Origin of the sequence: Segatella maculosa OT 289 (assembly GCF_000243015.1) — a bacterium.
In the GTDB taxonomy this organism is placed as follows: domain Bacteria; phylum Bacteroidota; class Bacteroidia; order Bacteroidales; family Bacteroidaceae; genus Prevotella; species Prevotella maculosa.
On the sequence record NZ_JH594504.1, the window covers coordinates 57,672 to 115,342 of the forward strand.

The 57,671-nt window shown below is 45.0% G+C and carries 54 protein-coding genes and 3 pseudogenes (1 of these 57 only partly in view); 21 read left to right on the top strand and 36 right to left on the bottom strand.

The window, feature by feature from the left end; translation table 11 throughout:
- Positions 1 to 173: 173 nt before the first annotated feature.
- From HMPREF9944_RS07540 to HMPREF9944_RS07550, 3 genes are read left to right on the top strand one after another with little or no spacing between them, the layout of a single operon-like run.
- Complete coding sequence (locus tag HMPREF9944_RS07540; RefSeq protein ID WP_004363629.1) at positions 174 to 653, top strand: hypothetical protein; 480 nt, start codon at positions 174 to 176, stop codon at positions 651 to 653.
- Positions 654 to 657: 4 nt separating this feature from the next.
- Positions 658 to 879 (top strand): hypothetical protein, encoded by a 222-nt coding sequence (locus HMPREF9944_RS07545; protein ID WP_004363628.1) that lies wholly within the window; start codon positions 658 to 660, stop codon positions 877 to 879.
- 51 nt (positions 880 to 930) lie between these two features.
- Complete coding sequence (locus HMPREF9944_RS07550; RefSeq protein WP_004363627.1) at positions 931 to 1,146, top strand: hypothetical protein; 216 nt, start codon at positions 931 to 933, stop codon at positions 1,144 to 1,146.
- 510 nt (positions 1,147 to 1,656) lie between these two features.
- Here the strand turns inward: HMPREF9944_RS07550 and HMPREF9944_RS13320 are convergent.
- Positions 1,657 to 2,160, bottom strand: coding sequence for a hypothetical protein (locus HMPREF9944_RS13320; protein ID WP_244861135.1), 504 nt, complete (start codon positions 2,158 to 2,160; stop codon positions 1,657 to 1,659).
- 131 nt (positions 2,161 to 2,291) lie between these two features.
- On the opposite strand from HMPREF9944_RS13320, the gene HMPREF9944_RS07560 reads away from it, so the two are divergent.
- Entirely contained in the window at positions 2,292 to 2,663 is a 372-nt protein-coding gene (locus HMPREF9944_RS07560; RefSeq protein WP_004363626.1) for a hypothetical protein, read from the top strand.
- Positions 2,664 to 3,173: 510 nt separating this feature from the next.
- On the opposite strand, the gene dnaG is transcribed toward HMPREF9944_RS07560, so the two are convergent.
- The 3 genes from dnaG to HMPREF9944_RS07570 form a co-directional block, all read right to left on the bottom strand.
- Positions 3,174 to 6,305 carry a DNA primase gene (gene dnaG, locus HMPREF9944_RS07565; RefSeq protein WP_008565541.1) on the bottom strand — a complete coding sequence of 1,044 codons (3,132 nt, stop codon included), beginning with the start codon at positions 6,303 to 6,305 and terminating at the stop codon, positions 3,174 to 3,176.
- Between the two features lie 105 nt (positions 6,306 to 6,410).
- The gene (locus tag HMPREF9944_RS12755) at positions 6,411 to 6,602 is read right to left on the bottom strand and encodes a helix-turn-helix domain-containing protein (protein WP_004363624.1); all 192 of its coding nucleotides are present in this window, start codon (positions 6,600 to 6,602) and stop codon (positions 6,411 to 6,413) included.
- 4 nt (positions 6,603 to 6,606) lie between these two features.
- Entirely contained in the window at positions 6,607 to 6,942 is a 336-nt protein-coding gene (locus HMPREF9944_RS07570; RefSeq protein ID WP_004363623.1) for a hypothetical protein, read from the bottom strand.
- A gap of 435 nt (positions 6,943 to 7,377) precedes the next feature.
- Here HMPREF9944_RS07570 and HMPREF9944_RS13430 point away from each other — a divergent pair, with 435 nt between their 5' ends.
- A complete protein-coding gene (locus HMPREF9944_RS13430) occupies positions 7,378 to 7,506 on the top strand; it encodes a hypothetical protein (RefSeq protein ID WP_004363622.1) in 129 nt (42 codons plus the stop codon).
- A gap of 231 nt (positions 7,507 to 7,737) precedes the next feature.
- On the opposite strand, the gene HMPREF9944_RS07575 is transcribed toward HMPREF9944_RS13430, so the two are convergent.
- From HMPREF9944_RS07575 to HMPREF9944_RS12530, 3 genes are all read right to left on the bottom strand, one after another.
- Complete coding sequence (locus HMPREF9944_RS07575; RefSeq protein ID WP_004363620.1) at positions 7,738 to 8,268, bottom strand: hypothetical protein; 531 nt, start codon at positions 8,266 to 8,268, stop codon at positions 7,738 to 7,740.
- 5 nt (positions 8,269 to 8,273) lie between these two features.
- Positions 8,274 to 9,431, bottom strand: a complete 1,158-nt coding sequence (locus tag HMPREF9944_RS07580; RefSeq protein WP_008565544.1) for a PstS family phosphate ABC transporter substrate-binding protein — start codon at positions 9,429 to 9,431, stop codon at positions 8,274 to 8,276.
- An 80-nt stretch (positions 9,432 to 9,511) separates the two neighbouring features.
- On the bottom strand, positions 9,512 to 9,793 hold the full coding sequence (locus HMPREF9944_RS12530) for a hypothetical protein (RefSeq protein ID WP_004363618.1): 282 nt from the start codon (positions 9,791 to 9,793) through the stop codon (positions 9,512 to 9,514).
- Positions 9,794 to 9,926: 133 nt separating this feature from the next.
- On the opposite strand from HMPREF9944_RS12530, the gene HMPREF9944_RS07590 reads away from it, so the two are divergent.
- Both HMPREF9944_RS07590 and HMPREF9944_RS07595 read left to right on the top strand, forming a co-directional pair.
- A complete protein-coding gene (locus tag HMPREF9944_RS07590; protein ID WP_008565546.1) occupies positions 9,927 to 10,826 on the top strand; it encodes an IS982 family transposase in 900 nt (299 codons plus the stop codon).
- A gap of 113 nt (positions 10,827 to 10,939) precedes the next feature.
- A pseudogene (locus HMPREF9944_RS07595) lies at positions 10,940 to 11,698 on the top strand (Gfo/Idh/MocA family protein); the annotation flags it as partial.
- A gap of 97 nt (positions 11,699 to 11,795) precedes the next feature.
- On the opposite strand, the pseudogene HMPREF9944_RS13435 reads toward HMPREF9944_RS07595, so the two are convergent.
- Positions 11,796 to 12,041: pseudogene (locus HMPREF9944_RS13435) on the bottom strand (transposase); the annotation flags it as partial.
- A 937-nt stretch (positions 12,042 to 12,978) separates the two neighbouring features.
- Entirely contained in the window at positions 12,979 to 14,178 is a 1,200-nt protein-coding gene (locus HMPREF9944_RS07605; protein ID WP_008565548.1) for an MFS transporter, read from the bottom strand.
- A 158-nt stretch (positions 14,179 to 14,336) separates the two neighbouring features.
- Here HMPREF9944_RS07605 and HMPREF9944_RS07610 point away from each other — a divergent pair, with 158 nt between their 5' ends.
- Positions 14,337 to 15,272 carry an AraC family transcriptional regulator gene (locus HMPREF9944_RS07610; protein ID WP_024985804.1) on the top strand — a complete coding sequence of 312 codons (936 nt, stop codon included), beginning with the start codon at positions 14,337 to 14,339 and terminating at the stop codon, positions 15,270 to 15,272.
- Here HMPREF9944_RS07610 and HMPREF9944_RS13335 read toward each other — a convergent pair.
- The 7 genes and pseudogenes from HMPREF9944_RS13335 to HMPREF9944_RS07645 all read right to left on the bottom strand — a co-directional run.
- Positions 15,255 to 15,716 (bottom strand): annotated as a pseudogene (locus HMPREF9944_RS13335) (transposase); the annotation flags it as partial. The gene HMPREF9944_RS07610 and the pseudogene HMPREF9944_RS13335 sit on opposite strands and share 18 nt — an antisense overlap.
- A 162-nt stretch (positions 15,717 to 15,878) precedes the next feature.
- Entirely contained in the window at positions 15,879 to 16,871 is a 993-nt protein-coding gene (locus tag HMPREF9944_RS07620; RefSeq protein ID WP_004363609.1) for a radical SAM protein, read from the bottom strand.
- Positions 16,872 to 16,958: 87 nt separating this feature from the next.
- Positions 16,959 to 18,641, bottom strand: a complete 1,683-nt coding sequence (locus HMPREF9944_RS07625) for a sigma-70 family RNA polymerase sigma factor (RefSeq protein WP_004363608.1) — start codon at positions 18,639 to 18,641, stop codon at positions 16,959 to 16,961.
- 424 nt (positions 18,642 to 19,065) lie between these two features.
- Entirely contained in the window at positions 19,066 to 20,121 is a 1,056-nt protein-coding gene (locus HMPREF9944_RS07630) for a nucleotidyl transferase AbiEii/AbiGii toxin family protein (protein ID WP_004363607.1), read from the bottom strand.
- The gene (locus HMPREF9944_RS07635; RefSeq protein ID WP_004363606.1) at positions 20,102 to 20,713 is read right to left on the bottom strand and encodes a DUF6088 family protein; all 612 of its coding nucleotides are present in this window, start codon (positions 20,711 to 20,713) and stop codon (positions 20,102 to 20,104) included. Before HMPREF9944_RS07635 ends, HMPREF9944_RS07630 begins: the two co-directional genes overlap by 20 nt.
- A 707-nt stretch (positions 20,714 to 21,420) precedes the next feature.
- Entirely contained in the window at positions 21,421 to 22,509 is a 1,089-nt protein-coding gene (locus tag HMPREF9944_RS07640) for a metallophosphoesterase (RefSeq protein ID WP_008565549.1), read from the bottom strand.
- Between the two features lie 63 nt (positions 22,510 to 22,572).
- Positions 22,573 to 23,310: a nitroreductase family protein gene (locus HMPREF9944_RS07645; RefSeq protein WP_008565551.1), complete on the bottom strand. Its 738-nt coding sequence runs from the start codon at positions 23,308 to 23,310 to the stop codon at positions 22,573 to 22,575.
- A gap of 741 nt (positions 23,311 to 24,051) precedes the next feature.
- Here HMPREF9944_RS07645 and HMPREF9944_RS07650 point away from each other — a divergent pair.
- The 4 genes from HMPREF9944_RS07650 to HMPREF9944_RS07665 all read left to right on the top strand — a co-directional run bounded on the left by HMPREF9944_RS07650 (position 24,052) and on the right by HMPREF9944_RS07665 (position 28,447).
- Positions 24,052 to 25,500 carry a PTS galactitol transporter subunit IIC gene (locus tag HMPREF9944_RS07650; RefSeq protein WP_008565552.1) on the top strand — a complete coding sequence of 483 codons (1,449 nt, stop codon included), beginning with the start codon at positions 24,052 to 24,054 and terminating at the stop codon, positions 25,498 to 25,500.
- Between the two features lie 2 nt (positions 25,501 to 25,502).
- On the top strand, positions 25,503 to 26,435 hold the full coding sequence (gene kduI, locus HMPREF9944_RS07655) for a 5-dehydro-4-deoxy-D-glucuronate isomerase (protein ID WP_008565553.1): 933 nt from the start codon (positions 25,503 to 25,505) through the stop codon (positions 26,433 to 26,435).
- Between the two features lie 18 nt (positions 26,436 to 26,453).
- Entirely contained in the window at positions 26,454 to 27,911 is a 1,458-nt protein-coding gene (locus HMPREF9944_RS07660; RefSeq protein ID WP_008565554.1) for an MFS transporter, read from the top strand.
- 134 nt (positions 27,912 to 28,045) lie between these two features.
- Positions 28,046 to 28,447 (top strand): FMN-binding protein, encoded by a 402-nt coding sequence (locus tag HMPREF9944_RS07665; protein WP_008565555.1) that lies wholly within the window; start codon positions 28,046 to 28,048, stop codon positions 28,445 to 28,447.
- 164 nt (positions 28,448 to 28,611) lie between these two features.
- On the opposite strand, the gene HMPREF9944_RS07670 is transcribed toward HMPREF9944_RS07665, so the two are convergent.
- Positions 28,612 to 29,136 (bottom strand): outer membrane beta-barrel protein, encoded by a 525-nt coding sequence (locus HMPREF9944_RS07670; protein ID WP_044113514.1) that lies wholly within the window; start codon positions 29,134 to 29,136, stop codon positions 28,612 to 28,614.
- A gap of 789 nt (positions 29,137 to 29,925) precedes the next feature.
- Between HMPREF9944_RS07670 and HMPREF9944_RS07675 the strand changes: the two genes are divergently transcribed.
- Both HMPREF9944_RS07675 and HMPREF9944_RS07680 read left to right on the top strand, forming a co-directional pair.
- Positions 29,926 to 30,675: an SDR family NAD(P)-dependent oxidoreductase gene (locus tag HMPREF9944_RS07675; RefSeq protein ID WP_044113515.1), complete on the top strand. Its 750-nt coding sequence runs from the start codon at positions 29,926 to 29,928 to the stop codon at positions 30,673 to 30,675.
- Positions 30,676 to 31,166: 491 nt separating this feature from the next.
- The gene (locus HMPREF9944_RS07680) at positions 31,167 to 31,814 is read left to right on the top strand and encodes a septal ring lytic transglycosylase RlpA family protein (RefSeq protein WP_044113516.1); all 648 of its coding nucleotides are present in this window, start codon (positions 31,167 to 31,169) and stop codon (positions 31,812 to 31,814) included.
- A 140-nt stretch (positions 31,815 to 31,954) separates the two neighbouring features.
- Here the strand turns inward: HMPREF9944_RS07680 and HMPREF9944_RS07685 are convergent, their stop codons facing one another.
- Positions 31,955 to 32,782, bottom strand: coding sequence for a hypothetical protein (locus tag HMPREF9944_RS07685; RefSeq protein WP_008565562.1), 828 nt, complete (start codon positions 32,780 to 32,782; stop codon positions 31,955 to 31,957).
- A gap of 303 nt (positions 32,783 to 33,085) precedes the next feature.
- On the opposite strand from HMPREF9944_RS07685, the gene HMPREF9944_RS07690 reads away from it, so the two are divergent.
- The 7 genes from HMPREF9944_RS07690 to HMPREF9944_RS07720 all read left to right on the top strand — a co-directional run bounded on the left by HMPREF9944_RS07690 (position 33,086) and on the right by HMPREF9944_RS07720 (position 46,622).
- Positions 33,086 to 35,431 carry a TonB-dependent receptor gene (locus HMPREF9944_RS07690; protein ID WP_008565564.1) on the top strand — a complete coding sequence of 782 codons (2,346 nt, stop codon included), beginning with the start codon at positions 33,086 to 33,088 and terminating at the stop codon, positions 35,429 to 35,431.
- Between the two features lie 47 nt (positions 35,432 to 35,478).
- Positions 35,479 to 35,862: a hypothetical protein gene (locus HMPREF9944_RS07695; protein ID WP_008565565.1), complete on the top strand. Its 384-nt coding sequence runs from the start codon at positions 35,479 to 35,481 to the stop codon at positions 35,860 to 35,862.
- A 132-nt stretch (positions 35,863 to 35,994) separates the two neighbouring features.
- Entirely contained in the window at positions 35,995 to 36,903 is a 909-nt protein-coding gene (locus HMPREF9944_RS07700; RefSeq protein ID WP_008565566.1) for a sugar phosphate isomerase/epimerase family protein, read from the top strand.
- Between the two features lie 93 nt (positions 36,904 to 36,996).
- On the top strand, positions 36,997 to 39,264 hold the full coding sequence (bglX, locus tag HMPREF9944_RS07705; protein WP_081475821.1) for a beta-glucosidase BglX: 2,268 nt from the start codon (positions 36,997 to 36,999) through the stop codon (positions 39,262 to 39,264).
- A complete protein-coding gene (locus tag HMPREF9944_RS07710) occupies positions 39,252 to 42,443 on the top strand; it encodes a family 78 glycoside hydrolase catalytic domain (protein ID WP_008565570.1) in 3,192 nt (1,063 codons plus the stop codon). The genes bglX and HMPREF9944_RS07710 overlap by 13 nt, the downstream gene beginning before the upstream one ends.
- Positions 42,444 to 44,819, top strand: coding sequence for a glycoside hydrolase family 3 N-terminal domain-containing protein (locus HMPREF9944_RS07715; protein ID WP_052300156.1), 2,376 nt, complete (start codon positions 42,444 to 42,446; stop codon positions 44,817 to 44,819).
- A 63-nt stretch (positions 44,820 to 44,882) separates the two neighbouring features.
- On the top strand, positions 44,883 to 46,622 hold the full coding sequence (locus HMPREF9944_RS07720) for a GH35 family beta-galactosidase (protein WP_008565572.1): 1,740 nt from the start codon (positions 44,883 to 44,885) through the stop codon (positions 46,620 to 46,622).
- Positions 46,623 to 46,843: 221 nt separating this feature from the next.
- Here HMPREF9944_RS07720 and HMPREF9944_RS07725 read toward each other — a convergent pair whose 3' ends face one another.
- The 18 genes from HMPREF9944_RS07725 to rplE all read right to left on the bottom strand — a co-directional run.
- Complete coding sequence (locus tag HMPREF9944_RS07725) at positions 46,844 to 47,980, bottom strand: helix-turn-helix domain-containing protein (protein WP_008565573.1); 1,137 nt, start codon at positions 47,978 to 47,980, stop codon at positions 46,844 to 46,846.
- Between the two features lie 638 nt (positions 47,981 to 48,618).
- Positions 48,619 to 49,152 carry a 50S ribosomal protein L17 gene (gene rplQ, locus HMPREF9944_RS07740; protein WP_008565574.1) on the bottom strand — a complete coding sequence of 178 codons (534 nt, stop codon included), beginning with the start codon at positions 49,150 to 49,152 and terminating at the stop codon, positions 48,619 to 48,621.
- 33 nt (positions 49,153 to 49,185) lie between these two features.
- Positions 49,186 to 50,178: a DNA-directed RNA polymerase subunit alpha gene (locus tag HMPREF9944_RS07745; protein WP_008565575.1), complete on the bottom strand. Its 993-nt coding sequence runs from the start codon at positions 50,176 to 50,178 to the stop codon at positions 49,186 to 49,188.
- A 12-nt stretch (positions 50,179 to 50,190) separates the two neighbouring features.
- Entirely contained in the window at positions 50,191 to 50,796 is a 606-nt protein-coding gene (gene rpsD / locus HMPREF9944_RS07750; RefSeq protein ID WP_008565576.1) for a 30S ribosomal protein S4, read from the bottom strand.
- Between the two features lie 35 nt (positions 50,797 to 50,831).
- Entirely contained in the window at positions 50,832 to 51,221 is a 390-nt protein-coding gene (rpsK, locus tag HMPREF9944_RS07755) for a 30S ribosomal protein S11 (protein ID WP_008565577.1), read from the bottom strand.
- A gap of 19 nt (positions 51,222 to 51,240) precedes the next feature.
- Positions 51,241 to 51,621, bottom strand: a complete 381-nt coding sequence (gene rpsM / locus HMPREF9944_RS07760) for a 30S ribosomal protein S13 (protein WP_008565578.1) — start codon at positions 51,619 to 51,621, stop codon at positions 51,241 to 51,243.
- A gap of 108 nt (positions 51,622 to 51,729) precedes the next feature.
- Positions 51,730 to 51,846 (bottom strand): 50S ribosomal protein L36, encoded by a 117-nt coding sequence (gene rpmJ / locus HMPREF9944_RS12765; RefSeq protein WP_081475822.1) that lies wholly within the window; start codon positions 51,844 to 51,846, stop codon positions 51,730 to 51,732.
- A 20-nt stretch (positions 51,847 to 51,866) separates the two neighbouring features.
- Positions 51,867 to 52,085, bottom strand: a complete 219-nt coding sequence (gene infA / locus HMPREF9944_RS07765; RefSeq protein WP_004341775.1) for a translation initiation factor IF-1 — start codon at positions 52,083 to 52,085, stop codon at positions 51,867 to 51,869.
- Between the two features lie 18 nt (positions 52,086 to 52,103).
- Complete coding sequence (gene map, locus HMPREF9944_RS07770) at positions 52,104 to 52,889, bottom strand: type I methionyl aminopeptidase (protein WP_044113519.1); 786 nt, start codon at positions 52,887 to 52,889, stop codon at positions 52,104 to 52,106.
- Between the two features lie 14 nt (positions 52,890 to 52,903).
- Positions 52,904 to 54,241 carry a preprotein translocase subunit SecY gene (secY, locus tag HMPREF9944_RS07775; protein ID WP_008565582.1) on the bottom strand — a complete coding sequence of 446 codons (1,338 nt, stop codon included), beginning with the start codon at positions 54,239 to 54,241 and terminating at the stop codon, positions 52,904 to 52,906.
- A 3-nt stretch (positions 54,242 to 54,244) separates the two neighbouring features.
- Complete coding sequence (rplO, locus tag HMPREF9944_RS07780) at positions 54,245 to 54,691, bottom strand: 50S ribosomal protein L15 (RefSeq protein ID WP_008565583.1); 447 nt, start codon at positions 54,689 to 54,691, stop codon at positions 54,245 to 54,247.
- 27 nt (positions 54,692 to 54,718) lie between these two features.
- Positions 54,719 to 54,895: a 50S ribosomal protein L30 gene (gene rpmD, locus HMPREF9944_RS07785; protein WP_025829758.1), complete on the bottom strand. Its 177-nt coding sequence runs from the start codon at positions 54,893 to 54,895 to the stop codon at positions 54,719 to 54,721.
- A 17-nt stretch (positions 54,896 to 54,912) separates the two neighbouring features.
- Entirely contained in the window at positions 54,913 to 55,425 is a 513-nt protein-coding gene (gene rpsE / locus HMPREF9944_RS07790) for a 30S ribosomal protein S5 (RefSeq protein ID WP_019967028.1), read from the bottom strand.
- 6 nt (positions 55,426 to 55,431) lie between these two features.
- Positions 55,432 to 55,776, bottom strand: a complete 345-nt coding sequence (gene rplR / locus HMPREF9944_RS07795; RefSeq protein ID WP_008565588.1) for a 50S ribosomal protein L18 — start codon at positions 55,774 to 55,776, stop codon at positions 55,432 to 55,434.
- 20 nt (positions 55,777 to 55,796) lie between these two features.
- On the bottom strand, positions 55,797 to 56,369 hold the full coding sequence (gene rplF, locus HMPREF9944_RS07800) for a 50S ribosomal protein L6 (protein WP_019967029.1): 573 nt from the start codon (positions 56,367 to 56,369) through the stop codon (positions 55,797 to 55,799).
- Between the two features lie 15 nt (positions 56,370 to 56,384).
- Positions 56,385 to 56,780, bottom strand: a complete 396-nt coding sequence (rpsH, locus tag HMPREF9944_RS07805) for a 30S ribosomal protein S8 (RefSeq protein ID WP_008565590.1) — start codon at positions 56,778 to 56,780, stop codon at positions 56,385 to 56,387.
- A gap of 311 nt (positions 56,781 to 57,091) precedes the next feature.
- Positions 57,092 to 57,394 (bottom strand): 30S ribosomal protein S14, encoded by a 303-nt coding sequence (gene rpsN / locus HMPREF9944_RS07810; protein WP_008565591.1) that lies wholly within the window; start codon positions 57,392 to 57,394, stop codon positions 57,092 to 57,094.
- A 15-nt stretch (positions 57,395 to 57,409) separates the two neighbouring features.
- Positions 57,410 to 57,671, bottom strand: the end of a protein-coding gene (rplE, locus tag HMPREF9944_RS07815) for a 50S ribosomal protein L5 (RefSeq protein WP_008565592.1). It continues 284 nt past the right edge of the window; 262 of the gene's 546 nt are visible here — the last part of the coding sequence; its start codon lies off the right edge, out of view — the gene reads right to left on this strand; it ends in the stop codon at positions 57,410 to 57,412.

Consider the following 57,671-nt stretch of genomic DNA (forward strand, 5'->3'; position numbering starts at 1 on the left):
AGCCTTCCTCAAATCAAGATTTGGGTATTCCGTCGATTTTTCCGTGCATTGCTTGCCTTATCTTTCCCGCTTATGCCGTCCTGTATTGCTCGAAAATTAAGTATCTGCAAGAAGTCTAAAGACTTCACAAAAGGGAAAAGATTAAGATTTATAACCTCTTAAAATGATAAGTTATGCACGCATGGATTTTTCAATTATCGGAAGAACGCATCGAGGACTATCTCTGTGAAGATACCTTGTTGCAGGGTGATGGCAGCGACTACGACTATTGTGCCGCCATATCAGAAGAAGAACGGAAGAGAGCCGTTTACTCGCTCATGGCTCATATTCTGCCATTGGGCATGTTTCGTCTCAAAGATGAAACGACTTTGGTGTATCAAGGCGGTTTTGAGCAGTGGAAACGTGAGTGGGTGGAGCGTATTCAAGCGAAAGCAGCAAAGGTAAACACGGAAAACGTGATGAACTTTTGTGGTGAAGTGTACCAGTTGGAAACCGAGCTACAAAATCCGCTTGGCACCGATGCCCACTTCTACCTTTGCAACGACGACTATCAGACCTTTGCGGAGAAGTCGGTGGAGTTGATGCGAATGGTGGAGCATCTGACGGAGGGCGACGAACTTTACATTGGTGGTATCATTGATTTTCCTTTCTAAAGGTATGGATAATATCAGTATTTTTTCGATAGAGGGCGTTGATGCAAGGGAGATTTGCAATGCGCAGTTGGGCGATGCCCTGTTTGCACCCTGTAGTGTGTGCGACAAGTGGAAAGGCAACTTCCCATCAGTGGACAATCTGTTTTACGGATATGTGGAAGATGACATCTTCTACAACTATTCGGATGACGAGTTTGAGACCCACGTCAATGCAATGTTTGATTAAGTAGAACCAGGAGTATGCCGAGTTTCGGCATACTCCACAAAAGAAAATGCGATGAAGAAGATTTATAGTGTACCGGTTCGATACATCTTCGAGGGTACTTTCAAGGTGGAAGCTGAAAACAGCGAGGAAGCTAAAGAAAAAATTTTGAAACACTGTGGAATGGTCATGGGCAGTGGCATACAAACTACTTTGCCAGACCATGAGATTGATTGGGTATTCTGCAACCACCCTTGTAAGCAAGTGGGCAGAATAAGCAGGGAGAAATAATGCACAAGGTTGGGCATATCTGACAAGGTATGCCCAGCTTGAAAATCGGGCAGCGGTCACAGTCCGCTGCCTGTTTGGGAGAAAGATGTCCAGCTGAATAATGCTTTGTTGAAGTGAAAGTCTTGTTTTTACGTCAAAAACAAGACAAATGTATTAAACAGCTTTATTTTCCCTGAAAGCCGTGTTTCGCTATCACGTCATAAATGAGTGTGATGGCTCCACACCGCTTTCATCGCCCCATCGGGACACGGAGCGACAAGGGAGAGAGGTTGGGACGTTTTGTGCTGAATGGAGTGTATTGGCATGATACAGAAAGGATAGGCTACCGCTGTTACGCAGGTGATGAACTTTTGCCCATAACCACTTCACTACTCCACCTATCTTACTTTCTGCTCCGTGCCTATACACACCATATCGCACATTTTTTTCAGTGTAACGTCAGTGTTTCTCCAGTGTAATCCAATTCTTGCGTTGCACTGGGGTTACACCGACTATCTTTGCAGGTTTTACCTATATTGCAGAAGGCTTTTCCCTGAAAGCCGTATCTCCATTCATTGCGCATAGAGCAGCAATCATTACGATACCGCTTTCATCATTCTTTAGGGACAAAGAATGACAAGGGAGAGAGGTTAGGTTATTCCGTGCGCAGCAAGGCCAGTAATGAGCTGAAGAAGCCACATTGCATTTCAGACTTGCAGCAAGAAGCCCAAGCATCATTGCATGCAGTTCTTCCATTCCATTTTCGGCCCTCTTCAACTCTTCACCTGCCTTAGCGCACTTTATATTTTGAGAAACAAACCTTCTTCGGTGATCATCCATTTTCTTCGCGAAGTTCGCTATTGGCACATTCCGGTCAAGTACCAGTGCCTTATTTTTCAGGTTTTTATTGGCTTCTTTAATCTGATCATGGTATGCTAATAAAAACTTGAAAAATTCCTTGCCCTTGAATGTGTTGCCCAATAGCAACTGATTTGCTCGAAAATAGTTTTCCCCGAAGAAGTCATTAGACTTCACAAGAGGGAAATGAATCGAAATGCTTTGCAAACGAGCGCAATAAAAGTTCACTTTTTAATTGCCGAGTGCAGCTAAGTATTATACAAAAGGTAACGGGGTAGCTCACCACTGCTCCACAAAAAGCATTTTATATGACTAATCGACTGATGACGGCAGAACTCGCCGAACAGCTGAAGGACTTCCCCCTTTATTCTCAGGACGGGAAGCAAAAGGACGCCACTTGCGTCTGTGTTTTCGAGATTGGACTCATCCGTTGGTATGTACTGGAGGGGCAGCCAGAAGGCGACGACTTTACCTTGTTCAGTATCGCCGTAGGAATGGCAGAAACGGAGTATGGTTACGCCTCTGTTAAGGAGATGGAAGGTATCACTGTAGATGGCTCCCAGTATGGATTGGGCATGTTGAATATAAAACAAGTACCAGACTTCAAGCCCTGCCCACTTGCCAAGATACAGGACAAGCGGCTACAGGACTTCCTGTCAAGGCTTTACGACGAACAGTAATGAAAAGACTTTGCAAGCGAGAGTAAAAAGAAGCTCGCTCCAACTTTGCCGACTGCAGCTAAACATTATGAAAAGGCGGAGCTTCCGCCTTTTTTTATTTTTTTGTAGGGCACATATATTTCTGTTGTCTTTTCTGTCTTATTTGTCTATTTGATATAATTCATTGATAATCAGAAATATAGTATTCTTTATTGTTAGACAAAACTTATATTATATGACTAAAACAGAAAAAATCTCCACTTCGTTCCTTTTCTAAGACAAGCTATGACAAGCCAAGACAACGCTGGTAATATATAACTCTCTGATACTCAACAACAAGACATATAAGACAATTAAGACAAGGAACACGGGGTATTCCTTTATGCAAAATACAAAGCAAAAAAATACCATGTGGGTACTATATGGTTACCACATGGTATCAAGATGCGGAAGAACTCTGCATCGAACTAATTGACATGAGATATATAAAGACTTTTCGTTATACGAAGCCAAAGCACTTGAAATCTCCATCTAAAATGAATCTTCCTTTTCCTCTTTCATCTGTCCGGATTGCATCTCTAAATTTATATCGAATGATTGAACCAGCTTGTCATAATCGAAGCAATAAGAACGTTGCTGGACAGACATCTTGGTGGGCATCCCTTTTGCGTCTTTATGCTCGAAATCGAGTACCTGATTGCCCTTCTTGACGACGTGGTAGGTCATGCGCTGCTCGCCCAGGTACTCCTTGCTGTTCTCCAAATAGTAGCGAAGCGACTCTTCGGGCAGGGAGGTCTCACCGTTGCGGTGGGCATTGAGTTTGTAGAGCATGAAGATACGAGTCTTCTGAAGATAGAGTATCTTGCGAGGCTCGGCCCATTCCGTTTCACTAATGGTGCTGGAGTGGAACCGGCTGACGGCTCTAATCCTGAAATCAGCATCTTCGTAAATTTCGCCCTCGCTATTGAGGAACTGCACCATACGCCAGAAACTGCCTAACTCGTCATTAGTCTTGCACTCCATATTCTGGTGGATGATGCCATCTACCGTGATATTCAGTATCTCTGAATATGAAAGGGGGAGATCCAACTTGCCTTCCAAACATCGGAAGGCTGTAAGTGGAATCACCCAGTTTTGCACAATTCGGTCAATGACATTCCTGCTGCCCAATCGTTTGTTTACATCATTCAATATCAAATGATACTGGTCATAAAAAACTTTACCAAACTGATCCCGATGGGCTAACAGTTGCAAGGTAAGATGCGTCAATCCTTTGGAACGCATCATGAGTAACCTTTGGTAATTTTTCTTTTCGTCATCCGTAAACTCTGACTTGGGAAACGAGAGGAAGATGAGTCGGCTGAAGAGGGCGATGTCGGCCGTGGGCATCTCCTGTCCGGAGATAATCACGCCTGCATCTACGGCGGTGGTCTCCTTCTTCTTGTCGGTGCCCATGTTCATTCGGGTGCGCCCCGTGCCGTCCCAAAGGCCTTTGATAAACTCAATCTTGGCAGTGTCGATACCGTTCTTGTATTCGTCGATGTGTACCAGGGCATTGGCGGCGGCAGCCACGGTGTCGTTGAGGGCCGGAATGGTGGAGTTCTGGATGTTGGGCGGTATGTTGTCGATCACGAAGAATGACATCAACGTGTGGCCCAGTTCACTCTTACCAGAACCTTTCGGACCGAACAGGTCGAGGATGGGGAAAGAGCGGGTTGTGAGAGTGATGATGTCACGGAAGAGTGTGGCGAGATAGAAGCAAAAGCCTATCTTGCCATTGTCGCCAAAGACGAGAAAGAGCTGACGGGTGAAGTCCTGGAGACTGATCATGGAGAAATTGAAATGCACAAACTGACGCTCGAAGCGGAAATAGTCGGTGTTCTCCTTATAAATCTGGGAGAAAGCTGGCAGGTAGTAGTTGCCCTTTTCGCCCAGATGTACGATGCCGTATTCATTAACTTCGCTGAACTTCCCTCCATAATAGATGCCGTTGCCAAAGGTATAAAAGCCTTTCTTGTTCCAGCCAAGCTGCTTGATCTGGGCTGCCGTCTCGGTCTTTTCATAGAGGAAACTCTTCAGTTTGATGAGTTCCTTCTCACCGGCCTTCCAGATGAAGTTGCCGAGCGATTCAAGCTTCTGACGGAACTTCTGGAGTGAGATAAGGTCTTCCTGCTCCATCTCCACAATCTCCTTCGTGCCCAACTCGTTAGTAAGCAGGTAGAGTCGCTTGGCCATGAGTGGGTCCTTGATGTGGAAGAGGGGTGTCAGCGTAAAATTGCTCCATTCCAGCACGCCGCCCTTCTCGGTGGTGGAAAAGTATTTGCCGTGGTCTATCCAGAAACCATAACGGCGGTTCAGGTCAACCTCTTCCTCCTTCGGGCTGTCGCGCCTTATCTTTTCGTTCTCGATTGCCTTCTGCCAGAAGAGCTTGCCCCGATGGTACTTGGTGAGGGCATCAATGTACATCGTGAGTTTGGTGTCGTCGTCGATAAATGACAGCAGATAGGCTACCTGCTTCACGGCATCGCTCTTCTCTTCAGTGTTGCCACAAGTTTCAAACAGCTTGGCAGCCAGCCACAATACGAAATCTACTTCCAGTACGTCCCTGAAGATGCTGATATGGGTGAAATAAGTGTCAGGATCTTCTTTCTTGCCCTCCTCGGTGGTGGGTATCTCCTTGACCGACACCGTAAGGTGTTGCTCGGTGGCGAGCTTACCTGCTTTCATCACGGCTTCAACGCCCGTTCCGAAAGCGGCACCGTCTTTGGGTGGGTCGTTGTCGGGAATGAAGCATACCTTGCAGGCTGCCCTCTTGATGAGTTGGAACTGCTCCGCGGTCCATGCCGAACCAAGGTCGGCCACGGCATTCTGCACACCAATGGAGTGCAGACGCATACAGTCGGGCGCACCCTCCACAAGGTACATCTGTCCGGTCTTTCCTGCAGCTCGCCACGCCACATCTAAACCAAAGACCGTGTTGCGCTTACTGTAGATGAGGGATTCCTTGCTGTTGAGGTATTTAGGCTGACTGTCATCCATCACTCTTGCCGTAAAGCCGATGATGTGCTGGTAGCGGTCCTTGATGGGGACGACGATACGGTTCTGGAAGAAATCGTAGCCCTGTGGGTTGGTAAGTCCCAACTCCTGAAGAAACTCCTTTTGCAGGGGCAGGTGAGCGAGGGCTTTGCCGTCGATGGGCGCAAATCCCATCTCTATCTCGTCGCAGTATTTCCTTCCCCAGCGGTGGTAGGCATAGTCCTGGGCTGGCTTGTAGCGCAGGAACACCTCACGGTAACACTTATGCACGGCAGTATTGACAATCAGCAGCGACTCGCGTTTCAGCCGGTTCTGCTTCTCGTCGATGGTTTCCTCGCGTTCCTCCACCTCAATGCCGTACTTCCTTCCCAGCCACTTCACAGCCTCCGGGTAGGCCATGTTCTCATGCTCCATCAGGAAGGTAATCGCATTGCCTCCCTTATGACAGCCGAAACAGTAGAACATATTCCGATTGGGCGTAACCGTGAAGGACGCTGTCTTCTCTTGATGGAAAGGGCACAGCGCACGATAGATAGTGCCACGCTTCTGAAGCGGCAGGAACTCAGCCACAACATCTTCTATATGCACTGTATCAAGTATTTTTTCTATAATAGTCTTGGGTATCATTTCATCCTCTAATAAAGTTTGGTAACACAAAAATGCCTTGACCGACTGGCTTCGCAGCTGGTCGGTCAAGGGCTTCTACTTAGTCACTTGTTATTTAGAGGATTGCTAAGTTTCACGTAGTCCTGCCACCAGTTCTGATTTCAGAATATACCAGCAGCGTCCCATCTTGTGGGCTGGGATAAGTCCTTTCTCTATTCGGCGACGAATAGTACACTCCTTACGCTGCAGCATTTTTGCAATGTCGGGCACTGTATAAACTGTATCCGTAGCATCAACAATCCCATTGGCTGTGAGCATTGCCTTAATCGTGCTCTGAGCCGTTTTCCCATCTGTCTCTTCCAAAGAAACTCTTTGGGAATTTGTTCTTCCATTTTTTTGCATTTCTATCTCCATTTAGTTCTTTCACACGTTCCTCTCTTGAAACCACATAGATTCCGATTCTTTCAGCCTCCACATTATAAGTTACATGGATAAACTTTCCTGTTCTACGACCTTGAAAACGATTATACTTACTAATAACGTTTCTCACACTGTGCTCGTCCTCAAATGACACATTGGCGACCTTTATGTCACCAATCTTGGACTTCTGCACCCACTCTGTAGGATGAATGAGCCTTTCTACTTTAATTTTAACCATATTATTGAATATTGATTAAGACCAGTACACCGTGCACTGGCTTCTTAAAGTAAAAAGCTTGAGGTTCCTCAAAGACATCGTTTTGTTCTGCAAGAAATCGTTATTCTCCATCGTCTAATACTATTTGATCAATCACTTAAAGTGGTTTCACGATTTATTGCTACAAAAATATAGACAAAAAAGATGATATAAGAGCATGAATTCCGCAAACTCTGCCAACCAACCAACTATTTAACGTTTGAGAATGGGATTCTACAGGATAAAATGGGTATTTGAGGGATATAATATAGTAAATAGTGCATACACCTACTTGCTATAGGAACATATCAGTACTGTTTATATGTTTGGTATGTGGAATATATTGTATTTGAGTTATAATTCTTCTATTTAGAAAGCTTTTCCCAGGCTTAATAGATAATATACAAACAAAGAATTATGTCCAACCTATATGAGTGTCCCACACCTGTGAGTGACTATGGAGAGATTGACATGCCAAACGTATTAGATAAGGTATATAAAGATAATTATCACTTGGTGGCAATCATCAATGGGCATCGTCGCTGATTTGTCATCAGAAAAGGCACCGAAAACGGGCAGATGATTAGCAAGATAGGGAGTGGCCGTATCACGGAAGAGGTCATTAAGAATATGACAGATATGGTATTTAAGGATTATAGATCATTATATTTCTCCATCAATGGGGATCCCTTTGCTACCCAGCAGAGAAATCCCCATTCTAATTTATTGTAGATTATACACCACAAAAAAACGAGAGCTATGTTGTTCCAACATTCCCTATACTTCAGGCAATGCGCCCTGCTTCAAAGTTATTTTCGTGGTATGTCCTTTTTCAAGTTTGCACCGTCCGTTATACATCAGATCTTCTTCGGTATATTTCATATCGGGACTGGCAAAGTAGATTTTTAGGTCATAGTCGCCAGCAGATAGGCGGCTCATCTTGAAGCTCACGTCATAGTTGCAGATGCAGTCGGCAAGGGCTTCCAGCTTGTCATGATATACTACAAGCACAATCTTGTTGTCGTCATTGGCAATCTGGACGTGGATCTTACGCACGGCGCAATTTCCCTTGACATCTTCCAAGACACCCTTAACGATGCCGTCTCCCTCTAACTGTAATGACAGAGAGGCTGGTTTAACGATGTTTGTCTCATAAATATCCGGCTGAGTGTCCGTTTCTGAAAGATTCAATTTACAGGCACTATTTACCACATCATAAACTTTCATTGCGTCAAGGGCTATATGCTCCGACGAACATGCTGATAGTCCTAAAAGACATACCAGACTGAAAAACAAATGCTTTTTCATCGTTTTTATCGGTTTAATCGTTTTACACCATATATCATTCTATTTTCATACCATTTTTCGATGATGATGCCTTTTCTATTTGTAGAGTATTTTGTTCCGTCCAAGGCATAACGCCCTATCAGTTCTGAGGTAGATTTGGAGACTTTCTGTTTTATGCCCGTTGAGGAAAGCAGGGGCACATAACCACTTTCCTCCACAACGTTTTGTTCGTAAGAGCTCGTCAAATATTCAAATAACTTATAAGCCTTTGAATCCTTGTCTATGTCCGCTCTTACGGATGCACAAATCTCTGATACATACGGATAGCTTCCATCATTGATCGTTACCTTGCTTGGTGCAATCCCTTCTACTGCAATAACTTTCGCATAATCCTGGTCACGGGTCATAATATTATAATAATAGAATGGAGTGTAAGCGATGCCATTAACATCGTATCGCACTTCATGAAAAGGTCCTGCCATAGTTTCTGTGATCATTTCAGGCCAAGCAATCATCTTTAGGCCCTTCATCACCATAGTTTCCATCTTTTCCTGACTTCCAGAATTGGCATTTCGAATGTATGGATTGATGGTACCTTCATTGCCCCCAACCTCTGTCCAGTTCCGTTTAGTCCCCGTATATATATCCTGAATATTCTGGATAGTTAATGAATTGACAGGATTAGACTTGTTAACGATAAACACAAAACCATCTTTACCTATTGGACGAGTTATCAGATTCACCCCCTTATCATCTGCATATTCCTGTTCCGTTCTTGAGATGTCCCGAGAAGCAATGATAAGTTCCACCTTGCCATCAATTAAATTTGTATAAGAACCATGCGTCGTGCTGCAGTTGAGTTTGCTTTCCAGTTCCTCACGCTGCGATTGGGTAAGGGAAGCCTTATCCCAATCAATAGAAACATACCACACCTGAGTAACGGCCTCATTCTTATACCATTTGTATGGCAATCCCAAAACCTTAGATGCAAGAATAACGCTGAGCGGCTGTGTCGAGGTGGAACAATCTATCGAAGGAAAATCTCGAAAAGACATCTTCAAATCATCACATATATCTGGCTCTTCATGGCCATTACATGCTACTGGTACGAGCGAAGTCAATACCAACAGAAACAAAACTTTTATTTGTTTCAGAACACTTTCAAATGTAATCATCTTACCCATAACTATAAATTTAAGTTGTAATTTTGGTCTGTAACTTTGCCAAATATAGTCAATTTCTTATGTTTTTGCAAGTTATCAGCTTAAATCACTATCATATCTTCAATTCCTTTTATCAGTTCGTATGTGCTGCGTACGCTTTCAAGCCCGAATTCTCCCATATTCTCCTGCCGTTCTTCCACAATATTTACAAAAGTTTCTATCTCGGAAAAGAAGCCCTGAGAATATATTTGATTGTTTACAATGGTGGGAACAAATCCGTTTCTTCCATAGAGTCTGAGATTTATAATGTTCCTATGCACCACTTTCTCTAAAGGTAGTCCCAATAAAGCTCCATTTTTTGGAGTAAAATCCAGTTGTTCCATCCTATCCAATTCATAAACACCCTTATTAACGTGAGTTCGATATAAGAAAGTTGTTTTAAAAGTTGTAGGAGTGGAATATTTTTTGTACCTTTATACTTGTAAACCAAAGAGTTACAAATAAATACCCACTCCTATGACTGATACAAATTTAATAGAAATATTCTGTATATTCGACGATTTTTGCAAGTATTTTACTCCAAAGTTGAAAAAACATACGCTTCAAGTACCCGGCAAGCGGCACCGTAACCGTGCTTCCCGTATGTCGGACAGTGAAATCATGACCATTCTGGTCCTGTTTCACACTCACCGCTTCCGAGACCTCAAGTCCTTCTATCTGGGCTATATCTGCCAGCATATGCGTGGTGACTTCCCACATCGGATTTCTTACAACCGCTTTGTCGAGCGACAGGCACAGGTCGCACTACACCTGTTGCTGTTTCTCCAGACATGTGCACTGGGCAAGCGTTCGGGCATATCCATCATTGATTCCACACCACTGGCTTCCTGTCACATCAAGCGTGAGAGGCAGCACAGAACCATAAGAGGCTGGGCGGCAAAGGGAAAGTGCACGATGGGTTGGTTCTATGGCTTCAAGCTCCATCTTGTCATCAATGACAGGGGAGAGATTATCCAGTGGAAGCTCACGCCAGGCAATGTAGATGACAGGGAGCCATTGAAGGATAAACGCTTCACCGAGAGGTTGTTTGGAAAACTCTTCGCAGACAGGGGGTATATCAGTCAGAACCTCTTTGAGATGCTCTTTGTGGACAATATACATTTGGTGACCAAGATAAAGAAGAACATGAAGAACTCCCTGATGAGCCTGTATGATAAGTTGTTGCTCAGAAAGCGTTCTGTCATTGAGACGGTGAACGATGAACTGAAAAATGTATGTCAGATAGAACACACCAGACATCGCTCTTTTGATAACTTTGCAACAAATCTGATAGCAGGACTCATTGCATACAATCTGTTGCCAAAGAAGCCAGAAATGAACATAGAAATAATTGATAAAAGCAGAATAATTGCATAGAACTTATATCGAACTCACGTTATAATAGAGTTTTTCTACGGTAAATATCAGTGGACTGATAACAGACATATAACATACACAAATCACTTCAAGAATATTTCATCATAAGCAATATGGATTATTTGAACAAAGTAATAGGCAGATACAGGAATATCCGAAGCATGAAAGCTTTGGAAAAAGTCTATAACCACCAATACGCATTGGTAGGAATTGGCAACCATTGTATGAGCAACTTACTACCTGTTATTCAGCATCTACAAATACCTCTAAAATATATATGTTGCACTTCGGAGAAGAAAGCTGCGTTAATTACAAAAAAATACAGAGGAGTGGAAGGTACAAACTCCCTACAACAGATATTGGATGACGAAGCTGTTGACGGTGTGTTTGTGGCGGCAAGTCCCCGCGCACATTATGGAATAGCGAAAGAAGTTATCAAATCTGGAAAGGCTTTATTCATAGAAAAGCCTCCATGCAGAAATAATGACGAATTAAACTCGCTCATCGATTCCACAAGGCTCTATGGTGGTGTTTCTCTCGTCGTTGGATTGCAACGCCGATTTGCACCTGCAACACGAATATTACAGAAGCGGTTAAAAAAAGAACATGTGCTACACTATCACTACTGCTATCTTACGGGGTTGTACCCGGAGGGAGATGCGATGACCGACTTGTTCATTCACCCAATAGATTATGTCTTGTTTCTTTTCGGCAAAGCAGAAATTGTGTCAGCGAATATGGTCAAGGCCTCTGATGGAGGAAACACCTTGCTACTTACCTTACAGCATAAAAGCGTTTTAGGTATGCTGGAACTATCTACTGCTTATTCTTGGAATGATGCAAGAGAAACGCTGAATATCAATACTAATAAGGACGTGAGTTCGACGGATTCAGAACGATGTAAGGGGAGTGTAAATGATGCTTTGTGCATTGATGGACGCTTCTTTGGAAATAGGTGGTAATTGCCTATAATAAGTTGATGATGAAGCGGTCAAAGTATCTATGTATGGAGTGTTCCACCTGCGAAATGTTCTTAAGTTCATCATTCACCGTTTCAATAAAGCAACGATAACCAGAATCGTGGAAAAGGATTATTATCAGCATAACTTCTACCTTTGACATTGTAGAATTTCGATGATATTTCCTTTTTCCTGTAGGTTTTAGTGTATATTTTGCTGTCATTGCATCAAAAAACTTGCAGGAATCGACTACCATACAAAATATTTCAGTAACTCCTCCATAGGTGATTATTACGGTTTTTATTTATAACTATTTGTATATTAGCTCCTTAATGCTACAACGATTTTCACTAATTACCAAATCCATAGACACTTATAATTCGTCGAGATCACGGTAACATAAAAGCAAAAACAAGAAAGACTGCGATCTATAAGAGGCTTTACGCGGATACCATCAGTAGTGAGAACATTAATCTTAATATAAAGATTTACACGCTCATAACAGCTGTTTTTTAGGGAATCTCTGCGCTTTCTCTCCTCGCATTAGAGCAGAACGGAGGGAGGGAAGAACTGTTCAGATGTAAAGATTATTCCCATCTGCTTTTTAATCTACGATCTTTTGATGTGTAAAAGGGCATGTTTTGCAATGTAAAAAGGGCACCTTTTACAAGCCCGTTTGTAACCTATTGATATCTTGAAGGTTACAAAGGAGATAAAGAAGGGATATGGTAGGGAAAGTGAAAGATAGCGAAGTGAGAAGTGTAAGGATTTTTGTTTCTGTTCGTTCCGTTGTGTTTTTCAAAGTAAGCTCAGTGTGCTTTGTCATCAGGGTAGCGGCTTTACCGATTCAAAAGGTGGGTGAACAGACTGAGAAACGGACGTGAAGAAGACGAAAGAAACGGCGGGATTGGCAATAAAAAATGTGCCTTTCAGTCGGTGATTTTTTAACGTTCCAACGACAGTTTACAAAGAATTAATTGTGTTTCAGCGACAGAACCATGACCAATAATATGGACCATTATGGATATACTGTAAGCTGAGAGACTACTTAATAGATTCAGCTCGCACGCTCTATGTCCTCCTTTAAAAAGGACAAAGAGCTTCACGAGCTGTAGAAGGAGAAGTTTTCAATTCAACTTATATCACTTCTCAAATAGATTACCGATATCCTTATGCTATAGAAGAAGAAGTTTTTATCTCAACTTATAGCCCTTGAATGCATAGAAAAGGATATAAGAGAAGCTGACAAAACAGATCCCATACGCATATTGAATGTTGCTAACATCCTTAATAAGTCCGAACAACACAGTGATAACAGCACCACCGATAAGTCCCATTGTCATTAGTGATGAGCCTTCCTTGGTATATTTACCCAAGTCCATAAGAGCCAAAGGCCAGAATGCTGGCCACATCAATGAGCAGCCTAATGCCATGATACCTACAGCATAAATACTATAAACACCCGGGAGTAACAATACAAGTAGCGTTCCAAACAGTGCAACGAAGGAACAGATCTGTAAGGCTTTCGTCTGTGAAAGATACTTAGGAATAAGAATAATACCTGCGATATATCCTATACTGATGCTGATTGGGGTAATCCATGAGTACGTATGAGGATGAGGAAGACCTAATTCACTTGCATAATCTATAAGTGTACCCAAGACGATGGTCTCTGAACCAACATAAAAGAATATGGCAATTGCTCCAAGAACAAGATGTGGGAACTGGAAGACAGAATGCTTACTGTTTGCGTAGTCGGATACTGCTGAATCTGCATCAGCGTCATCTTCTCCAGCAGCTTTCACCTCTGGCAATGGTGATATAAGTGCTACGACACCTAAGATTACAAATAAGCAGATTATAACCAAGAACGGTTTGTCAAGATCTTCCAAGCCAACACCTCCACTATTACTTGCAAAAAGAGCAATAAACAAAGGTGATACAGGCCATGCTAACTTGTTTATCATGCCCATAATAGAGATTCTTTTTGCTGCACTCTCCGTTGGTCCAAGGATTGTTACATAAGGATTTATAGCAGATTGTAGGAACGTATTAGCTGTTCCACAAAGGAAAGATGCCAATAAAAAGATAATGAAACTCCTTTCAGCTGCAGAGAGAATAAACACTCCGAAGGCTATAGCAAACATGGCAAAAGCTGCAGCCATCGTACGCTTATATCCAATTTTACTTATCAATAAGCCTGCTGGATAACCAAAGATAAAGAATGGTAAGAACGTAGCACCTATAAGCATATATGCTTCTGTGGACGAAACGCTTAGCGAAACCTTCAATACTGGTACTAATAAGGAATTGATTCCCAATGCAAAGCCACAAGTAAAGAACATGAAAGCAAGGAAAAGCATTGGTATAATGAAGTTGTTTTTTTCTTTCATAGAGAATCTTTTTTGAATTAAAAATTAATTGTTATGTTTTAAAAATCCGCTTTTTTTGACTATAGTTATCTTTAAAATGTAAAGTTACTACTTGTTTTTAATAATAACATACACTATCTTTGCGTTGTTATAGAGTATATTTACATTTGCAGAAAAAGATGGTAATACTTGATAGAAAGATAGTACATAATGTGCAAACCATGTGCAGTCACATTACATACACTGAGTTTAATCTACCATTTCATAGACATTCCGAATATGAACTCATCCTGTTTACCAGCGGAAGTGGGACTGAATTTGTTGGAGAGGGGGTTGCTGACTACAAAAAGGGCGACGTTGCACTTATCGGAAGTAATATTCCCCATCTGCATTTATGCAAAAGTAGAATGGGAAATAGCCAAGAAACAGAAGCTATGGAACATAGTACAAGTGAAACAATACAGTTCAGTCCAGACATGTTTCCACCCGATATTCTTAACCTACCAGACTATGAACATATTGCTGATTTGCTATCGAAAAGCCAGTATGGCATACGTTTCTATGATGAAGGATTATATGAGGACCTCCTCTCAAGGTTATCTTTGTTCGATTCACAGTCCTATACAAGGCGTCTGATTGCTTTGTATGAGATTCTCGAAAGATTATATAACTGTTCACAAACAAAGCTATTATCACCAATAGCATTCAGCCATTACAAAGCTCCTAATACCGATACTGCCATTGACAAGGTATTCACCTATTTATATAATAACTTCCAGAAGAAGATTGTTCTCACGGAACTTGCTGACTTTGTTAGTCAGAATCCGACGTCACTTTGCCGATATTTTAAGAAATGTACCAACAAGAGTATATTCCAAGTACTTGCCAACATACGCATTAAATATGCTTGTAAATTACTAACTCATTCGAACCTTACGGTCAATGAAGTGGCTTTTAACTCGGGATACAATACACCAACACTGTTTTACGAACAATTCTTAAGAGAGATACATCTAACCCCAAATGAATACAGACAACACATTAACGCTGAGAAAATCAGCAACCATATGAATATAACAATTGGTTCGCCGCAAGACTCAACACATAGTAAATAACGTGAGTTCGACGGATTCAGAACGATGTAAGGGGAGTGTAAATGATCTTTGTGCATTGATGGACGGCTTCTTTGGAAACAGGAAATAGGTGGTAATTGCCTATAATAAGTTGATGATGAAGCGGTCAAAGTATCTATGTATGGAGTGTTCCACCTGCGCAATGTTCTTAAGTTCATCATTCACCGTTTCTATAATGGCTCTTTTTCTGAGTAAAAGTCTGTCTGAAACGCTCATTAAGGCTCCTTTCATGTTACTTTTCAATTTGGTAATAAGCTGTATTCCGTCAACGAAAAGCCTTTGAAATAGGTTCTTGCCGATGTAGCCCTTGTCACCGAATAGCTTACCATATATAAAATCTATGAATGCTTTGTACTCCAAAGGCTTACGGTCATCAATATATCCCGGCGTTATCATAAAGTTGAGAAGCTCTCCTTGCTCATTGCATCAAAAAACTTGCAGAAGTCATCTGCCATACAAAATATTTCAGTAACTTTGTCCTCGGTAATCATAGAGGTTTTTGCTTGTAACTGTTTGTATATTAATTCTTTAAAGTTACAACAAATTTCGCTAATCACCAAATTTATAGACACTTATAATTCGTCGAACTCACGTTATTATACGCTTGGGCAATACACGTTCAAGACTTCTCAAAAGAATAATATCGTACTTCCGATGATAGTTGATCCAGCACTGATTACATTCACGTGAATATCTACATTGTGTTCGACAGGCTGCAGGTGAGTTAAAAATCTCATCGAGCGTATTTTTATGAATATTGCCCAAAATGACATCGAGATTTTGGCACAGAGGAACGTCGCCATTAGAATGGATGACTAATTCGCTGAAAATACTGTGGCATCTAAGCTGTAACCGCCCATTCTTCCATTCATCATAGAGTGCCACAAAATCGTAGTTTTCTTCCGTTTGATGGATGTCAGGAGGGATCTGCCCGATATAGTCTTTATCGTTTGCATCAATTAGTTCTTTGCTTGTATCGAAAAAAGACATAGTGCCATAAATTCCAATGCGGACATCAATTCCATATTGTTTGGAAATTTTGATAACGTGCTCCATATCATTGAACGTGTTCCACGGCGATAAGCAAAACATCAGCGAGATCGGAACAAGTTGTTTGCATTCTTCAATAACCCTTATCACTTTGTCATACCCATCCCTTCCGCGCATATAAAGGTAGGTATTCCTGTCGCCATCAAGTGATATATATAGATGCTTGGGGCGATGTCTCTTAACTGCTGCAATCAACTTGTTGGGGGCGAGACAATTTGACAATAGGGTGTAATTGGGATGATTCTTATCAAACCATCCCAATATCTCGTCGTATTCTGGATGAAGGATAAACTCCCCGCCCTCCAATCCCACAACTGTATGTCGGGTTACACATCTGCTACTCATCATTCTCTTTATATCTTCTAAAGAAAGATGTTCCTCTGGCTTTTTCCAAATGGAGCAGTGCTTGCATCGTGACTGACAACTTGTTGTGGAATAAATCATCAATGACGTCAATTTTTTACGGCGACGTCTCATCATGTTGTTTGCAAACACCAATCCACTGCGGACATAGTCATAAATACTGTACATTACCGTTTTTATCTATTGTGTCTTTATATGTAAAGAGCTGTAACAGACAAAAAGGCTGCAAGTATTATATTATTTTTTCTCGTTTTTTTACCACGTTAGACGTAGACCGAAAGGCACGGTTAGCGTGAATGGATGCTCCGTGCGGTAAGTCTCCAGTCCGCTACCATTACGGAAATAGTAGAACATATTAGGTTCCACATATATGCTGAATGGCTTGAACAAGCGATACTGCACGCCTACACCCATGTTGACAGACCATTGATAGCGTGGTCTTATTGTTCCTTTCAGTGTGTAAGACGAGTCGGCGGTAATGATGTATTGCTTGTTGAGCGAGCTGCGTACAGGCATCTCAAATGTTACACCACCTGTGGTATAAGCATTGAAACGTCCCTTGCTCCAAATACGATAAGTCAAACGCAGCGGTATGCCGATATAGTCTATCTTCTGCACCTTATTGAGTGTGGCACCATGGAAATCACTTTCAAATTCCGACTTCAGATGTGTATAGGTGATGCCGGTGCCAAAGATCCAGTGTGGGCTAAGCTGCTTGTTGAGTGACAGGCTGAAGGTTAGCGGACGGTGATGGGTAGCCTTCTCGCTCAGCCCTTCGCCGCTGTCCCCATCTGTCATGTTATTCCAGGCAATCAGTTTCATCTTTTCCCTCTCCACAGAGTCCATCAGGGCACTGTTTCGTGTCATATAGTCCATATACTCGTTCCATGTATGGAGCTTAGCTGCTGCTCCTCCATTGGCATAGTCTATCACGGACAGATAGTTCATGTCTGACAATGCGTTTCCTCCAGTATTAGAAGAAAATCCAAAGTTAAATGCCCATGGATATTTCTTCTTAGATTTGTTGGCAAAAGGCTCTACCTGTGCTATGAGCGGAGCGGGAGTAATCTGTGGAATATGGAATAACGTATCATCCCAAGTCCCATCTTCAGGTGCCAGAACCTTCAAAACAGAATCTGGCAGATAAGCCGTCATCGTGGCAGTAGCCTGAGTGCTATCTGCAGTCTGCATACTATCTGTCATGGCGACAAGATGTGACTTGTGCTCTATCTCTTCACCATTTGAGTTCATGGGCAAAACCTCTATGTACTCGTCCTTGCTAATATGATTTTCCTTAGCATCAGTCTTACCCTTTCCCCTACGAACCTTAACTGCTTGTGATTTGTCCTCTGCAATATTTTCTGTTTTCCTATACCTAAGCAGATACAGGCATATAGGCAAGAACATAGGCAGTAACAGAAGTACCCAATACTTGTACAGCATCTTCTGTAATTGTGTCTTCGCGCGGAAAAGTTGTGAAGACGAACTATGTGGAGCTATGTGGAGCATCTGCCCGATTTCTATATGAGAATAGCCGTCTAATACAGATAATTTGAATACTTCCTTGCTTTTTTCCGGAAGTTTTTCGATAGCATCAAACAAGATCTGTAAATCCACCTCTTTTTGCTCCTCCGTGCAATCGGAACAAAGATGCTCTGTAATACCCTCTAATGGTATCTCCTTTTTACCAATACTTCGCAGGTATCTAAAGCATAGATTTCTTGCAATGGTTATCATCCATCCCTCGATCTTCGACGTGTCTTTCAAGTCTTTGATGGATGTGAAAATAATGATGAAAGCGTCGTGGAGAACATCCTCCGCAGCACTTTCATCTTTTATATAATGTCGGCATACGCTCAATAGCTTTCCAGCGTATTGCCTATATAGTTGTTCGAGAGCTTTTCTATCCCCTCGCTTGCAATCCTCTATCTGTATCATTGATGGACATTATAAATCCCATATTTTATAAAAGAGTCTACAAATGTAAAAAGACTGCATTGTATTTTCACTTTTTACTTTCTTTAACAGTGGAGACCTGTCCAATGGCATCCCATAAGTACCACCAGGTAGCCTCCACCTAATTCCACCTTCATTGAACCAAATAATCTTGCTTCGGTAACGTGAGTTCGATATAAGAATTAAATGAAAATATTTCGTTTCTTATTGATTATAAGCATATTAAGTTATTATCAATTTTTCTTAAAATGGACTTGATTAGATAAAATAGCTCACTATAACCCTTTTAAGTGGTAATAAATACTCGAATTACAAGATTATTTCTTTATTTTAGGGTTTATAAATCTCTAAGTGCCTTATAGATAATATATTGGAGAAATTTCTTATATCGAACTCACGTTCGGTACTATGCGTTTTCTCGAAATTTATCCTCTAACAATAGAATTCTTTCCCGCAGTTGGTCAAACGTCAATGGATTCTCGTTATAAATGAATGAATCTATCATTGCTTTGTAATCATCCCGGAACAAGTTTTCTATCTCTCCAGTAGGCCAGATTTTAATATTCTCTCGCTTATCAGAGTCATAATCCACAGAACTGATATGATAGAATTTCTTGCGATGCTCTATGATACTTTTATAAAGTTCTGAGTCGTTGATAGCTGTTTCTGAATAGGTATCCATCAATCTCTCCAAGTCATAAAGGTGGCGGCTCATTCTTTCGCTTCTGGGCGACTTCTTCTGATATTCTTCATTGAGCAATAATGCCTTTTCCAAAAAAGTCCGGATGGGCAGTACCGTAGGAATTAAGCATTGGGTAGCATCATCCACTTCGTTAAAAGCATCATAAATCAGTGAAGTTAATGCTCGATTTTCAAAAGGTTCGTCCATAGACATACAGCTGATTTCGATTTTGACCTTGGGCTGAATGTATTCATTCGTTTCATCTAAGATGCTGGGATAGGCAACATTCAACACTACTGGGTCACGATCTGTGTCAATAGGAACTTCAACTCCGTCTTGCATGATACTCTTTACATTCTCGACGTTGAAATCTTTAGCTCCCAATTTTGCAAGTTGCTCATTTAACTCAGGGGAAAGACGCTCGAAAATAACCTCCCTCGATGCCTTCCGCAAGCTTTTCAGTTGATTATTATTCTCGCACTTGGCAAAAGGATATAGCTTCTGTTTTTCTTCCGTTTCAGTAAACCAACTTCTGCTTAGAGATATGTCTATATCCTCACTGAACCTTCTTAAATCAATGTTCTCCCATTTACCTTTAGAAAGACTTGTTCCGCCTTTGAAAAGCAGGAACTCCGAAAATGACGTAGAGAAAAGTGCTTTGAGGGTAATCGTTACCCACCAGTCCTTCTCTATAGCCAAGTCCTCTATATTTGTTCTCAGTGCTGTATTCTGTACGATTGCGATACGCTCTTCGATTGTCTTATCTTGCCAAATGCTCATACTTTTCTATTATTGGTTTTATATACTTGCGAACCCAGACTGGCGCTGTTGCCAAATCCGTTTTTATCTGTTGCTTTTCGGTTGAGTCAGAGATTAACTTCTCAATTCTATTTGTATCAGCAGAAGTTATGTTTGATTGCCCCTTTGCCTTGAGTGCTAAAACAAGTAATGGCATTAACTTGCTGTGATACGAATATGTGCTGGGAGATCTGTGCTTCAGTCTTATTTTCTTGTTCCCTATAGTTATAATCCTCGGCGATCCTGTTGTTAGATAGATTGCCTTCATCGGAACCTGTGTTGACAAACCAAGGGCGTTCAAAGCATATTCTCCTGTTGGTAGAATCTCCGCATTTTCATGTTCTGCGATCAGTTTTACAATCTTCTCTGCCGAAGGATATACATTGCCATAGTTAGTTACTATCGGCTTATAGTATATGCCTTTTGCGAGGCGTTCAAGAACACCAAAACCTTTCATCGTCGATAATAACTTACTGACATATTCATTATCAAACTCAGCAAAGTCATTGACAAAGAAAACCGTTCCTGGTTCAGCTTCGTCTATCCGTTGTTTTATCTGTTCTTGAATGGTCATATTAACATATTTTAGTCGGTAACTTTTGCAAAGTTATGGAAATTATCTGTCTTTTGCAACAATATCCCCTACTTTTTTGGCTTTTTGGAGGTAAATTAAATGTTGTGCGTTAACATATTTTAGTCGGTAACTTTTGCAAAGTTATGGAAAGCAATTCGCAATGAAAGAGGAATTAAAATTTCACAAGACATAGTACTGCCAACATCTAATGAGAGGTATTGGGAATACTCGATACTCGTTAGTTAAAGGAACTAAAATGAGATTTGGAACTTTCATGGATATTGGTTATCTTTGTATTGTTATTTAGAGGATTTTAGTTGTGCCGATAAAGTTTCCTTCAAAGGAGCTTCATTTAGACTTTTTTCCAGACAATGATCTTTGATTTAATTAACGGCAGATTTCTTCTTCATGTGCTATATAACTAAATGGCATTGCGGGTCAAAAATGTGTTACCAATGAGGTATTTGTGTTACTAATGTGTTACCACTTGATAAAATCAGTCTTACCATCGTTCTCAAAAAAGTAGTGTACTTTGCTGATTACAAACATATTACGCTACCTGCCACTCAACGCAACCATCTTGATCCCATATTGTGTTACCACCGACCCCATGCGAGTCACCAATAAAACGACCGACCATCAAGCGGAAAATGCTGAATGGTCGGTCGTTTTTCTTTTGAGATAGCGATTTGATTTTTAGGAAATCGCTATCTAATCTTAGCCACAATATATTCAGATTGCGTGCCGATGCGGAACTTCGCGCCCCATATACCGAGGCCAGAGCTGACATAATAGCGCGTGTTTCCTTTGGTCAGGGGGCCGAACGCGTCCTCATAGACGGCTTTGGTAATCCAGTTTATCGGCCAAACCTGCCCATAATGCGTGTGTCCGGCAAGCTGAAAGTCAACGCCGTTCAGCGCTGCTTCTTCCAAATGATAGGGCTGATGGTCCAGTTCTATAATGTATTTGCGACGGTCGATGCCCTCCATGAGCCGACTAAGTGGCTTGCGACGTTTGTTGGTGCGGTCATCACGTCCCACGATGGCAATGTCTTTGAAATAGGCAACACTGTCTTGAAGCAACTGAATGCCGGCTTGTTGGCAGAAAACCTTGTCGACATTGACGCCCGTATAATAGTCGTGGTTGCCCAAAACAGCGAAAATAGGAATGCCCAAGCGGCGGAACTCCTCGGCAGAATGCTCTTCATTGACCGGTTTTATGGTCCTGTCAATGAGGTCACCGGCTATGAGTATAGCGTCAGGTCGCTCGTTTTTGATGCGTTCCAGCCAGCGATGCAAGTCACTTCGGCGGTTGTGGTAGCCCAAATGAAGGTCGCTGACCATCACCAACGTCATGTTGCGACTCAATTTGTCTTTCGAAGCAAGCGTAAGCTCTACCCGTTGCTTGTCGTCGTAGTGAAAATAGGCATAAGTAAAAAGAACTGTGAGCAGCAAAGTGACCGAGATGCTCCCCAGAACACTGGCCTTGAGGAACGAGCGCGGTATGATTCCGACGGCAGCACCAAGGTCGAGCACGGCAAAAAGCATCACCATATAGAGCAGAATGACGAGCCATGAGGTGCCCACTTCGTAGATGAACGAGGCCAAACCCAGCGGAAGTTTGTCCAAAAGTCCGCTCATGGCGACGAAAAAGCCGATGAATGACAATGCCATCAGAACGACAACGGAAGTCCGAAGCAATGGGATTGCCGGCAATAATTGCCAGACTCTGACGGAAATATAGTATTGTCCGGCCACCGGAAGCAGCAGGAACAGTGCAGCCCAAAATAAATTCATCATTCGATTTTTGTTGAATAGCCGTTTGTTTTGGCGTCGATAGACGCGCAAAATGAATGGATTTTAAAGAAAACCTTGTTGATGCAAGGCCTCAAGCAGGCTCTTGCTCATGGCCTCATTGTCTTTTTTCGTGTATTTGATGTCGGTAAACACCTGCGCAAGTGTCTCCTTTCGGTTGATTTCCACAAAGTTTTTGTTTACCTCCAAGGCCTCTTTTGCGCGGTAAAAGTCGTCGATACGCTCCGCAGTATAGTCCTCGAACCTTTCCTGATGCACCATGGCACGCAGCGGAAGACGGTCGGTCTGCATCGGATTTTCGGCCGGCCAACCCATCGTTATCGTTGCAACGGGAAACACAAGTCGCGGCAATTGCAGGACATCGATAATGATTTGGGGCATATAAAGCGTTGTTCCGAGGAAGCAAGTGCCCAATCCTTCAGCCTCGGCAAGGTTGCAAAGCGTCTGTGTATAGAGCAAACCGTCAGTCGTGGCATTCATAAACGAGAGGAAATTGGCGTAACCCGGCGTCGCATTTCGGTGCTCTGCCCACACGGTTGTACGTCGGTAGTCGGCACAAATGGTCAGAACAACGGGCGCATCTGTCACCATTGGCTGGTTAAAATGGGCCGGAGCTAATTGCTCTTTCACCGCTTTGCTGCGCGTAATGACGACACTATAGAGTTGAAGATTACCCATTGTGGGCGTCCGTTCCGCCGTTTCCAGCAGTCTGTTGAGCAGCATTTCGTCCACGTCTTTGGCCGTATACTTCCTGATGGTGTGTCTTGTTTGCAATGTATTCATTCTACCTTATTATATAGTTTATGCTGGACAAAGTTACATAAAATATTCTTTTTCGCCAAAGAACGCGCCACATCGTCACGCAACGGACCACATATCATGCGCCTATAAGCTGTATTCAGCCAAGCCGTCCGGCCCCTCACGGCGGCTTACTTTCGCTTCGCAACGTCCCGATTTTGTAAATAAACTTAACCAAAAAACAGGCCTTCGGGGAGCCATCAAATAGAAATGGAAAGCCCGAATAGCGGTTCTTTTCTTGCCGTTCCGTTGATTTTTGCAGCCGTTTTCGGTTATTTGGCTTCGCAACCTCAGCCATTTCGCGCGGTAATATGGGCCATATTGCACGGTGAAATGGCTGAGATTGCCGCGCAATATAGCTGAGATAGCGAGCCGTTCGCCTTGAGTGGACGCACGAACCGTGCGTCCCTACATTTTTATTGCAGTTATGTTATGCGGAAATATGCGCGAAAAAAGGTAACAGATTGGTATATAACGCGTTACATATCCTACTCAAAACGCGCGTATTTCGGCCCAAAAGAGGGCGTAATGAAAACCGAAGCAAACAGGAAAGCGGTTTTGTCAAGATAATTCATGCATTGAGATTGCGTTGCAATCATGTTTAAGGAAATCTAACATTTCATTTGTGTTGCATTTTGAAAAAGTTTTCCTACCTTTGTAACCATCGTGCGAAAATCGCCGAAAACAATAAGAACAAATCTACAATTTCAATCGAATAATCTAAAAATGGAACAGTTTTTCAGCTACATCATCAGCTTCGGAGCTAGCGTGATGATGCCCATTCTCTTCACAATCATTGGTCTTTGCATCGGTATGCGCTTTGGAAAAGCCCTGCGATCGGGCTTGTATGTGGGCGTGGGATTTGTGGGATTGGGTGTCGTCACGGCCCTGTTGACGACGAATTTCAACAGTCCTTTGAGTTCAATTTCCGATTTCTATCATCTTCAACTCAAGGTTTTTGACATGGGATGGCCTGCAGCTGCGGCCGTAGCCTACAACACTGCGGTGGGTGCTTTGATTATTCCTATCTGCTTAGGCATCAACTTCTTGATGCTCATAACAAAGACAACGCGCACCGTTAACATTGACCTTTGGAACTATTGGCACTATGCTTTCATTGGCGCAGTGGCCTATTTTGTGATGGGAGAGAGCCTACTTTGGGGCTATTTTGCAGCCATTGTGTGCTACATGATCACCCTTGTTTGCGCCGATTTGACGGCAGATCGCTTCCAGAAATACTATGATTTGGAAGGCATTTCCATTCCCCAACCGTTCTGTCAGAGCTTTATGCCGTTCGCAATACTCATCAATAAGGTATTGGAAAAGATACCCGGTTTCAACAAACTTGACGTAGATGCCGAGGGATTAAAGCGAAAGTTCGGTGAGTTAGGCGACCCTCTTGTGCTCGGAGTCATTGTAGGTGGACTGATAGCTTTGTTTGGTGAGGCCGGCCATATCACCGATTTCGGCGGCTATTTGAAGGAACTTCAGCAGGCAGACCCCACTATAACGGCGACCGATGCCACGATGGGTATCGTGAAGAATGTGCTTGCTTTGGGAGTTATTATGGGTGCCGTTATGGAGCTGATACCGCGTATTACGAAGCTGTTTATCGACGGATTGATGCCTATTTCGGAGAAAACAAAGGAGTTGGTCAGCCGTAAGTTCGACGGTAAAAAGGTCTTCATCGGCATGAGTCCCGCCTTGGTTATCGGCCATCCTACGACACTTGTCGTCTCACTTTTCCTCATTCCGACCATCTTGGCACTGGCCGTTTTCCTGCCGGGTAACCAATTTCTGCCCTTAGCTTCATTGGCCGGAATGTTCTATCTCTTCCCGATTGTGTTGCCATATACGAAAGGTAACGTCGTAAGAACATTCGTTATCGGACTCGTTACCCTTGTTTTCGGCCTCTATTTTGTCACTGATATGGCTCCCGCTTTCACCCAAGCTGCGGCCTCGGTTTATGCAGCTACGGGCGATAAAGCAGCCCATATACCTGACGGTTTCTCTGGCGGTGCGCTCGATTTTGCGTCAAGTCTCTTCGGATGGGTCATCTATAAGTGCACGGAATCACTGGAGTATGTGGGCATGGCCCTGCTGAGTTTGGTGACGATAGCCCTGCTATTGTTCAACCGCCGACAGATTATTGCAAGCGAAAAAAACAACAAATAGACATGAAGAAAACATTATTAACCTTGGCCTTCGGGCTTACTGCAACCATCAGTATGGCACAAACGAATTATGAAGTGAGGTGGGCAAACCACCCGGAAGATGCAAAACACTACGACACGGAGCGGCTTCGGAAGGAGTTTGCCATAGAGAAAGTCTTCTCACCCGGCGAAGTCAACTGGGTCTACAGCATGTATGACCGGTTCTTAATCGGTGGGGCAGAGCCTGTGAACAGCCCCATTCGCCTGACAAGCATCGCTCCTTTGCACACCGATAAGCCGCAGGATAAACAGCGATTACTCGACAATCGCGAGCTCGGCATCATCAATATCGGCGGTAAAGGTACGGTGACCATCGACGGAAAAGCCTATGAATTGGGGTTCCAAGAGGCACTCTATGTGGGCAGGGCCGACGATAAGAACAACAAAGACATCGTGCTTTCGAGCGCAGATGCGGCGCACCCGGCCAAGTTCTACATGAACAGTGCCTGCGCACATCAGTCATATCCGACGAAGAAAGTGACCCTGAAAGAGGCCAACAACATCAAGGCCGGCTCGCTGAAAGAGAGCAACGACCGCGTGATTCATCAGATGATCATCGACGGAGTGGCCGGTGTTCGCACCTGTCAGTTGCAGATGGGCATCACAGAACTCAAGGAAGGGTCGGTTTGGAACACCATGCCTGCCCACACACATCTGCGCAGAATGGAGACATACCTATATTATAATGTACCCGAAGGTCAGAAGATTCTCCACGTGATGGGCGAACCTCAGGAGACAAGACCCATTTGGTTGAACAACGAACAGGCTGTGATTTCGCCGCAATGGAGCATTCATTGCGCCGCAGGAACCAGCAACTACACTTTTATTTGGGGAATGGCAGGCGAAAACCTCATTTATACAGACATGCAGGTCGTGAAGATTCCGACTTTGAAATAACCCATAAAAGGAAAAAAAGTGGCAAGCATACAGACTTCAAAGATGTCGAACTTTCGTTGGGTTATCTGTGCATTGCTCTTCGTGGCTACGACAATCAACTACATGGACCGTCAGGTTCTGTCGTTGACATGGAAAGATTTCATCGCTCCGGAGTTTCATTGGACCGACGATGACTATGGAACTATCACGGGACTCTTCTCGATTTTCTATGCCATAGCCAATCTCTTCGCTGGCAAATTCATTGACTGGATGGGCACGAAGAAGGGCTATCTCATTGCTATCTTCGTGTGGTCGACGGGCGCAGTGATGCATGCCGGCTGCGGTTGGGTAGCCATGCAGCTGGAAGGTTACGGAAGTATCGAGGCATTACGGCTGGTTCAGGCTGGCAGCGACGCCGCCGTTGCCATTGCAACCATTAGTGTTTGGCTGTTCCTTTCGTGCAGATTGATTCTTGCGGTGGGCGAAGCGGGCAACTTCCCTGCAGCCATCAAGGTGACAGCCGAGTACTTTCCGAAGAAAGACCGCGCTTTTTCGACTTCCATTTTCAACAGTGGAGCGTCGGTAGGTGCCTTGGCTGCGCCGGCAACTATCCCCTTAATGGCCCGTGCATGGGGCTGGGAGATGGCCTTTATCATTATCGGTGTGCTGGGATATGTGTGGATGGGGCTTTGGATATGGCTCTATGACAGGCCCGAACGCAACAAAAGAGTGAACAAATCTGAGCTGTGTTACATCGAACAAGACCGTGACCTCGCGACCATTGAGACTGCCGTGGAAGAAGAAAAAGAGAAGACCATCGGCTTTATGAAGTGTTTTTCGTATCGTCAAACGTGGTCTTTCATTGTCGGAAAGTTTATGACCGACGGCGTATGGTGGTTCTTCTTGTTCTGGGCTCCGGCCTATTTCTCCGATCAATATGGCTACAAGAGCGACTCCGAGATGGCCATCATGCTGGTCTTTACGCTCTATGCTATCTGTACGGTGCTAAGCATTTGCGGCGGATACCTGCCCACTTATTTCGTTGATAAGAAAAGAATGAATCCCTATATCGGCCGTATGCGCGCCATGCTTATATTTGCTTGCTTCCCCGTTTTGGGCCTTTTTGCACAGCCAATGGGTGCATTCAGCCCTTGGTGGCCAGCCATAATCATCGGTCTTTTGGGTGCAGGTCATCAGGCATGGTCAGCAAATCTCTATTCAACAATAGGCGATATGTTCCCCAAATCAACGATAGCTACGATTACAGGTATCGGTGCAATGGCAGGCGGAATCAGCTCGTTTATGATTAATAAAGGCTCGGGTATGCTCTTTACTTACGCTGAAGCGCAGGGCAAGGCCTTCTCTTTCATGGGCTTCGATGGCAAACCTGCGGGCTACATGATTGTCTTTTGCATCTGTGCCGTAGCCTATCTTGCGGGCTGGTGTATGATGAAAATGCTCGTTCCGAAGTACAAACCAATCATCGTTGAGGGCTGATGGAAGCTTAAAAAGACTTGTTTTGGCTTGCGGGTGCCCGTTAAAATAAACTAATTATTGGCGGGCATGCGCTGCAGCTTCCATTAAATTTGCGTACCTTTGAACCCGTTTTAAAACCTTCTATAAGATTGAATATGAGTAAAAAAGTCAATGGAATACTTACAACCTTCACGGTTTGTGCCATGGTAACGGCCATGATGGGTGCGATGCCTGCCGACAATATCATGACAAAAGAGAAAGATACGACAATCATCAACACCAATTTGTTGGGCAAGAACGTGAAAGGCTTCAAGGGAAGCACGCCGGTAAAGATTTATATTGAGAAGAACAAGATCGTCAAGATTGAGGCGCTTCCCAATCGAGAGACCCCAAAATTCTTCGATAAGGCAAAGACTTTGCTGACGCAATTCAATGGCATCAGCGTCTCAAAGGCTGAGAAAATGGACGTTGACGGCGTCACTGGGGCCACGTATTCATCGAATGCACTGAAGAAAAACGTACAGTTGGGCTTGGAATATTACAAGCACAACAAGTGACGACCATTGTTTCCGAGGGAAAAACAGAAAGAGAAGCGCGGCGTGCTTCTCTTTTTTTGTGGCCTAAAGACGGCTATATCAGCAAGAACTTTCGTGATAAAACGTAACAAAAAACGTGCATCCACATGGAATGCACGCTATCGAATCGGAGTCTAAGATGTCTTTTAGAAGTTGTAATAAAGGCTGAAAGCAATGTTGTTTCCATCAAGATCCAAACCATACTTGCTGACCTTGCCGCTCGTATTGTTGTTCTTGCGCTGCTGCCAGCCAAGGAAACCGACGTGAGAAACAAAAGATAAGTGCTCATTCAAGTTAACAGCGATGCCGGGACGTGCACCTACCGACCAAGTGTCGATGTCGTTACCAGCATTATAGACATGACCGTAACCCAAACTGCCGTCCACGAACACGTTAATGTACTTCGTATGCACGAAAGTATAGCGTGCGTATGGGTTTATTTCGATGGATTTTGCATGGCCTTTTGTCTGACCTTCCCAACCAAACATAACACCGGCAGCCCAGTCAGAGTTGAAGTTGTAACCGATTTCCGGCAGGAATTTGTAGGTTGTTGTGGTCGTATTGCCGTCGTCATTGCCTTGAACACTGAAGCCACCACCTACATAAACTTGTGCGTTTGCGCTGATTGCAACTGCAAAAGCCGCAACCAAAGTCATCAATAATTTTTTCATAATCTTTTTACTTAATTAATTTATAACTCTAATTCAAGTGCAAAGGTAAATAAGTTTCATGGTGAATTCCAAATGTTTTAAGTTAAAAAAGTGATAAGACCGTGTTAGAAATGAAAAACTTGCACCTGTTTCTCTTGCTTTAATGATAGACATAGGCGTGGGCTTTATGGAAGATGGAATGGGGAGGAGCTGAAACCTGCCCACAACACGCAGGGTTGTAAATAAAACTAAATAGAGGTGGGCACACAAGGTGGTTTCTTGACATAAATCAAAACGTTGCCCAAAATGTGCAAAATATGCTGAATTAATTTGGTGTGTTCGTGCACATGTATTACTTTTGCAGTGTCAATAAGACATAAAAGGTAATAGATTGTTTAGGTTAATGATATAGATTTAGGTTTAGTTATTTAGGTTTAAAGATTAGTTTTGCTGAAATAGGATTGGTTTTTTAGGTAAAAAAGAGGATTTAGGATAACACGAGCGAAAGTGTCGCTCACTTTTTTAGAAAATGGTATTAAGTTATTAAATAGGAGAAGAGGCAGTCTTGAAGTGATTTCAAGGCTGCTTTTTTATTGTAAAATAATGCTGTTGATGGGATACGATCATCACCGTTCGAAGGGAAAATGGGAGAAAAAACAGTTCTTGATGGAGTTGTATCTATAAAAGATGGCGGTAAACCACCGATAAAGAAACGAGTATAAAAATAAAAGTTTATAGAATTGCTTGACAACCGATGTTTTATCAGCTGATTTTTCTTATCTTTGTCGCAGACAATTCCTATCTTTTGAGATGAAAAAAGCAATCGTAATGGGTGCCAGTAGCGGCATCGGACATGAGGTGGCAAGGCTCCTCATCGGGCAAGGATGGACGGTCGGCGTGGCTGCACGACGTGTGGAAAAGTTGGAAGATCTGCGGGATTGCGCTCCGGAACGTGTCTTCACGGCCCGGATTGACGTGACCGATGCGCACGCAGATGAGGCACTTTGCCGGTTCATTGAGCGCATGGGCGGGCTCGACCTCTATTTCCATGCGGCCGGAATCGGGCGAAAGAACCCCGAATTGCAGGCCGAAACGGAACTCAAGACCATGCAGACCAATGCCCTTGGATTTGCAAGAATGGTGGGCGAAGCCTATCGTTATTTCGTCTTAAACGGCGGCGGACACATCGCTTGCATCACGTCGATAGCAGGCACAAAAGGCATGGGACCGGCCCCGGCCTACAGTGCTACGAAGGCCATGCAGAGCACTTACTTGCAGGCTTTGGAGCAGTTGGCAGGTAACAAACGGCTGAATATCCACTTCACCGACATTCGTCCGGGGTTCGTTGATACGCCCTTGCTTGACAACACGTCCCATTTTCCGATGCTCATGCGCACGGATAAGGTGGCTCTACACATCTTAAAGGCAATAGAAAAGCAGCGTCACGTCTGCATCATCGACTGCCGTTGGCGCATGGTGACGGCCCTTTGGCGACGCATACCCAATTGGGTTTGGCGGCGAATGCGGCTCATTAAAAATCAAGATGAACATCATCATTAGACATCAATATCGAGGAGGACAGATTTGATGAGCGTCGATTTGTCCAAACGCCACCTCCATAAACGACGACAAACTTCTTTTCTGCAACCTGAATGGTCTTCAGAGACCTCACTCGCTCTTTCTTTCTGTCAACAAAATCCATCTTTTTAGAAAATAATATTTTGAGAAATGATATTCTAAAACACATTTTTGTAAAAATAAAATTCTTCTCGTTATGAAGCAAATAATATCGCATGTTATTTGCAATTCAGCCTTGTTAGTCGGCTTACATGATTGTGTAACCGGCCTTTTTTATCATGGTTGGACCCACGAAGAAGGGCATAATGGAAGCCATTTTTTTATTTTTTCACTTTTTCATAAGCTTACCTTTTAGGTTTTTTTCGTATATTTGCAGCATCAGCCTGCCATCACAATCGTTTGATTATGTGGAAGTTGGCTTTGCAAGTCAATTTGATTTGCCGAGAGTTGAAAACAGATTACGAACCAACCGAATGCTTGTGGACTGCAAAAAAACTTTATTATTCATCACGTTTCTATTGATTACACTGTCCTTGTTGGCGCAACAGCAACAAGGAAAAGCCTCATATTATTCGAAAAGGGCCACGGGAGCGAGGACTGCCAGCGGCGAACGACTGCATCATGACAGCCTTACTTGTGCGCATCGCACTTATCCTTTCGGTACCTTATTAAAAGTGAAGAACCCCGGAAACGGCCGAAGTGTGGTTGTAAGAGTGACCGATCGCGGACCTTTCAAACGTGGACGTATCATCGACCTTTCGTATGCTGCTGCCAAAGAACTCGGCATATTGGCCAACGGAGTGGCTACGGTTGTAGTTGAAAAATACAATAAAGGCGTTCCTTATCTTGACGAAGACAGCGTCAACCTGCCTCAAATCGACTTCGAAGTGGCGACAGCTGGCCACAGCATCGTTGAGGATTGGAAGAACAAGGAGAGCGTTGTAAAGAAAAAAATGGACCGTAATGCGAAGGAAATAGCAAGCGAAAGGAAGCAAGAACAAGCTAAAAAACCGGCAAAACAACCTGAAGAAGCCGATAAAGGAAACAAGCCTGTACCCGCCAAAAAAGAGAAAGAAAATCGCTGGAACAGCGTTTTTGAAAGGTTGAAAGGTATGTTTTGAAGCCTAAAACCCACCCCCTACCCTCTCAAAAGGAGGGAGTTTTGGCCTACCGGTGGACCTAACGAAGACGTTTCTAAGCTATTTATGTATGATAGCTCACAAGATATGACTCCTTCCCTTTGGAAGGGTCTGGGTGAGTGTTAGTGGACCGAGGTGGATGTTGTCGGTATATTGAACTCTGAAACCTTGGATATCACCCGGCTACCTTGCAGCACCAATACGCAAATCTTGGCGCTACCGGCTTTCAACCGATTGTCTGCTTTCACCACAGCCGTGTAGCGAATGCCCTTGCCCGGCTCAATCTGCTCGACAAGAACACCCGGAGAAACCGTCAGATGCCGATTGCCTGTAGCCTCGATAACGGCAGGTTGAACGTCATAAAGGGTCTGCTGGCCGCGGTTCATCACCTCGAAAACCACCGTGCAAAGCTCATCTCGCTCGATTACTCCATCTTCATTACCGTCCAAGAAGCGTGCATTGCATATATCGACAATGGGCGTGTAGGTTGTTTTCTCTGTCGGATTGGCAGGGTTAACGGTCTCGGTTGCATCACTGGAACGCCCACTTTTGCCGGTAAAATCATCAATGCGGTCATCGCCGGAATTGGATTCGTCAAAACCACTGTCGGTAGACGGCAACTCCCGATAGCTGCTGTTTGAACTGTCTTGCTGCCGTTCCGACATCTTACGCTCGTAATTTTGCCTCGCCCGTTCCTGTTGATACGCTTCCATTTCAGCCGCCTTTCGCTCCTCGGTCACCTGCCCAATCGCAGCCCCGACCACCGCACCGCCGGCCATTCCCACAATCGTTCCGAGGTCGGAACCACGCGGCCCGCCCGCAATACCGCCAATGGCACTGCCCAAGATCGACCCTAAATTAGCACCCGCGTAGGCACCTGTCCCCGTGTAACTGTCGCAACTGCCAAGCAACAAAGTCGCACAGACTGCATAAACCGCCAACTTCTTCATCTTCAAATCGATTATTGATCTTGATGCAAAGATAAACATTAAAACGCAACTTGCATGAATATTTTCCCTATAAGAAACGGGGGAAATCCCTAAAGAACGTTTTTTAGCCAAAAAAATCATTTCAACAGATATTCAACATAAAAGGTTGACTTACAAATTCCTACATCATACGAACGCCAATTCATCAGCAATTCCGAACGTACTTTTGCTCGGGGGAAGGAATACGAACATTTCGTAACGGAAAACAACATATCTTTGGGCCAGAAATCTAAATTTCAAATAACTTAAACAACAACCAAAATTATGAAGCACAAAGAAAAGAGAATGCTTTTCGCCTGTGGTCTCTGCTGCATTTTGGCAGGCTCGACCGGTAAGGCTTATGCCCAAGTGACGACAAGCGACACAACGAAAGTGCAAACCAGCACCACCAATTTTAACAACAAAGAGGAAAAGAACCGCAATGTGATGCTGAATGCAGAGGGAAACCAAGGACCTCGAAACGTCAACATAGGTTTGCCCTTCTCTGGAGACATCATTATCTTGGAGAACGATGTTCCTGTTGTGTATTACTTCTGGCCAACTATTCCCACTTATGCATGGCGAAATGGAACAAGTTTGTCGAAAATGGGACTATTGTCATTTGCTGAAGGAGCCCTCACCTATGGTAAAGTAGGCTATGCCGTACAATCTTCCGACCGTGAAGCCTCTTCCAGATTCAAAGGTTATGCACAATTAAATGCCAACAGCTTCGGTTCTTCACGCTATGATGTCACCTTGACGGGTCCTTTGGCAAAGGGGGGCTGGGGCTATATGCTCAATCTTTATCAAGACTTCGAACGCGGCAACGGTACCAATTACATGTACACGCCATGGCAGTCGCGCACATCAATGATCAAAGCGGCATTACAAAAGACCTACAAGAATGGATACGTGCGTGTATTGTACAAATTGGTTGATTCCAAAAGTGTTGCCATCTCCAACTATTTCCCGGTGTTGTATAAAGGAAACGGGAAGACGGAAGAACTTCCGAACTTTAAGATCGGCAAGGATTCTTACTCGCTTCGCACGGGTTTAATCCCCTATATCGAGCCGTTCAATGGGGAAAGCAAGTGGGCAGATTTGAATGATGACACTTACAGACGCTCAACATCTCACAACTTGTATATCACGGGTGAGCACAAATTCAACAAAGGTTACAAACTCACCTATACGGGCATGTGGCAATACATGAACACGCCTGTGGCCATCACCTTCCCTATCAGTATCGGTGTCTACGATAAAGACCAATATGATGCCAAGCATTGGAGTTTTAACCAATTCGGAACGAACACTCCTTACACGGGTGCTGTACAGATGGTGAACAACCAAATTATCCCGCAATCAAAGATTCATTATTGGGTTCTGCGCTCCGAGTTGACAAAGAAATTCGGCATACACAGCACCCGACTGGGCCTTACCTTCCAACAGAACGCTCGTAAATATGTTTCCTACGGTGGTATGTTCTTCCAAACCGTTCAGCCCAATCCAATGCTACTCGACTGGAGTGTGGGTCCAATGAAGCTCACCGACGACCACGGTCTGATGTCGGCCGCCAAGAGTTATGGAAGCTACACGAACGACCGCTTCTCGAAGATAGCACTTTATGCTTCAGACGACTTCAGTCCAGCCAAATGGCTCGACTTGGGCTTTGGGCTTCGCATCGAACATCAGAACATCAAGGATACCCACTCTCCTTATTATTCATCGAAAGAATTCATCGGCAACATTCCATATATCCAGCATAACTTCAATAACAAATGGAACAAGGTGGGCATAGCAAACGCCGTTGTCAAGCTGACCCGCACATTCGGTATGCTGGCCGACCTCACCTACAATTCTTGGTGGGACTACTATTGGGACTACAGCAACCGAGATGCGCTCGGCAACCCCATTGCCGCCGCCGGCGACCCGGCCCCACGCACGACGGTGCCCATGAATTACGAACAAAAGGTGATCAATTATGGCGCCGGTATCTTCTGGAACTTGAAGAACCTGAGCATCGTCTCCAAGATCACTGGCATTGAGAAACGTAACATCCGCTACACCGCGGCTACCATTCAGAACCCGAAGAACCCGACAGAGAAGGCTGATTTCAGTCCTATATTCTACAATATCCGAACCTTCGGCTGGTCTACCGACATTGTTGCGACCCCGTTCAAGAATTTCAATATCCACTTCCTACTCACGTTGCAAAACCCGCAATACAAGCATTTCGCATATTCTGCGTTCAACGAGGAGTATTCCTACAACAACAAGGTCATACCGGAACTGTCAAAGGTGCTGATGGAAATCGACCCCAGCTACTCATTCATGAACCGAAAGATGCGTGCATGGGTAAGCCTCCGTTACTTCGGCAAGCAGTATGGCAATCCCACCAATGCCTTCAGCTACAATGCATGGTGGGAGACCTTCGGCGGTTTGGACTATCGCGTGAACCGCAACGTGAATCTGAAGCTCCAAATTGTCAACTTCCTCAATCAAAGAGGAGCCAAAGGAACCGTGCAGGGAGCTAGCCAGCTAAAGACGGACGAAGCTTATATCAATCGTACTGTCATCGCAAGCGCAATCCGCCCACGTACATTTGAGTTCACAGTAGACATAAAGTTCTAAAAAATCATTGACAAACCAAATATTCAAACTTTTAATTCAACAAAATTATGAAACAGATTCGTTTTATCCTCGCAGCCATGTTACTTTTCGTAGCCTTTACTGCAAATGCTCAAGAGAACAAAGAAGTAGGTAGTTTCTTCGTCGGGACATGGAACATCACCGTCAAAGGAACCCCCAATGGCGATTCTAACATGAAAGTCGTGTTCAAGCGGAATGCTGAAGGTAAGATCACCGGCGCTACCTGTGATGACCAAGGAAAAGAAACTCCGTTTACTCGTTTAGAAGTAAAAAATGACAAAATCACAGCCTATTGGGTTGCACAAGGTTACGATGTATACCTCTATCTCGAGAAAGTAGCTGACAACAAAGTTGAAGGTTCTATGATGGACATGTTCGATGCTGTCGGAACCAAAGTGAAAGAAGACAAATAAACTTTTTTGTCTTAACAGAAAAATTGTCGTGGTTGAACAGAGAACGGTAAACGCATTATAACTTACGAATGCAAAACTCTATCAACACGACAATTTTTCAATAAAACTCATATACCTGTTTTTATCAAGAAGATGACAAAGAGAATTATTCTACTGATGATATTGGCGATGGGACTGATAGTGCCAACCATAGTACATGCCCAGAAAGCAAAAAAGAAGAAAATAGCCGTGCAGCTATATTCTCTTCGAGATGAGATTGGCAGTTTTGTCACCAGAAATTATAACCATGACTATATGCCGGTTTTCAGGAAGTTGGCCAAAATGGGATATACAGGTATTGAAGCTGCCTGCTACGTCGGGGATGGGAAATTCTATGGTCGCAGTCCGGAGACCTTCAGACTCGACGTTAAGCATGCCGGATTACAGGTGTTATCATCTCATTGTGCCAAACCATTAAAGAAAAATGAATTGGAAAGTGGAGACTTCAGTGAATCCATGATGTGGTGGAAAGATTGTATAAAAGCCCACAAGGCAGTAGGAGTGTCGTATATTGTGACTCCAACTATAGGAAAACCAGCAACCATAAAAGAACTCCAAACATACTGTAACTATCTTAATGCGATTGGAGAATTATGCAGAGAAAATGGTATTAAATATGGTTATCACAATCATTCCCACGAATTCCAACTCGTAGAAGGTAAAGAAAAAATGATGGATTATCTGCTACAGCACACTAACCCCAACTATGTTTTCTTTGAAATGGATGTCTATTGGGTTGTATTAGCTAAAGAAAGCCCTGTAGCCTATTTCAAAAAATATCCAGGACGTTTCAAGCTTCTTCACATTAAAGACTACAGAGAGATTGGACAAAGCGGCATGGTAGGGTTTGATGCTATCTTCCGTAATGCCCACACAGCAGGTCTTGAATATCCGATTGTGGAGCTGGAACAAGCAAGCAAGAGTATGGAAGAAGGCTTGAAGATCAGTATTGACTACCTTATCCATGCGCCATTTGTAAAAGCAACATATCAACGAAAATAAAATTTCATTGTACCAGTGTAAAAACCTAATAACTTCGCACAGTATTTCTCTAAAAGTGAAATATCAATATCCATTACATAATATTGTATCATCATGAAACGTATTATATCCTTATCTTCAGTCCTTTGCCTTTGCCTGTCAATGACTGCTTCAATATCTTCATTGAATAAGAAAAAACACAAAGAAAAAGAATACTTCATCTCCTCTCTCATGGCCCGCATGACCCTGAAAGAAAAAATCGCACAGCTCAATCTCGTCACGCCTACCGCCGGAACCGGACCCTTCAAAACAAAAAGAGCCTTGGAAAAACTAAAGGATGGAACTGCCGGAAACGTTCTTTCATTAAGAGGAACCGCAGAAAGTATCCGAGAAAAAGAGGCATTTGCAGAGCAGACGAGATTGAAAATACCCATGCTTTCTGCCCTTGATATCATACATGGTTACAAGACCGTATTCCCCATTCCCCTTGGACTTTCGTGCACATGGGACAGCGTACTCATCAAAAAGACAGCGCGAATAGCTGCCATAGAAGCCACAGCCATTGGCTATAACAACACCTATTCGCCCATGGTTGACATTACCCGTGACCCTCGTTGGGGCCGAGTTATGGAAGGATCCGGCGAAGATCCATACTTAGGAAGTGTCATTGCACGCGCCATGGTAAAAGGCTATCAAGGGGAAAATCTCGATGCCTCTACTTCTCTTTTAGCTTGTGTGAAACATTTCGGAATGTATGGAGCAATAGAAGCTGGCCGCGATTACAACACAACCGACATGAGCAGAGTCACCATGTACAACGTTTATCTGCCACCTTATAAAGCAGCTGTGGAAGCCGGGGCAGGAAGTGTCATGACTTCATTCAACGATGTCGAGGGCATACCCTCCACGGCCAACAAATGGTTGCTCACGGATTTGCTGCGTAATCAATGGGGGTTCAAAGGCTTTATGGTGACAGACTATAATGCCGTTCAGGAACTCATACCCCATGGTGTGGCTGCCGACTATGAAGAAGCTGCCGAAAAAGCAATCAAGGCAGGAACCGACATGGACATGGCAAGCGAATGCTATAGCATGTTTATGGAAAAACTCGTTACTGAAGGTCACATTGATACAAGCTACATCAACCGGGCTTGTCGTAGAGTTTTGGAAGTGAAATACGACTTAGGCCTCTTCAACGACCCCTATAAAGGCTATCAGAAAGGACTTGCCGAACGGGTCATTCTGAGCAAAGAGCATAAAGCCGTAGCCCGGGAAGCAACACAACGGGCCATGGTTCTTTTGAAGAACGAGAGACAGACACTGCCCTTGCGGCCCGATAGCCGTGTAGCACTGATTGGCCCGTTCCTTGACAACAAGGCTGAAATGCTCAGCATGTGGTCGCCCGATGGTGTTATTGACAGCGTTGTCTCCATCGTGGCTGGCATGAAGAAGCAATTTCGCGAGGTAAAGACCGCTGTCGGAACTTACATGAATGATGATCCCGCACTGAAAAGCTTTGAACCTTTCGACAGTGCACAACAAGCAAAGATGATAGCCGAGGCCGTAGAACTCGCTCATCAGTCCGATGTGGTCGTTGCCGTCCTTGGAGAATCAAGATGGCTGTCAGGAGAAGCAAGGTCCATGACAAAGATTTCCATGCCGGCCTGCCAGAAAGAACTGCTAAAGGCACTGAAAAAGACGGGGAAGCCTGTTATCTTGGTATTATTAAGTGGCCGTCCCATGGTACTGACCGACATCATTCCTCATGCCGATGCCATCATCGCGGCATGGCGACCGGGCACGATGGCTGGCGATGCCATAGCCGATGTGCTCTCGGGGAAATACAATCCATCAGGGAAATTAACGATGACCTTCCCGCGTTCCGTAGGACAGATACCTATTTACTACAATCATAAGAACACAGGAAGACCTTTTAAAGACGGAGACCGCGGACAATTCAAATCCAAATATCTTGATGAAATGAACAGTCCGCTATTCCCCTTTGGCTACGGACTCAGCTACACTACGTTCCGCTATGGGGATATCGTATTGTCAGACACGATTGTCAACGGTGCAAAGAAACATATCACGGCCAGCATATCCGTTACCAATACCGGGAAATATAGTGGAGAAGAGACCGTCCAACTCTATATCAACGACCCTGTGGCTTCCATAACGCGCCCCGTGAAGGAGCTGAAGGACTACCAAAAGGTCATGCTCGCCCCGGGTGAAACCAAGAAGATTACCTTCAATATTACCCCCGAAGCGTTGAAGTTCTACAACCATCATCTCGTCTACGACTGGGAACCCGGATTGTTCAATCTCTATATCGGTACCAATTCCGATGACGTTAAAGAGGCACATTTCGTATGGAACAAATAAAGACAACGAAACCTTTATACAAGGCATGCGCCAAGTTACGCACATGTCTTGCCATGATAGCCGCAGGCATGTTCTTTGGAACACAGCAGGCAGCTTCACAACCTGCAAATGCTATACCTGTAGACCTGCGTTGCAACTATCAGACGACGCCATTATGCATTGCATCGACTCCAAATCTATCATGGAAGACACAGACAAAAGAGAAAGGCTGGCTCCAATCAGCCTACCGGATACTCGTGGCTACGTCGCAAGAGAAGTTGAATAAAGGTCGGGCTGATGTTTGGGACAGTGGAAAGACGATAGGTGGAACATCAGTTTCCATTCTCTATCAAGGACAGAAACTACAACCCCGCCGGTCCTATTGGTGGAAAGTGTGCATATGGGATAACAAAGGACGCCTTTCTAAATGGTCAAAACCAACGTTCTTTGAAACATCCATGCTCACTCCAACCGAATGGAGCGCAACATGGATCGGGCATACCGATGCTATAGGGAGTGCCGATTTGCAACAGATAAAGTGGATATGGCTGCCCGCTCAGAATGCTTTTGATGTGCCAAGAAAGACGATTGCATGGTTCAGAAAGACATTGAACATCGAACATCTTCCACAGACTGCATACATACAGACGACCGTGCGCGGGGATTATGAGCTCTACGTCAACGGTGCCGTCATCGATAAGAAAGACAAAGGTTGGCAATCTTTCGAACGCCAAGACCTCCTTCCCTATCTTCATAAAGGAGAAAACAACATCGAGGTGAAAGTGAATGCTGCCCGCACGGCATCATTCACCCGCGACACGCGGAAAACCTTGTCGGGAAGTTATGCAGGTTTCGCAGGAATCTTGGTCGTAGAAGACCATCAAGAACGCCGAACTTATCCCACATCGGAAGGACAATGGGCGTGCCGGCCCGACAATGCGTCCAACTGGGAAACGGCAACCGTGTCCTGCACACTCGACGACCCAAGAATGGGACTCAACCCCGGGCCGCTGGTGGCCCCGGCCATCTTGCTCCGAAAGAACTTCGTTTTGAACAAACCTATCAAGGCGGCCCGCCTCTATGCAACTGCACTTGGAAGCTACGAGATGTTCGTCAACGGACAACGAACCGGAGAAGACTATTTCACGCCGGAGTTTACCAACTATAACAAACGCATCATCTACCAGACGTATGATGTCACAAGATTGCTGCACGAAGGAGAAAACGCAATCGGTTCTCTACTTGGCGACGGTTGGTATGGAAGTCCACTGGGTTGGAACGGCGAGAACGACTTGTTTGAGGGGCAATCCAACAAGCTCATCGCAGAACTTCACGTGACTTTCACCGATGGAACAACGGTTACGATTCCAACCGACGGCTCTTGGAAAACTGCTATATCGCCAATATTGAAGTCGGAAATCTATTCGGGTGAATATTATGACGCCCGTCTTGAGCAAGAGAAATGGAACGAACCTTCTTTTAACGACGTTCACTGGCGCTACGCCGAGCCTATGGGCAACGATTATACAAGACTGTCTCCGCAGAACACTGCACCCGTCAGAGCGTTCACACGGCTAAGCCCTAAGCATATACACAAGACTCCTGACAACCGTTGGATCATAGACATGGGACAGAACCTTGCCGGAATAACCGAACTGAGATTGAAAGGAGAAGCCGGGACTGCTGTTGTCATGAGATTTGCAGAAAGACTTGCAACCCCTGACAGCATCTACACCGACAATCTGCGCAATGCAACTGCGAAAGACTGCTATGTGCTCAAAGGCGGAGAAGCGACCTACAGACAGCATTTCACTTTCCACGGTTTCAGATACATCGAAGTCTCTGGCTATCCCGGCGTTCTCTCGGACAATGATGTCACCGCACTCGTATTGAGTTCGGTAGGCAACAAGACCGGACGCGTTGAAACCTCGAGCGATATTGTGAACCGCATGTATTCATTGGGCATCTGGGGGCAGCTCGGCAACTTCATCAGTGTCCCTACCGACTGTCCGCAACGCGACGAAAGACTGGGGTACACCGGCGACGGACAAGTATTCTGGCGAACGGGCAGCTACAACTTCGACATTGCATCATTCACCCATAAATGGATGAACGATATCAAAGACGAACAGACTACCGAGGGAGGCGTTACCAACACGGCGCCTGCCGTGCCAATGAACAACCGCAAGAACGGTTCGCCGGGCTGGGAAGACGCTGCCGTCATTGTTCCATGGAGCTCATGGATGCAGTTTGGAGACAAAAGCATCATCACCGAGAACTGGCAGGCCATGACCCACTTCATGAACTACGTGATTCGCAACAGCAAGGGCTACAATCGTGATGGCGGGTATCTGGGCGATTGGCTGTGTATCGACAAGACCACGCCAAACGGTATCATCAGTAATTCCCTATGGGCCATGATGGCCGAGATGATGAAACAGATGGCCCAAGCCACAGGACACACCACCGAAGCAACAGCATACGAGGCCTTGCACGACAGCATCGCAAAGACTTTCCAAAGAACCTTCGTAAAGGCCGACGGAACCGTTGGCTCCGGAAGCCAAACCTGCTATGCTCTCGCACTATATGCAGGACTGATACCCGACAACTTGAAGAAAGCTGTCACCGACAAATTGGTGAAAGCCATCGAAGCCAACCAATGGCACCTGACAACCGGCTTCTTGGGTACGCCTCGACTGCTGTTTGCCCTCTCCCAAAACGGGCGGACCGACGTTGCCTATCGCCTGTTGACCAACGAAACCTTTCCCTCATGGGGCTACATGGTCAGGCAGGGAGCAACGACATGGTGGGAACATTGGGACAGCGACAAGAGCGACCCGAAGATGAACTCATTTAATCACTACTCCTTCGGCGCCGTTGCCGAATGGATGTACAGGGCCATGGCCGGTATCAACACCACTCCGGAAGCACCGGGATACAAGGAAATCATCATCAGTCCCGTGTTCGATACCACCGGTAGGCTCACCTCGGCCAAAGGAGAATACGAATCGGTCTATGGAAAGATTGTGTCGGAATGGAAGATACGGGACAACAAGAACGTAACCTTGCGCGTGACCATTCCCGCCAACACGACGGCAAAAGTACAATTGCCCGTCGGCGCTTCTTTCACGAAGTCGAATGACACGATAAGGGCACAACAGCTGAAAGCCGGTAGCCATCGGTTCAAAATAAGACTTTAAATGACTGAACTGAATAAAAAAGTGTTTTTAACTAATACATATAAAAGAAAAATGAATAGTAAGAATATGAAATACTTCAACTCATTATCATCAATGCATAAGTATTTACTAATTGGCCTGAGTATAATCATGGGCGAGGTTGCAATTGCCCAAAATTCTTTACAGCTATCATCTCAAAATATCGATGAAGTGGTACAAGCTATGAATCTAGAAGAGAAAGCAACCCTCTGCTGTGGAGTAGGAACTTTCTTCCGCGATACAGGTAAGGGGATAGCAGGTGCCACAGGAGGAGTTGCAGGAATGGACCGTTTCGGTTTTCCCCAAACCTATCTTGCTGATGGGCCATCGGGGCTTAGAATCAAAGAAACACGTAAAGGTTCCACTCTAAAATTCCCAATCACAGCATTCCCATCACCAATACTCATGGCTTGTTCATGGGATATAGAAGCTGCACAAACAATGGGTAGATGTATAGGGAATGAGTGCAAGGAGTATAATGTGGCAACCATTCTTGCTCCGGCGATGAATATTTTGCGTTTTCCACTCTGTGGACGTACAGCAGAGTATCTCACAGAAGATCCTGTTCTCAATGGGCGGATAGCAGCCGCCTATATAACTGGTGTACAGAGTCAAGGTGTTGGTACATCGATAAAACATTTTGTAGCCAACAACCAAGAAACAGCACGCAAAATCAATGATGCCAAAATATCAATGCGAACCTTGAGGGAAATCTATCTAAAAGGTTTTGAAATAGCAGTTAAGACATCTTCGCCATGGACGGTAATGTCTGCCTATAATAAAATCAACGGTGTATATGCTTCGGAAAACAAATGGCTTCTTGAAGATGTACTGCGCCGAGAATGGGGCTTCAAGGGGATTGTGATGAGCGATTGGGATGCCGGCATGGATGGAGCAAAACAGATTGAGGCAGGAAATGATATCGTTGAGCCGGGCTATGCCATACAACGGGATGCCATTATAAGTGCCGTAAAAAATGGAAGCATGAAAGAAGAGGTGCTTAACCGAAATGTGAAACGTATTTTGCAGTATATTGTGAAGACACCAGCCTTTAACCATTATACTTTTAGCAATGCTCCCGATCTGCAAACCCACCATACCGTAGCACGTCTGGTTGCCTCAGAAGGAATGGTGTTACTAAAAAATAACGCCGCCTTGCCTATGTCTGCCGGGAGCAAAATAGCCCTTTATGGTAATGCTGCTTATAGTCTGAATAATCGTGAAGTAGGGTTACAACACGGACTTTCTGTAGCATCATTCAAAGTCAACAAAACTCTGGCCAACACCTACAAGCAATATTTGGGTATCGATACGACTGCTCAGGAAGTACAACTTACAGAGGGAGGCATGATATATACAATGTTTAAAGCGACTCCGGACATACAGGAACTGAAATTCGAAAACAACGACTTGAAAGCACAATCAAGGAGTAATGACTACGCTGTCATTGTGTTAGGCAAAGGAGCAGGTGAAAGCAAAGACTGCGGATCGATTGATTTTGAACTTACTCAAGGAGAAAAAGAGTTACTTAGTAAGGTTTGTACAGCCTATCATACTGTGGGCAAAAAGGTCATCGTTGTCCTCGACATTGCTATACCCATAGAGACCTCTACATGGAAAGAATTACCCGATGCAATCCTATGTGCCTGGCAAGGCGGGCAGGAGAAAGGATTTGCCATTGCAGACATACTGGGTGGAAAAATATCTCCCTCTGGCAAACTCACAGTTTCTTTTCCCGCTAAACTGAAAGATTCTCCTGCATACGATAATTTTCCACTGGATGAGAACTATGATTGGGACTGGGCGCAACATGGTTTTTTGGGTAAAAAGCGTCTGCCTGAAAACGACAAACCGGTAAAGAACATCCACTATACGAATTATGCAGAAGGTATCTATGTAGGCTATCGATATTTTGATACTAATCATATTGCCGTATCCTACCCATTCGGTTACGGACTATCTTACACATCATTTAAATATGAACATGCTACAATCGTTCCATCGACAGAAGAATTCATTGCGACCGTCACTATCAGGAATACTGGCAAATACGCCGGCCGAGAAGTAGTACAACTATATATTTCAGCCCCCCAAGGAGAATTGGTCAAACCTCAGAAAGAGTTGAAAGCCTTCACAAAAACCAAATTGCTACAGCCAGGAGAGGACGAAACAGTAACGATGCGTTTACCAATTTATATGCTCAGCTCATTTGATGAACAATCACAACATTGGATAGCAGATAAAGGAACCTACCATGCGTATTTCGCCGCATCAGCGAAAGACATCCGTCAAACGGTAAATTTTAAACTTAAACGAACATTCGATGAAGACCTGTATAGTGATAAACTGAACTTCTGACAAAATTTGACAGTAGAGCAACACATCATACTTCAATTGTCATTATTATAACCACAATATTTTATGAATATCATCAATAACTTAAAAACCGCAGTGCTCGTCGCTGTCTGCGCCTTATGCTGCGCCCAAGCAAGTGCACAACCATCGAACAAACCGCATCTGAAAAACAACGGCAATGCCACGCAACTGGTGGTTGACGGCAAACCCATGCTGCTTTTGTGCGGCGAGCTGGGCAACAGTTCGTCTTCTTCCATCTCTTATGCCGCAGAAAGCCTTGCCAAATGTAAACAGCTGGGGCTCAACAGTGCCATCGCAAGCATATCGTGGGAGCAATTCGAACCACAAGAAGGGAAATACGACTACTCGCTTATTGACGGACTGATTAAAGAAGCCGAGAAGAACAACCTGAAACTTGTCGTCATTTGGTTTGCCTCTTACAAGAACGGGCTCTCCTCTTTTGCCCCCGCTTGGGTGCGACGCGACCAACAGCGCTTTCCAAGAATGATAGGACCGAGCATAGAAGGCCTGACCGGTGGCGCCGACCAAGCAAGCTATTACAAGAATATCCTTTCGCCTTTCTTCGAGGCTTCATGGAAAGCCGATGCCAAAGCGTTTGCCCAGCTGATGAAACACATCAAGGAGACCGACACGCACCATACCGTGGTGATGATGCAGGTGGAAAACGAAGCCGGAGCATACGGTGTCGACATCGACCGCCAGCCCGTAGCCCGCAAGCTCTTCAACAGTGCCGTGCCGCAGGAGCTGCTGAAATATCTCCATACCCATGAGGCCGACCTCACACCGGCCATGGCCAAGGCATGGAAGGCAAGGCAGACAAAGGCCGGGGCAAACTGGAAAGAGACCTTCGGTACCGTGGCCATAGACGCTTTCATGGCTTGGCATTTCGCCCGATATCTAGAGCAAGTGACCGCAGCGGGCAAGAAAGCATACGACATTCCCATGTACTACAACGCGTGGCTCAAGCAACCCAAGCACGAAGGCATGCCGGGGCGCTATCCCTCGGGAGGCCCGATACACAGCATGCTCGACATCTATCGCGCCGCATCGCCGAGCATCGACCTGCTCTGCCCCGACATCTATCACCCCGAATTCAAACGCTATTGTCTTGCATACGCCCACAAAGGAAACACGCTCTTCATTCCTGAATGCCGCCCGGGCGAGGACATGGCAGCCAAGGCAACGTGGGTCATGGGCGAAAGAGCTGGCATCGGCTTCGCACCTTTCGGCGTTGAACGGATACAGGAAGGTACTTCGCTGACCGAATGCTACAGAGTGCTGTCGCAGCTGATGCCTTATGTCACGGCCGCACAAGGTACGAAGAAGATACGGACCGTGTTCAAGCAGGTGATTCCCAAGATCAAAGGCGTGAACGTGGGCGAATGGGACTTCGATGCTGGCGAACTGGAGAAAGAAGATGCCGGCTCCATCAAGGTGTCCATGGGCAACTGGGTGTTCGATGTGTCCTACACCAATCAGCTAAAGGGCGAGGCTGCCTTTGCGATGTTCATTCAATTGAGCGACGACGAGTTCATCGTCACCGGCCGGAACGTGAGAATGAACTTCGAATGCAAGGACAATGCCAAGACAGCCGAGCTCATCGATGCAGAGCAAGGCGAGTTCGAAGGTGGAAAATGGACCGTGAGGCGCAGGCTGAACGGCGACGAGACGGCCCATGGCGTGGCGGTTTCGTTCCCAACGTCTATCGATGTGTTCCGCCCAGAGACTCAACAAGACATCGTGAAGCTGAAACTCTACAGCTATAAGCGCGTGGCACAGCCTTGAAAAGACGCAAGAGGCGGACACAATAATGACTTATCACATCGGTGGTCTCTGCATGATGACGCAGAGGCCTCTTTTCTTTATGCCTGAACGCGTACGGAACACTCGCCACTACGAGTACGGAACACTCATCACCATGAGTACGGAACACTCACTACAGTGGGTACGGAACACTCTTGGCCGAAGGGGTTGGATATGCTGTTGAGAAAGAGTGCCGTGGCGGCTCATTTAGGCAGATGAGACCTGCGATACTCCGACGGAGTCTGCCCCGTATATTTCTTGAAGAACACGTTGAAAGCCGTCTTTGAGTTGAAACCGCTCTCAAAGGCGATGGCCACGAACGACCAATTGGCGTGTTGCTTCGACGAAATAAGATGCTTTGCGTATTCGGCCCTGTACTCGTTGACGAAGGTATAGAAGTTCTTTCCCATGTATTCATTGAGGGTCTGCGTGATGTGATGCTTGGGAATTCCCGTCAAAAAGGAAAGCCCTGCGATGGAAAGCTCGGTGTCTTTCCACGCCTTCTGCTGCTCCATCGAATCGACAAGGAGCCGGGCATAATGTGAAGCCTGACTGTCTTTCAGTCCCGACTTCACGTAGTGCGTGGCATCGGGGACGTGCCCATGGTCTTGATTGAGCATCGGAACGGCATACTCGGTAATCAACAATTGCTGACGAAGGCCGAAATAACTCAACACATAAGTGATGAGCAGGGAGACGGGATTGCCCAGTTTGCCGATGATACCCAAGGAATAGCCCTTGACTTGATAGGCAGCCACGATGATCGTGTAGTTATAAAACAGCAGGAAAAACACCACCAAGAACAGCATCCAGTTCAGGTTTATCTTGGAAGACGCAAAAGAATAGGCGTTCTTCATGCGTTTTTGATAGCCGAGAATGCCGACGAGCGTCATGACACAGTAGGTCCACATGGACAGAATCAGGCCATAACCAAGGAGGGATTTCAAGATAATTTGGCCGTCAAAGTAGGTTTGATTGCTCGCAAAACTGTGCCCGAGCCTTTGGAACGAGAGGAAAATCACAAGGAGACAACCGCACAGAAAGGGAGCGAAATGAAAGAAGTCGCGCCGTTGGAAGCCTGTCCCCTGCCCCACGATATACTTCGAATAGAGATAAAGCAGAGTGGGAATGGCCAGTGCCAGCACGTTGGAAACAGGCCACAGAAAGCCTTTCACATGAAAATAGTACTTCACAATGTCCAATGCAAAAGACAATAGCAGGACGAACAGCCAGATGCAAAGAATGCGGTCTGCCGTTCTTTTCTGCTTCTTTCTCAGCAGAAGGAAGATTGAAAAAAGAGCCTGTGCGCAGTTGATGAAGGCGATGATGACAGTTCCCATGACTTATTCAGACCTTATAGCAATTGTAGTCCCTTGCAAATGTAACCATTTTATTTGTAATAATTAATATTTGTTGTCGATATTTTCAATCTCTCTGTAACATTCATCTGATGGAAGAGGGGGATTGACAAGGCGCAGCAAAGCCAAGAAGCGGGTGAATGGAGGCTCCATCTGTCCATTTCCCTTCGCTGGTTTGAACGACATGTTGGGACGCACGGCCCGTGCGGCCCTGCCAATTTCAGTTGACAATTGAACAAGTAAACGTGTGAACAAGTTGCATGCACATACGGTTGGAGGTACGCACGGCTCGTGCGTCCGCGCCAATAACCGTGCTTTTTGCTTGCTATTGACCTTAACGGATGCACTAACCGTACGTCCCTACAGACCACTGCCTGTTCCATGCTTTTCAATATCAGCCATATTACCGTGCAATATCAGTCATTTCGTCTTGCAATATGACCCATTTTGCCGCGCTAAATGACCCATTTTGCGTCGTTATCTGACCCATTTCACACGGGAAAGCGAGGCTTTTTAAATGAAAGGCCAGTAAGGAGTCTGCCCCCAATTGCCACAAATAAAAAAGCGCAGTGACATCAATCACTGCGCTTTCTTTATAGCGTTTAATGCTAATCGTGAGCTTATTCTGCTGCAGGAGCTTCTTCGGTTGCCACCGGAGCCTCTTCTGTTGCCACGGGAGCTTCCTTCGTTTCAGGAGCTTCTGTAGCTTGAGTCTCGGCAGGCGCTTCTGCCTTGCCAGCGGCCTTGCGGCTACGACGGGTCTTCTTCGCTGCCTTTGGTGTCTTAGCCATGTTCTCATCGAAGTCTACAAGCTCGATGAAAGCAATCTCTGCGGCGTCTCCCTGACGTGTACCCAGCTTGATGACGCGGGTATAGCCGCCCGGACGGTCAGCCACCTTGGCTGCAACCTCTCCGAAGAGTTCTTTGATAGCCTCTTTTTTCTGAAGATAACGGAAAACCACACGGCGTGAGTTGGTCGTATCTTCCTTGCAACGGGTAATCAAAGGTTCTATATACTTCTTCAAGGCCTTTGCCTTTGCGAGGGTCGTAGTGATTCTTTTGTGCATGATCAACGACACGGCCATGTTAGCGAGCATGGCTTCGCGATGAGATGCAGTACGACCCAGATGGTTGAATTTCTTATTATGTCTCATTTGTTCTTTGCGTTTAGAGGGCAGGGGCTTGTGTTACTCCTTGTCCAGTTTATACTTTGAAATGTCGGTTCCAAACGATAGATTCAGACTTTCGAGCAAATCATCAAGCTCTGAAAGCGATTTCTTACCGAAGTTTCGGAACTTCAAGAGGTCGGTCTTATTGTACTGCACGAGATCACCGAGGGTCTCTACGTCGGCAGCTTTCAGACAATTGAGCGCACGAACGCTGAGGTTCATGTCGATCAACTTGGTCTTGAGCAACTGACGCATGTGCAACACCTCTTCATCAAACTCTTGATTGCCGTCCTGATCGGGAGTTTCGAGTGTAATCTTCTCGTCAGAGAACAGCATGAAGTGGTAAATAAGGATCTTTGCAGCCTCTTTCAGTGCTTCTTTCGGGTGAATGGAACCATCTGTTGAAACTTCAATAACCAGTTTGTCATAGTCGGTCTTTTGTTCTACGCGGTATGGCTCGACTGAATATTTCACGTTTCGGATAGGGGTGTAGATGGAATCAATCGGAAGGATGTTGACATCAGTGCAGAACTCACGGTTTTCATCAGCCGGAACATAGCCACGACCTTTGTTGATTGTGAGATCAATCTGCATTGAAGCCTTAGCATCTAAATGACAAATCACCAAATCAGGGTTTAACACTTCAAATCCAGTCAGATATTTACCAATATCACCAGCTTTGAATTCTGTGGAATTCTCTACGGTGATACTAACTTTCTCATTCTCGAATTCTTCTACTACTTGCTTGAATCTTACTTGCTTCAAATTCAAGATAATGTTGGTTATATCTTCCTTTACACCCGGAACGGAAGAGAATTCATGCTCAACACCCGCAATGCGAATGGTGTTGATGGCATAACCTTCCAGCGAGGAAAGAAGAATGCGTCGCAATGCGTTACCTATGGTAACCCCAAAGCCAGGCTCAAGCGGACGAAATTCAAACTTGCCGAACTTGTCATTGGCCTCCAACATTACAACTTTATCAGGTTTTTGAAATGCTAATATCGCCATTAATTCAATGATTTATTTAGAGTACAACTCAACGATTAACTGTTCCTTGATGTTTTCTGGAATGTCAGCGCGCTCGGGCTTGTGTAAGAACTTGCCGCTCTTGCTGTTGTCATCCCATTCAATCCATGGATATTTGCTGTGGTTGAAGCCTGCAAGCGCTGCATCGATAACCTCGAGAGACTTGGATTTCTCACGAACAGCAACGATCATGCCCGGCTTAACGGCAAATGAAGGGATGTTTACAACCTTTCCGTCGACAGTGATATGCTTGTGACCAACAAGCTGACGGGCTGCAGCACGGGTAGGAGCAATACCCAAACGGAAGACTACGTTGTCAAGACGACATTCAAGGTTCTGAAGAAGTACCTCACCGGTAATGCCATCTGCCTTTGCAGCCTTCTCAAACATGTTACGGAACTGACGCTCAAGTACGCCGTAGGTGTACTTGGCTTTTTGCTTCTCTGCCAACATGACACCGTACTCAGACGTTTTTCTGCGACGGTTGTTGCCATGCTGTCCAGGAGGGAAGTTTCTCTTGGACAAAACTTTGTCGGCGCCGAAAATGGCTTCACCAAATCGACGTGCAATTTTAGATTTCGGACCTATATATCTTGCCATAATTAAAATATGTGCTAATTGAAATGATTTCTTGATTATACCTTACGACGCTTCGGAGGACGGCAACCGTTGTGGGGCAATGGGGTAACATCGATAATCTCTGTTACCTGAATACCGGCCGCATTCACGGCACGGATTGCCGATTCACGACCGTTACCCGGACCCTTTACATAAGCCTTCACCTTGCGAAGTCCAAGGTCGAAAGCTACCTTTGCACAATCTTCACCAGCCATTTGGGCTGCATACGGTGTGTTCTTCTTCGAACCACGGAAGCCCATCTTGCCCGCCGAAGACCAAGAGATAACCTGCCCTTCGCTGTTAGCCAAAGATATGATGATGTTATTGAATGAACTATGAACGTGAAGTTGACCGATAGCGTCTACTCTTACGTTCCTTTTCTTAGATGTTGCTTTTGTCTTTGCCATAATTAATTTCCATTAAAAATTACTTAGTAGCCTTCTTCTTGTTAGCAACAGTCTTCTTCTTGCCCTTGCGGGTGCGAGCATTGTTCTTTGTGCTCTGTCCGCGAACCGGAAGACCATTACGATGTCTCACGCCACGATAGCAACCAATATCCATCAGTCGCTTGATGTTCATCTGGACCTCTGAACGGAGATCACCTTCAACCTTGAACTCAGCGCCGATAATTTCACGGATCTTGGCAGCCTGATCGTCAGTCCATTCGCTGACCTTCAGGTCACGGTTCACACCGGCCTTATCCAATATCTTTGCTGAACTACTTCGACCGATACCATAGATATAGGTCAATGCGATTTCGCCACGCTTGTTTTGGGGCAAATCTACTCCAACAATTCTTATTGCCATTTTTTAATTTGAATAAAAAACTAATTAAATAAAATTCTATTCTCGCCAAAGAACGTGCAAAGTTAGAAATAAAAATCTATTTAATCTAACATTTACAACACTTTAACATTAACCCTGACGTAATTTGAACTTAGGGTTTTTCTTGTTGATAACGAACAAACGACCTTTACGACGGACTATCTTACAGTCGGCAGTACGCTTCTTTAATGATGTTCTTGTTTTCATATCAGTGTATATATGAGAAATTATTTGTATCTGAAAACGATTCTTCCTTTTGTCAAATCATAAGGGCTCATCTCTACTTTCACCTTGTCACCGGGAAGAATTTTGATGTAATGCATGCGCATTTTTCCCGAAATGTGGGCGATGATCTGAACTCCATTCTCAAGTTCTACGCGGAACATTGCGTTTGACAGACTCTCTACAATTGTTCCATCCTGCTCTATAGCGGATTGTTTTGCCATAAATAAACCTATTCTTACTTAATGATTTTCTATTTCTTCAAACGTTGATAAAATCTCGGCCTTTCCTTTCCGAATAGCGATGGTATGTTCGAAATGAGCTGCCGGTTTATGATCACGAGTTACAATACTCCAACGATCAGGCAACATCCAAATCTGCCGCTCACCCATTGTTATCATGGGTTCGATAGCAATGCACATCCCGGCTTTCAACATCACTCCGTTACCGTGTGAGCCGTAATTGGGTATCTGAGGAGCCTCATGCATCTCCCTACCAATGCCATGACCGGTCAGTTCTCTGACAACACCGTAACCATAACTTTCACAATAGTCCTGTATTGCCGCGCCGATATCACCCACATGTTTTCCTGCAACAGCCTGTTCAATCCCTATATACAGTGACGCTTTCGTGACCTCCAGTAACTGCTTTACTTCGGGAGCAACCTCGCCCACACCAAAGGTATAGGCCGAATCACCATTGTAACCGTTCAAAAGTGTGCCGCAATCAATGGAAACGATGTCGCCATCTTTAAGCACCACCTTATCGCTTGGGATTCCATGAACGACGACGTCGTTGATGGAAGTACAGATTGATGCCGGGAAAGGCCCTCCAAATGGATTAGGAAAATCTTTGAACGTGGGGACAGCCCCATGGTCTCTGATAAACTCCTCTGCTATTTTATCCAGTTGGAGGGTCGTTACACCGGGCTTGATATTTCTACCTAACTCTGCAAGGGTGGCACCAACAAGTTGGTTGGCCTTGCGCATTAAGTCTATTTCATCTTCTGTCTTCAGAAATATCTTCATTAGCCGGACGCCGATTAGTAAACCGACACACCACTGTTACGTGTGTGACCGGAGTTCAAGAGTCCGTCGTAATGGCGCATCATCAGATGACTCTCTATCTGTTGGAGCGTGTCAATGACCACTCCGACGAGAATCAACAACGATGTTCCACCAAAGAACTGTGAGAAGCCCTGCTGCACGTTAAGCAGTCCGGCTAAAGCCGGCATGACAGCAATGAACGCAATGAACAACGAACCCGGAAAAGTAATACGAGACATGACGGTATCGATATAATCTGCCGTGTCCTTACCGGGTCTGACGCCCGGAATAAAACCGTTATTGCGTTTCATATCCTCTGCCATCTGCGTTGCATTCAGCGTGATTGCCGTATAGAAGTAGGTAAATGCGATAATCAAAATCACATAAATCACATTATACAACACGCTGCGGTTATCCATCAGCGAACGACCTAACCAAGAGGCGTTGTCACTCTGATACTGAACGATGACCAAAGGAACGAACATCAATGCCTGAGCAAAGATGATTGGCATCACATTGGCTGCGAACAGCTTCAACGGAATGTACTGACGCGCACCACCGTACTGCTTGTTACCAACCAGACGCTTGGCATACTGCACGGGAACCTTACGTGTGCCCTGCACCAAAAGAATGGACGCACAGACGACCGCATAGAGAATGAGAATCTCGGCAATGAACATCACGATACCACCACCAGAGATGGCCGTAAAACGTGAAGTCACTTCCTGCACAAAAGCCTGAGGCAGACGTGCGATGATACCAATCATGATAATCAGAGAAACTCCATTTCCGACTCCTTTATCAGTGATGCGCTCACCGAGCCACAGAATGAACATACTTCCTGCCGCAAGAATGATAGTTGCAGGCACGATGAAGACCGTCCAAGAAATGCCACTTGCCAAAGCTTGGCTGGCCTGTGTCTTCAGGTTCATGAGGTAGGCCGGTGCTTGGAACACCAAGATCGCAACCGTCAGCAGGCGGGTATACCAGTTTATCTTCTTTCTTCCGCTTTCACCCTCACGCTGCATCTTCTGGAAATAAGGCACAGCGACAGCAAGGAGCTGCATAACGATCGAAGCTGAGATATAGGGCATGATTCCAAGTGCAAAGATTGAAGCATTGGAAAAAGCACCACCAGAGAACATGTCCAAGAGCGACATAAGGCCGCCTGCGGTCTGCGACTGAAGTGATTCCAACTTAGCCGGATTGATTCCGGGAAGAACGACGAACGAACCAAAACGGTAAATTGCCGTAAAGAGGATCGTTATCAGAAGACGCTGACGCAAATCCTCTACCTTCCAACAGTTCTTTAGTGTCTCAATAAACTTTTTCATTTTTTAGATTATAGTTGCGTTACCACCCACTGCCTTGATTGCTTCTTCGGCAGTCTTAGAGAATGCATTTGCTTCAACATCGATTTTCGCCTTCAACTTACCGTCGCCAAGAATCTTTATCAGCTCCTTGCCATTGGTAAAGCCGGCTTCCTTCAGCTCAGCGACCCCGATTTTCGTCAGGTTCTTTGCCTCTGCGAGTGCCTGTAGCGTTGAAAGGTTCACAGCAAGATATTCCTTGTGGTTGACATTCTTGAAACCAGACTTCGGAACACGGCGCTGAAGGGGCATCTGTCCACCTTCGAAGCCGATCTTTCTCTTATAACCGGAGCGAGCCTTGGCACCCTTGTGACCACGGGTAGAAGTTCCACCGAGTCCGGAACCGGGGCCACGACCGATACGACGACGTGAATGTGTGGAACCCGCAGCCGGTTTTAAACTATTTAATTTCATAATCGATTTTTGATATTAAAAGATTTGTTATTCAACTACGCTAACCAGATGATGAACCTTGCGGATCATTCCGCGGATACTGGGAGTATCTTCAACTTCAACAACCTGAGAAATCTTGCGAAGTCCCAAGGCAAGAAGCGTGCGCTTCTGGTCAACCGGATAACCGATTTTACTCTTTATCTGTTTGATTTTAATTGTTGCCATTGTCTTTTTCTCTCCCATTAACCGTTAAACACTTTGTCCATACTGATGCCACGTTCGCCAGCTACGGTATAAGCATCGCGCATCTCGGCGAGTGCCGCAATGGTAGCCTTCACAAGGTTGTGGGGGTTAGAAGAGCCCTTTGACTTTGCAATCACGTCTGTGACGCCTGCACTTTCAAGAACGGCACGCATAGCACCACCGGCTTTCAGCCCGGTACCGGCTGCGGCTGGCTTCAAAAGAACAAGCGCACCACCGAATGACATTTCGACTTCATGGGGAACCGTACCTTTCAGCACCGGAACCTTCACGAGATTCTTCTTTGCAGACTCCACACCCTTGGAGATAGCGGCTGTCACCTCGCCAGCCTTACCAAGGCCCCAGCCGACAACACCCTTGCCATCACCCACAACGACGATGGCAGCAAATGTGAATGTACGACCACCTTTGGTAACCTTGGTTACGCGGTTGATAGCAACCAAACGATCTTTCAGTTCTATGTCACTATTTACTTTTACTTTATTCATTGCCATAATCGTTTAGAATTTAAGTCCTCCTTCTCTGGCTGCATCGGCAAGTGCCTGAACACGGCCATGATAGAGATATCCGTTGCGGTCGAAAACAACTGTTTCGATGCCGGCGGCCTTTGCCTTTTCGGCTACGAGTGCGCCAACTTTCTTTGCCTGCTCTGTCTTGGCCAGCTTTTCGAGGCCAAGTGAAGAGGCTGAAGCAAGCGTCTTTCCGGTCAAATCATTAATTACCTGAGCATAAATCTGCTTGTTGGAGCGGAAAACACTAAGACGTGGACGCTCAGCTGTTCCGTTTACACTCTTGCGAATGCGGAACTTTATCTTAATTCGTCTTTCTACTTTCTTTGTTGTCATAATCGTAAAATCAATTAAAATTACTTGGCTGCAGCGGTCTTACCAGACTTTCTGCGAATAACCTCGCCTTGGAACAGGATACCCTTTCCTTTATAAGGTTCCGGTTTACGGAAAGAACGAATTTTTGCACAGATGAGACCAAGCAACTGCTTGTCGCAAGACTCGAGCGTAAGAAGCGGGTTCTGGTTTCTTTCAGACTTCGTCTCAACCTTCACCTCCTTGGGAAGTTCGATGAAAATGGGGTGCGTGTAGCCCAAAGAGAGCTCTATCAGATTTCCCTGATTGGAAACACGATAACCCACACCAACGAGTTCGAGCACCTTCTTGTAGCCCTCGCTCACGCCGACAACCATGTTGTTCACCAATGAACGGTAGAGACCGTGGAAAGCCTGCTTCTGTTTGGTATCAACAGGGCTGTTCTCGTCGATGGTGAAAGTGATCTGGCCGTCAGCAACCTCCATCTTGACAGACGGGTCAACGTCCTGAGCAAGCTCGCCCTTGGGCCCTTTAACCGTCACTACATTTGTCTTTGCATCGAAGTTTACCGTAACTCCGGCAGGAACACTAATTGGCAATTTACCTATTCTTGACATATTAAAATCCTCCAATTAATAAATGTAGCAAAGAACCTCGCCGCCTATCTTCAGATCGGCCGCCTCTTTGTTTGTCATTACACCTTTGGATGTAGATAAGATGGCGATACCTAATCCGTTAATCACTCTCGGCATGTCTTTGTAACCGGTATACTTGCGGAGACCGGGGGTAGACACGCGCTTCAAACTCTTGATAGCGCTTTTTTTTGTCGAAGGGTCGTACTTGAGTGCGACCTTGATCGAACCTTGAGGACCATCTTCAATGAACTTGTAGTTCAGGATGTATCCCTTCTCGAAGAGAATCTTTGTAATCTCCTTCTTCAAGTTAGACGCAGGAACCTCAACCACACGGTGATGAGCCATGATTGCATTTCTGAGTCTTGTCAGATAATCTGCTATTGGATCTGTCATAAATATAAAATGTTTAATTAATCGGGACAACCCCGACAATATTAAAAATAATCGGTTGAAACACGACCGGTGAAAAGCGAGTGCCATTCCTTGCGGAGCCAACGCCTGTAGGCCTTGCAGTGCGTGACAACCGACTTGCGTTTCAACCGCAGCCGTTTCACGTTGCAAAATCAGTCATTTCGGCGTGTGATTCCAGCCATTTTACCGTGCAAAATCAATGGGATTGCAGCGCAATATCAGCTATATTGCATCGCGAAAAAATCCTTGTTTGCAGCATGGGGAAATGCCCGTCACTTTCCGATGTTCCGAGTTTACCAGCTTGCCTTCTTCACTCCCGGAATCAAACCTGCCGATGCCATCTCACGGAACTGGATACGAGAGAGGCCGAACTGACGGATATATCCTTTGGGACGGCCCGTTATCTTGCACCGATTGTGAAGACGGATAGGGTTAGCATTCTTGGGGATGGCCTGAAGTTTGCGAGCTGCCTCGTAAGCTTCGGCTGAATCCTCAGCGGTAGCGATGATCTTTTTCAGAGCCGCGCGCTTTTCAGCGTAACGAGCAACGAGCTTTGCACGCTTTACTTCGCGGGCTTTCATTGATTCTTTTGCCATATTCCTTAATCGTTTTTATGCGTTCTTGAATGGAAGACCGAATGCCTTGAGCAGTGCCAAGCCTTCTTCGTCGGTCGTGGCCGATGTAACGAAGGTGATGTTCATGCCCTGAATGCGGTCGATTTCATCGAGATTAATCTCCGGGAAGATGATTTGCTCGGTGATACCCAGCGTATAGTTGCCACGTCCGTCGAGCTTGGTGGCGATACCCTTGAAGTCGCGGATACGCGGCAGCGAAACACGAACGAGTCTTTCAAGGAACTCATACATACGTTCA

Coding starts and splice junctions, on each gene's coding strand:
- HMPREF9944_RS07720 (WP_008565572.1), top strand. CDS start 44,883: ATGAATATCATCAATAACTTAAAAACCGCAGTGCTCGTCGCTGTCTGC.
- HMPREF9944_RS07605 (WP_008565548.1), bottom strand. CDS start 14,178: ATGAAAGAAAAAAACAACTTCATTATACCAATGCTTTTCCTTGCTTTC.
- HMPREF9944_RS07675 (WP_044113515.1), top strand. CDS start 29,926: ATGAAAAAAGCAATCGTAATGGGTGCCAGTAGCGGCATCGGACATGAG.
- HMPREF9944_RS07590 (WP_008565546.1), top strand. CDS start 9,927: ATGACTGATACAAATTTAATAGAAATATTCTGTATATTCGACGATTTT.
- HMPREF9944_RS07725 (WP_008565573.1), bottom strand. CDS start 47,980: ATGGGAACTGTCATCATCGCCTTCATCAACTGCGCACAGGCTCTTTTT.
- secY (WP_008565582.1), bottom strand. CDS start 54,241: ATGAAAAAGTTTATTGAGACACTAAAGAACTGTTGGAAGGTAGAGGAT.
- rplO (WP_008565583.1), bottom strand. CDS start 54,691: ATGAAATTAAATAGTTTAAAACCGGCTGCGGGTTCCACACATTCACGT.
- HMPREF9944_RS07625 (WP_004363608.1), bottom strand. CDS start 18,641: ATGATACAGATAGAGGATTGCAAGCGAGGGGATAGAAAAGCTCTCGAA.
- HMPREF9944_RS12755 (WP_004363624.1), bottom strand. CDS start 6,602: ATGCTCACAGCCAATGGGATTGTTGATGCTACGGATACAGTTTATACA.
- HMPREF9944_RS07695 (WP_008565565.1), top strand. CDS start 35,479: ATGAAACAGATTCGTTTTATCCTCGCAGCCATGTTACTTTTCGTAGCC.
- map (WP_044113519.1), bottom strand. CDS start 52,889: ATGAAGATATTTCTGAAGACAGAAGATGAAATAGACTTAATGCGCAAG.
- kduI (WP_008565553.1), top strand. CDS start 25,503: ATGAAGAAAACATTATTAACCTTGGCCTTCGGGCTTACTGCAACCATC.
- HMPREF9944_RS07690 (WP_008565564.1), top strand. CDS start 33,086: ATGAAGCACAAAGAAAAGAGAATGCTTTTCGCCTGTGGTCTCTGCTGC.
- HMPREF9944_RS07580 (WP_008565544.1), bottom strand. CDS start 9,431: ATGGGTAAGATGATTACATTTGAAAGTGTTCTGAAACAAATAAAAGTT.
- HMPREF9944_RS07700 (WP_008565566.1), top strand. CDS start 35,995: ATGACAAAGAGAATTATTCTACTGATGATATTGGCGATGGGACTGATA.
- rplF (WP_019967029.1), bottom strand. CDS start 56,369: ATGTCAAGAATAGGTAAATTGCCAATTAGTGTTCCTGCCGGAGTTACG.
- HMPREF9944_RS07665 (WP_008565555.1), top strand. CDS start 28,046: ATGAGTAAAAAAGTCAATGGAATACTTACAACCTTCACGGTTTGTGCC.
- HMPREF9944_RS07745 (WP_008565575.1), bottom strand. CDS start 50,178: ATGGCGATATTAGCATTTCAAAAACCTGATAAAGTTGTAATGTTGGAG.
- rplR (WP_008565588.1), bottom strand. CDS start 55,776: ATGACAACAAAGAAAGTAGAAAGACGAATTAAGATAAAGTTCCGCATT.
- HMPREF9944_RS07640 (WP_008565549.1), bottom strand. CDS start 22,509: ATGAATTTATTTTGGGCTGCACTGTTCCTGCTGCTTCCGGTGGCCGGA.
- HMPREF9944_RS07545 (WP_004363628.1), top strand. CDS start 658: ATGGATAATATCAGTATTTTTTCGATAGAGGGCGTTGATGCAAGGGAG.
- dnaG (WP_008565541.1), bottom strand. CDS start 6,305: ATGATACCCAAGACTATTATAGAAAAAATACTTGATACAGTGCATATA.
- HMPREF9944_RS07680 (WP_044113516.1), top strand. CDS start 31,167: ATGCTTGTGGACTGCAAAAAAACTTTATTATTCATCACGTTTCTATTG.
- HMPREF9944_RS07550 (WP_004363627.1), top strand. CDS start 931: ATGAAGAAGATTTATAGTGTACCGGTTCGATACATCTTCGAGGGTACT.
- HMPREF9944_RS07710 (WP_008565570.1), top strand. CDS start 39,252: ATGGAACAAATAAAGACAACGAAACCTTTATACAAGGCATGCGCCAAG.
- HMPREF9944_RS07570 (WP_004363623.1), bottom strand. CDS start 6,942: ATGGTTAAAATTAAAGTAGAAAGGCTCATTCATCCTACAGAGTGGGTG.
- rpsK (WP_008565577.1), bottom strand. CDS start 51,221: ATGGCAAAGACAAAAGCAACATCTAAGAAAAGGAACGTAAGAGTAGAC.
- rpsD (WP_008565576.1), bottom strand. CDS start 50,796: ATGGCAAGATATATAGGTCCGAAATCTAAAATTGCACGTCGATTTGGT.
- HMPREF9944_RS07630 (WP_004363607.1), bottom strand. CDS start 20,121: ATGAGCATTTGGCAAGATAAGACAATCGAAGAGCGTATCGCAATCGTA.
- HMPREF9944_RS07620 (WP_004363609.1), bottom strand. CDS start 16,871: ATGTACAGTATTTATGACTATGTCCGCAGTGGATTGGTGTTTGCAAAC.
- HMPREF9944_RS13430 (WP_004363622.1), top strand. CDS start 7,378: ATGTCCAACCTATATGAGTGTCCCACACCTGTGAGTGACTATGGAGAG.
- HMPREF9944_RS07685 (WP_008565562.1), bottom strand. CDS start 32,782: ATGAAGAAGTTGGCGGTTTATGCAGTCTGTGCGACTTTGTTGCTTGGC.
- rpsN (WP_008565591.1), bottom strand. CDS start 57,394: ATGGCAAAAGAATCAATGAAAGCCCGCGAAGTAAAGCGTGCAAAGCTC.
- rpsH (WP_008565590.1), bottom strand. CDS start 56,780: ATGACAGATCCAATAGCAGATTATCTGACAAGACTCAGAAATGCAATC.
- rpmD (WP_025829758.1), bottom strand. CDS start 54,895: ATGGCAACAATTAAAATCAAACAGATAAAGAGTAAAATCGGTTATCCG.
- HMPREF9944_RS07635 (WP_004363606.1), bottom strand. CDS start 20,713: ATGACCATTCAAGAACAGATAAAACAACGGATAGACGAAGCTGAACCA.
- HMPREF9944_RS07540 (WP_004363629.1), top strand. CDS start 174: ATGCACGCATGGATTTTTCAATTATCGGAAGAACGCATCGAGGACTAT.
- infA (WP_004341775.1), bottom strand. CDS start 52,085: ATGGCAAAACAATCCGCTATAGAGCAGGATGGAACAATTGTAGAGAGT.
- bglX (WP_081475821.1), top strand. CDS start 36,997: ATGAAACGTATTATATCCTTATCTTCAGTCCTTTGCCTTTGCCTGTCA.
- HMPREF9944_RS12530 (WP_004363618.1), bottom strand. CDS start 9,793: ATGGAACAACTGGATTTTACTCCAAAAAATGGAGCTTTATTGGGACTA.
- HMPREF9944_RS07715 (WP_052300156.1), top strand. CDS start 42,444: ATGACTGAACTGAATAAAAAAGTGTTTTTAACTAATACATATAAAAGA.
- HMPREF9944_RS07650 (WP_008565552.1), top strand. CDS start 24,052: ATGGAACAGTTTTTCAGCTACATCATCAGCTTCGGAGCTAGCGTGATG.
- rplQ (WP_008565574.1), bottom strand. CDS start 49,152: ATGAGACATAATAAGAAATTCAACCATCTGGGTCGTACTGCATCTCAT.
- rpsE (WP_019967028.1), bottom strand. CDS start 55,425: ATGGCAATGAATAAAGTAAAAGTAAATAGTGACATAGAACTGAAAGAT.
- HMPREF9944_RS07575 (WP_004363620.1), bottom strand. CDS start 8,268: ATGAAAAAGCATTTGTTTTTCAGTCTGGTATGTCTTTTAGGACTATCA.
- HMPREF9944_RS07670 (WP_044113514.1), bottom strand. CDS start 29,136: ATGAAAAAATTATTGATGACTTTGGTTGCGGCTTTTGCAGTTGCAATC.
- rpmJ (WP_081475822.1), bottom strand. CDS start 51,846: ATGAAAACAAGAACATCATTAAAGAAGCGTACTGCCGACTGTAAGATA.
- rpsM (WP_008565578.1), bottom strand. CDS start 51,621: ATGGCAATAAGAATTGTTGGAGTAGATTTGCCCCAAAACAAGCGTGGC.
- HMPREF9944_RS07645 (WP_008565551.1), bottom strand. CDS start 23,310: ATGAATACATTGCAAACAAGACACACCATCAGGAAGTATACGGCCAAA.
- HMPREF9944_RS07560 (WP_004363626.1), top strand. CDS start 2,292: ATGACTAATCGACTGATGACGGCAGAACTCGCCGAACAGCTGAAGGAC.
- HMPREF9944_RS07610 (WP_024985804.1), top strand. CDS start 14,337: ATGGTAATACTTGATAGAAAGATAGTACATAATGTGCAAACCATGTGC.